This window comes from Endobacter medicaginis, assembly GCF_014192375.1.
In the GTDB taxonomy this organism is placed as follows: domain Bacteria; phylum Pseudomonadota; class Alphaproteobacteria; order Acetobacterales; family Acetobacteraceae; genus Endobacter; species Endobacter medicaginis.
In genome coordinates this window covers 111550-166175 of sequence record NZ_JACHXV010000006.1, presented here as the reverse complement: position 1 = coordinate 166175, position 54626 = coordinate 111550, and the positions used below count along the sequence as shown (strand labels likewise).

Below are 54626 nucleotides of genomic sequence, written 5' to 3'. Positions count from 1 at the left end.
GACGAACTGAGTGTCACCAACAACCGTCCCCTGAGGGGCTGGGACAGGAAACGTCACAATGGAAGCAAGAAAAGCAATCATCGGGGAGCTGATCGCGGAAATCATCGCGGTCGCCATCATCATCCTGATCGGCGACAGTGTCGCCGGCATGATCGTCCTCTACGATCCGCCCATCAATCCCTATGCCAACGCCTACTGGGGCGTGTGCATTACCTGGGGGCTGGCGGTCACCATCGCGATCTATGTCACCGGTTCGGTGTCGGGCTGCCACGCCAATCCGGCGGTCACGCTCGCACTGGCGCTGTTCCGTGATTTCTCATGGAAGAAGGTGCTGCCCTACTGGGTTGCGCAGATCATCGGCGGTTTCATCGGCGCGGCGATCGTCTATGCGCTCTATGTGCCGGTCATCGATCATTTCAACGCCGTGCACCATTTCGCACGCGATCTCGATGCCGGCGCGGCGGGCATGTTCTTCACCAGCCCGGGTCCGTTCATCACGCCGATGCACGCCTTCACCGACGAGATCATCCTGACCGCGTTTCTCGTGCTCGGCATTTTCGCGATCACCGAGCAGTACAACGAGGCTGCGCCGATGGCCAATTCCGGCGCGCTGATCATCGGCCTGCTGGTCGCGGCGATCGGTGCCTCGGCCGGCTTCCTCGAAGCCTGGGCGATCAACCCGGCGCGCGATTTCGGCCCGCGCCTGTTCTGCTTCTTTGCCGGATGGGGGACCGGTGCGATTCCCGGCAAGCTCAACTACTTCTGGGTGCCGATCGTCGCACCGCTGATCGGTGGCCCGATCGGTGCGGCCATCTACCAGTTCGCCGTGCGCCCGTTCCTGCCCAAGCGGGTCGCGGCCGGGATGCCGCAGCGCATCGCGGCCGATGCCGTGGTGCCGCCCGTCGACCGCGTCGCCTGAGCCCGACTTCAACGAGGAAGACCATTCGTCATGAGCACGAAGAAATACATTCTCGCCATCGATCAGGGCACGACCTCGACGCGCTCGATCGTCTATGACGGGAACGCCGAAGCGATCGCCACCGAGCGCAACGAGTTCGAGCAGCATTATCCCGATCGCGGCTGGGTCGAGCACAATGCCGAGGACATCTGGCGCGATGCCGTCACCACGGCGAAGGATACGCTGGAGAAAGCCAAGGTCGGCGCCGGCGACATCACCGGCATCGGCATCACCAACCAGCGCGAGACGGTGGTGCTGTGGGACCGCGAGACCGGCGAACCGGTCTACAACGCGATCGTCTGGCAGGACCGCCGCACCGCGCGCTTCTGCGACAAGCTGCGCGCGGACGGCACCGAGGGGACGATCCAGAGCAAGACGGGGCTGCTGATCGACCCGTATTTCTCCGCCTCCAAGCTGCGCTGGATCCTTGACGAGGTGAGCGGCGTGCGCGCTCGCGCCGAAGCCGGCAAGCTCGCCTTCGGCACCATCGACAGCTTCCTGCTGTGGCGTCTGACGGGTGGGAAGGTGCACGCCACCGACGCCACCAACGCCTCGCGCACGCAGTTGATGAACATCCATACCGGCGAGTGGGACGACGAACTGCTCAAGATCTTCGGCATCCCGCGTTCGGTGCTGCCCGAGATCAAGAGCAACTCCGAAATCTATGGCGAGACCGATCCGAAGCTGTTCGGCAAGTCGATCCCGATCGCCGGCATGGCGGGCGATCAGCAGGCGGCCCTCGTCGGCCAGGCCTGCTTCGAGAAGGGCAATGTGAAGTCCACCTACGGGACCGGGTGTTTCATGCTGTTCAACACCGGTGAGGAAGCGGTCAAGTCCGAGAACCGGATGCTGACCACCATTGCCTACCGGCTCGGCGGCAAGACCACCTACGCGCTCGAAGGAGCGATCTTCGTCGCCGGTGCGGCGATCAAGTGGCTGCGCGACGGCGTCGGCCTGATCGCACGCGCCTCGGAGACCGATTCGATGGCCACCCGGGTGCCCGACAGCCACGGCGTCTACATGGTGCCGGGCTTCGTCGGCCTCGGTGCGCCGCACTGGGATCCGGATGCGCGCGGCCTGATCTGCGGCCTCACACTCGGCAGCGGTGCGGCGCATATCGCCCGCGCCGCCCTCGAATCCGTCGCCTACCAGACGCTCGATCTGGCGAAGGCCATCAGCCAGGACGGCGGCGGCAAGACCACCGGCGTTCGCGTCGATGGCGGCATGGCGGCGAATGACTGGTTCTGCCAGTTCCTCGCCGACATGCTCGAAGCCCCCGTGTCGCGCCCGGCCGATCTGGAATCGACCGCGCGGGGCGCGGCCTTCCTTGCCGGTCTCGCGACCGGTGTGTGGTCCGATACTGCCGACATCGCCAAGTCCTGGACCGAGGCCTCGCGCTTCGAGCCGAAGATGGACCCCGCCCTGCGCAAGACGCTGGTCGCCGGCTGGGAAGAAGCGCTGGCGCGCGCCAAGCTCAAGGTCGCCTGAACGACCGCATATCCCGACAAGAGGGGAGCGACGGGCGCCCGGGACCGCAAGGTTCCGGGCGTTTCGTTGTTCGGCCGGGGAGGATGGCGAAGGACGCAATCGTTGCCCTGGACCCGTGATGGGCCGATGTCGCAGGTGTCGGTTCGTCGCTGTCGTGTTGCTTGCGCCGGCATGACGCCGATGTTACCGAGAGCGCCTCGATCGCCTGCCGGAAAGTCGTCGCAGCATGCCTTCTGTTGTCCGCGTGCTGCCGGTGCTGCTCTATGCTCTCGGCTTCGATCTGCTGGTCATGGGGTATTACTGGCTCGCCTCGCGTGGCACCGAGGGGCTGACTTCGGTGGCCTGCCAGTGGGATTGCGGCTGGTATCACGGAATCTTCGATCTCGGTTATCCACCAGCCGGGGCGCTCAATCACGACGGGCAGGCGTCATGGGCGTTCTTTCCGCTGTTTCCGCTGGCGGCGCTCGGCGTCAGTCATCTGCTGCATCAGCCCTTTGTCGCCGCCTCCCTGATCCTCAACAACGCCGCCCTGGTGGTGATGACCGTGATCTGCGTCGGCTACATGCGCCGCCGCTACGGCGTGCGCGATCCATGGCTGACGGTGGCGGTGTTCATGACGCTGCCGACGACCCTGTATTTTCGCGTGCCCTATTCCGAGGCGCTGTTCGGCCTTCTGGCCGCTGCGGTGATCGCGCTGTTCGCCGAACGTCGCGTGCTCGCGGCCGGGCTGTGCGCGGCGGTGTTTACCGCATGCCGGCCGACCGCCTCGCTGCTGGTCGCGATCGTGGCGGTGTCCGGCTGGCTGGGTCTGTGGTGGCCGGTGCTGCGCCGCCGCGCGGCCGCCGATCAGGCGAGGTTGCGCGAGTCGCTGCGGATCGCTGCGTTCGCCGCGCTCGGCACGATCGGGCTGCTGTCCTACATGATCTACCTGCATGTGCATGCGGGTGACGCGCTGGCCTTCGTGCATGTGGAATCCGGCTGGCACCGTCGCATGGACGATCCGATCGGCAACATCCTGCGTGCCTTCAGATTCGACGACCTCACGGTGCACAATTTTCTCGACCGTTCGGACCGGAGCGCGCGGTATGTGGCTCTGGAGGGGATTGCCGGCGGCCTCGGCGTATTGCTGGCGCTGGCTCTGGGCTGCTGGCTCGAGGCGGTGCTGCTGTTCGCGATCTGGTGGGTGTCCGGCAGCTCCGGGCTGGAATCGATCCAGCGCTACATGTTCGCCAATCCGATGATGATGGTCGTGATCGCCGTGGGGCTCGCCCGCGTGCCCCGCGCGTTCGTCTGGCCGGCGATCACCGTCTTCGCGATGCTGCAGGCGCTGCTGGTGCCTCTGTGGTTCGCCGGCAAGGCGTTCCTGACCTGAGCAAGCGGTGGCACGCCCTGCTGGATTCGAACCAGCGACCGCCAGCTTAGAAGGCTGATGCTCTATCCATCTGAGCTAAGGGCGCAAACCGGGGGCAGGCGGGATCAGTGGGTCCAGTTCTGACGGCGCCCGGGGGCGAAATTGTCGGAATAGACCTTGGGGACGAACCGCTTCGGCGTCGGTCGTTCGAGATCGTAGGCCAAGCCTTCGCGTTCGGCATAGGCAATGGCCTGCGCCTGCTCGACGAAGAACAGCCTGACCTGGCTGCGGGTATCGGTGCTGCCGGTCCAGCCCATCAGCGGGTCGAGATGGCGCGGTGCGGACTGGCCCCATTCGAGCACCCACTCACCGGTGTTCGCCTGGCCGGACTGCATCGCCGTTTTCGGCTGCCGATAGATCCGTGCCCGCATCGATGCCGATTCCCTCTCACACTGGTCGGGGCGGCCGGACTCGAACCGGCGGCCTCCTGTTCCCAAAACAGGCGCGCTACCAGGCTGCGCCACGCCCCGAACCGGTGCGGACCCTAAGGCGGGCCCGCAAGCCGCGCAAGCTATTGCGCGCTCTCGGCGCCCTTGCGGGCCAGGGGCGGGACGAACAGCGGAGCAGTATCCCACGGAAACAGGATCCAGGTGTCCTGCGGCACCTCGACGACGAACCTGTCGGTCAGCGGACGCCCGGACGGCTTGGCGTAGAGACAGGCGAAATAGGCTTTCGGCAGCAGCGCGCGCACCTCGCGCGCGGTGACGCCGGAATCGACGAGGTCGTCGATGATGAGGAATCCCTCGCCATCGCCCGCGGCGGTCGGAGGCTTGATCACCTTCGGCTTGCCGATCTGCTCTTCGTCATAGGTGACGACGGAAATGCTCTCGATCAGCCGGCAGTCGATCTCGCGACCGATGATCGCCGCCGGGATCAGACCGCCGCGGGTGACGGCGACGATGCCGCGGAACGGGCCCAGCGGGATGAGCTGCTCGGCGAGCAGCCGCGCGTCGCGATGGAGCTGGTCCCAGGTGACGGTGGCATAGGCGACGGCCATCAGAACAACCTTCCTCCGTCGGAGACGGGATGATCGGGCCGGATCAGCACCACCTCGCCGGACGAATCCGGCACGCCGAGGGTGAGCACCTCGGAGGTGAACGGGCCGATCTGGCGGGGCGGGAAATTGACCACCGCCAGCACCTGCCGGCCGATGAGCTGGTCGGGCGTGTAGTGGCGGGTGATCTGGGCGGAGGATTTGCGGATGCCGATTGCGGGTCCGAAATCGATCCAGAGCTGGATGGCCGGCTTGCGGGCCTCGGGAAACGGACGCGCATCGGCGATGGTGCCGACGCGGATGTCGAGGGCGGCGAAGGTGTCGATGCCGGTGATCGGTGCGGGCGGGGGGTGCTCCATCGCGACGTTGTCTCCGATCGCGCCGCACTTGCCAAGCGGGAGCGATCTCGAATTGCATCGTCGCAGGCAGGATGCGCGGCGGAGGCGCGGCGAGCGAGGATGACCGGCATGAACACGATCGCCCCGCCCCACGACAGTCTCGACACCGATCCGCGCTGGCAGGCCATCCTGACGCGCGATCGCGCCGCCGACGGTACGTTCTGGTACAGCGTGCTGACCACCGGCATCTACTGCCGGCCCTCCTGTGCCTCGCGCCTGCCCAGGAGGGAGAATGTGCGCCTGCATGACAGCCTCGCATCCGCCCGTGCCAGCGGCTGCCGTGCCTGCCTGCGCTGCCGGCCGGACGGGGAGGGCGCCGACCCGGAGGCCGGGGCGGTGATGGCCGCCTGCCGGCATCTCGAGGCGGCCGAGGGGCATGTCACGCTGGCCACGCTGGCGGCCGTGGCCGGCCTCTCCCCCGTCCGCCTGCGCGCCGCCTTCCGGCGCCACACGGGGCTGTCGCCGCGGGCTTATGCGGCGGGTCTGCGTGCCGCACGGCTGCGCGCCGCCCTGCCCGGCGCGGGGCGGGTGGCCGATGCCGCGTTCGAGGCGGGGTTCGGGGCGCTGAGCCGGTTCTATGCCGAGGCGATGGCCGCGCTGGGCATGACGCCGGAGCACTACAGACGCTTCGGCGCCGGCGAGGTGCTGCGTCTGGCCCCCGCGCGGTCCGGGCTGGGCCATGTTCTGGTGGCGTTCAGCCACCGCGGCATCGCCGCGATCGCGCTGGGCGACGATCCGGACGCGCTGCGTGTCCGCATGATGACCGATTTTGCCGAGGCGCGCTGGGTCGAGCCGCTGCCGGAGGATGCCGCCACCCTGCAGGCGGTGATCGGTGCGATCGACGGCGCGGGGGGCGCGGCGCTGCCGCTGGACATCCGCGGCACCGCCTTCCAGCACCGTGTCTGGACCGCATTGCGCGGAATTTCGCCGGGCCGCCCGGTCAGCTACGCCGACCTCGCGACGACGATCGGACGTCCCGAGGCGGCGCGTGCGGTGGCCGGCGCCTGTGCCGCGAACCGGCTGGCGGTGGTGGTGCCGTGTCACCGCGTCGTGCGCGGCGATGGGGCGTTGGGCGGTTATCGCTGGGGCGTGGAGCGCAAGCGGCGCCTGCTCGCGCGGGAGCGGTCGGACACGGATGCGTGAACGGGTATCGTGTGTCCGTGCTGCCGGTTTGTCGTGAAATCGCTGTCAGGCAGGCGTATGATCCGGACCATGTATCAAGCCCGTGCCCTGATTGCGCTGGTGATGGTGGCCGGACTGGCCACGTTCGGCATGCACCATATGCGCCTGAACCTGTGCCATGTCGGTCCGTATCGCTGGCATGCCTCGTCGGAGCCATGCGGCGAGCCGGAGCAGGAGGCGCTGGCTCCCTGAGTAGGACTCGAACCTACGACCGAGCGATTAACAGTCGCTTGCTCTACCAACTGAGCTATCAGGGATCGGCGCGGCGCTCCGTATAGCGACCTCGTCGGCGGGCGTAAACCCTTCTTCGACGGACCATCTGTCAAAGCCTTCATTGGCGCGCGATTTCCCCTGTCGCGCGGTTGCGGGCATGATGGCGCGGCGATGAGTGAACCAGACAAACCGCCTCACGACGCTCCCAGGCGGTCGATCGGAAAGCTCGGTCGGCGGGCGCTGCTGATCTCCGCCGGGGCGGGGCTGGCGACAGCCGGGGTGGTGGCGACCGGCATCGTGCTCGATGCGATCCCCGATCACGATACCGATGCCGATGCCACCCTCAGCAACGGTCCGCCGAAGCTGGTGCGGCTGTCGACCGGCACGCATGCGCCACCGCTCGCCGCCCTTGCGGTCGGGCAGATGAACGGCATCTTCACCGCGTATAATCTTCTGATCCAGCTCGAAAGCCATGATCGAAGCGACGACGCCTTCGCCGATCTCGCCGCCGGGCGTCTCGACGCGGTGATCACGCCTGCGGTGCGCTGGCTGCCGGCGCTGCAGGGCGGGCTGGGCGCCAGCCTGGTCTGCGGGCTGCATGCCGGGGGCACGCGGCTGCTGGTGCCGAGGCGCTCGCCGATCCACCGCATCGAGGATGTGGACGGCAAGCGCGTCGCGGTCGCGCGTCGCGACTCGTCGGTGGTGCAGATGCTGGCGGTGATGATGCGCCGCAAGGGCATGAATCCGTTGCAGCAGATCCGGTGGGTCGAGACCGATCCGGCGCATTTCGTCGATGCGCTGAATGCGGGCGAGGTCGATGCGATCGCCGGCGTCGATCCGCTGCTGTGGCAACTTCAGCACGACCTGCATCTGAACCAGATCCTCTCGTCGGATTCCGGCAGCTTCCGCCAGCGCGTGAGTTCGATCCTGGGCGTCAGCCAGGCGATGCTCGGCGCGCGGCTCGACGTGGTCACCGCGCTGGTGCACGCCATCCAGGATGCCGCCAGCTGGACCGCGCGCCATCCCAAGGAGGCGGGTGCGATGCTCGCGCCGCAGATGGGCGGGATGCCGGCCGATCAGGTCAGCGCGATGCTGGCTGCCGAGGGGCAGGACATCCACCCGATCGGCGCGCCCCTGCGCGAGCAGGTCGCGCAATACGCCGACGATCTCAAGCTGCTGGGCGTCTTTGCCGACACGCTTAATTCGGCCCGCTTCGCGCGGATGGCGGTCCGCGACATCACCCCGGCCTGAGATCGGCCTAAACAACGATGGTGTTGCGTTTATACCGCAATGCAGCGTGATAACATCTGACATGCATCGTGAAACGTGGATTTCACGTTTACGATTCTGATCGGCGCGCGTTAAACACCCGAAAATCAATCGGGGAATGCACGATGCAACGCGATGTCGATGACGACGCGCTGATCGATCTGGACCAGGTGGCGGCCAGTCTGGGCCGGCTCCAGGGGGTCTCGCTTTTGCGCGCGGCGGAAGCCGCGCTGGGCGCGGGCAGGGTGGCCGTGCTGTCGTCGTTCGGGGCGGATTCGGCGGTGCTGCTCGCACTCGCCGCGGAGGCCAATCCGGCGATGCCGGTGGTGTTTCTCGAAACCGGCCGCCATTTCGAGGAGACGCTGGCTTATCGCACCGAGCTTGCAGCCCATCTCGGCCTGCGTGCGGTGCGCGAGGCGCTCCCGAGCCAGGGTGCCGTGGACCGGGAGGACCCGGTCGGCACGCTGTGGCATTTCGATCCCGATTCCTGCTGCCGGCTGCGCAAGGTCGAGCCGATGGACGCGGCACTCGTGCCGTTTGCCGCTTGGGCCACGGGGCGCAAGCGCCATCAGGCAGCGACCCGCGCCGGGCTGCCGACCGTCGAGCGCGTCGGCCGGCGGCTGCGGCTCAATCCGATCGCCGACTGGGACGAGGGACGCATCGAGGCGGAGATGCTGCGCCGGGGGTTGCCGCGCCATCCTCTGGTGGCGCGGGGCTACCGCTCGATCGGCTGCGAGCCTTGTACCGAGCCGGTCGGTGCCGACGCCGATGCCCGTGCCGGGCGCTGGGCCGGCCGGCTGAAGACCGAATGCGGCATCCATCTCTGACCTGCTCTCGCCTGCGAACGAAAGCCTTCCGATGAACGATCTCGACGAACTCGAAGCCCGCTCCATCCAGATCCTGCGCGAGGCCGCCTTCCGGCTGAAGCCGCTGGCGATGCTGTGGTCGCTCGGCAAGGACTCCAACGTCATGGTCTGGCTGGCGCGCAAGGCGTTCCTCGGCCAGGTGCCGTTCCCGGTGCTGCATGTCGACACGGGCAAGAAGTTTCCCGAGATGTACGATTTCCGGACGCGCTATGCGAAGGAATGGAATCTCGACCTGACGATCGGCGACTGCCCGCCGGTCGAGGCGATGGACCCGTCACTGCCGCCGGCGGCACGTTCTGCGGCGCGCAAGACCGCAGGGCTTGCCGCCCTGATCGAGCAGCACCGCTTCGCCGGCGTGATCGCCGGCATCCGCCGCGACGAGCAGGCGACGCGGGCCAAGGAGCGGGTGTTCTCGCCGCGCGGCGCGGGCGTGGGCGGCGGCTCGCACTGGGATGTGCGCAACCAGCCGCCGGAGTTCTGGGACCAGTTCGCCGTGCCCGCCGATCCGGACGCGCATGTGCGCGTGCATCCGCTGCTGGCGTGGACCGAGCTCGACATCTGGCGCTACATCGCGCGTGAGGGAATTCCGGTCGTCGACCTGTATTTCTCGAAGAACGGCAGGCGCTATCGCTCGCTGGGCGACCAGGACATCACCTTCCCGGTCGACAGCGACGCGGCCACCGTTGACGACATCCTCGCCGAACTGCGCGCGACGAAGACCTCCGAGCGGGCCGGGCGGGCGATGGACCACGAATCCGAAGATGCGTTCGAGCGGCTGCGCGTCGCCGGTTATCTGTGAGCGGGACCAGGATCATGAGCGACACACGCATCACCGCCGCACCGACGCCGATCGTCATCGTCGGCCATGTCGATCACGGCAAGTCCACCTTGATCGGACGGCTGCTGCACGAGAGCGGCAATCTCCCCGAGGGTCGGCTGGAGGCGGCGAAGGCGTCGTCGGCGCGGCGCGGGCTGGCGATCGAATGGTCGCATCTGCTCGACAGCCTCCAGGCCGAGCGCGACCAGGGGGTGACAATCGATTCGACCCGGCTGCCGTTCCGGCTCGGTGACCGGCAGTATGTGATCGTCGATGCGCCGGGACACCGGCAGTTCATCCGCAACATGCTGACCGGGGCGGCGGATGCGTCGGCGGCGGTGCTGGTGGTCGATCTCGCTGAGGGCGCGCGCGAGCAGACGCGTCGGCATGCGATGCTGCTGCGGCTGATCGGTGTGCGGCATGTCGTGGTGCTGATGAACAAGGCCGACCTGCTGGACTACGATCAGGGGCGCATCGGCGAGGCGCGCGAGCAGATCGCCGCCCTGCTCGCACAGCTCGACATCGCACCGGCGGTGATGATCCCGGCCTCGGCGCGCGAGGGTGTCAACATCACCGCCCATTCCGAAGCGCTGGCCTGGTATGACGGCCCGACCCTGACGGAGGCGCTGCTGGCGGTGCCGGCGACGAGTCCGGCCACCGCGCAGCCGGCGCGTCTGGGCGTGCAGGACGTCTATCGCCGCGAGGAGGGTCGCATCGTCGTCGGCCGCGTCGACGCGGGGCGGTTCTCGGTGGGCGATACGGTGGCGATCGGCAAGACAGGGGCGACGGCGCGCATTGCCCGTTTCCCGACCTGGCACGATGCATCGCCGAGCGAGGTCGGGGCGGGGCAGTCGGTGGCGCTGCTGCTGGAGCCGGATGTGGTGGTCGCTCGCGGCGACCTGCTGCATCATCCGCACACCGCGCCGCTGCGCGGACGGCGTCTGCGCACGCGACTGTTCTGGCTGCGGCAGACCCCGCTGCTGTTGGGCGAGACGCTGCGCCTGCGGCTGGGCACGTTCGAGACCAACGTGACGGTCACCGAGATCCTCGAAGTGGTCGACACCGATGCGCTGGCCGGCGCGCGGGCCGATCAGGTGCCGCCGGAGGGCTTTGCCGAGCTGGTGCTCCAGGCAGCCGAGAGCGTGCTGTTCGACGCCTTCGTGCCTGGCGAGGGGTCGGGGCGCGGCGTGCTGGTGGATGCGTCGGGACAGATCGTTGCCGCCGCACCGCTGACCGGGCTGGCCGATGCCGAGGAGGCGCGTCTCGCCAAGGGCGCGACCGCCGCACCGCGCGGCGTATACTGGCTCACCGGCCTGCCGGGCTCGGGCAAGAGCACCGTGACCGAAGGCGTGGCCGCAGCACTGACGGCGCGCGGCGAGCGGGTGATGGTGCTCGATGGCGATCTGCTGCGTCGGGGGCTGAACGAGGATCTGGGCTACTCGCTGGCCGACCGCACCGAGAACGTCCGTCGCACCGCGCATGTCGCGCGCCTGCTGGCGGAAGCGGGCGCGGTGGTGCTGGTGGCGCTGATCTCGCCCCTGCGCATGCATCGTGCGCTGGCCCGCGAGATCGTCGGGCAGGGGTTCCACGAAGTGCATGTCGCCGCCGACGCCGCCACCTGTGCCGCACGCGATCCCAAGGGGCATTACGCGGCCGCCAATGCCGGGCGCATCCAGGGTTACACCGGTACCGATGGCAGCTACGAAGCCCCCGAGACGCCCGATCTGCGGCTGGTGACGGCCGACGAGACGGTGGCGGCCTCGGTGGCGCGCCTGCTGGACTATATTCGCACGCCCTGAGCAGCACGTCTTGGGCCGATTGATCGCCCGCGCGGGACGCGATAGGAGTTCTTCCGCGCGGGCGTGGCGGAATCGGTAGACGCAGCGGACTCAAAATCCGCCATTCGCAAGGATATGTCGGTTCGAGTCCGACCGCCCGCACCAGCCCCCGCGGCCCTCCAGGCGGAGGCCGGCCTGGCCCGTCCACCCTACGCCCCCGGATGGGCCGTCCTGATGCGGGCGGGATGATCCGCAGGCGGCCTGTCACGTGAGTCTGCGCGGCTGGGGGCGTCATGCAGCAGCCTGGCCAGGGTGCTGATACCGGCTTCGATGCGGTCGGCTGGGATCGACGTGAAGCCCAGGCGCAGATGGCTCCTCTGCACCCCGGGGTCGGCGAAAAACACGTCGCCGGGCTCGATCAGGACGCCGTCCCGCCGTGCCCGCGCGGTCACTGCCGCGGCTGTCAGGTGGGAGGGGAGCTCGAGCCAGGCGCCCGTCGAGCCGGGCGTGCGGCGGCACAGCAGCTCCGGCAGGTCATTCGCCAGGCTCCGGTCGATCAGCCGGGCGCGCTCGACCATCACGCTGCCCAGCCGGTGTCGATGTGCGCGGTAGTGACCCAGCGCGATGAAGTTCGCCAGGGTGCGCTGGTTGTTCAGAGGCGGATGGCGCAGCTCCAGCCGGCGCACGGCGCGCAGTTCCTCGATCACCCGGGCGGGGGCGACCACGTAGCCGATGCGCAGCCCGGGCGCGATGAGTTTCGAGAAGCTGCCGATATGGATCACGCGGGGGTCGTGGCTGCGCAGGCAGCCGGATGCGCGGCCCTCGTCGAACAGGCCGCCGTCATAATCGTCCTCGATCACCACCGTGCCGCGGCCCGATGCCACGCGGAGCACCTCGAGCTGTCGCTCCAGCGGCATCGCGACCGTCGTCGGGCACTGGCGCGCCGGGGTCAGCATCACGACGTCGCAGCCGGCCAGCGTCTCGTCCGCCACCGCGCCGTGTCGGTCCATCCGCAGCAGCCGCAGATGCGGGGTCAGCAGCGCGGCCATGTGGCGCGCATCCGGATAGCAGGGGTCCTCGATACCGAAGACGGTCGACGGGCCGGTGAACAGGCGAATGACGAGCGACAGCGCCTGCTGCGCGCCAAGGGTGATCATCACCTCCTCGGGGCGGGCCCAGATGCCGCGCTGCGGCAGGACCTGCGCGCGCAGTTGCTCGATCAGTTTCGGATCGTCCTCGTCGATGCGGTCCGAGGCCCAGAGGCTGACGCCACCGACGCTCGATGTGGCACGCGCACTCTCGCGCCATTCCCGGGTCGGAAACAGACTCGGATCGGTCTGACCGAAGAGGAACGGAAACGGGTAGCGATGCCAGTCGGCCGGTTTGGAGATGTGGCGCAACCGGGACGGCTGGATCGCGAAGCTGCGCTCCCAGGCGCTCGCGCTCGCCGCCGGCGCGATCGGCCGCGCCGTCTCCGCCGGCTCCGCCATGTCGCGCTGGGCGACGAACAGCCCGCTGCGCAGCCGGGCGGTCAGGTGTCCGCTCTCCACCAGCTGGTCGAGTGCCTGCACCACCGTATTGCGCGAGATGCGCAGCAGGTTGGCGAGGGTCCGGCTGGATGGCAGCCGGGTGCCTGCCGACAGACGCCCGTCCTCGATGGCCGCGACCAGGGCCTCGCGCAGCCGCTGCTGGCGCGTGCCCTCGCCGGTATCCCTGAAGCCGGCGAAAATCCGCTCCCAGCCGATGCTCAGCATTCCGCCATACGACGCCCCCCCCTTGCGCAGCGAGTATGTTCCGGGGCCGCCAGCGCGGCCAAGCCGCTTCTGGCGCCACCGATCGCGGGAGGCTGGCCCTGTCGGGCGCCGGCGTGCCGGGCGATGCCTTGGCGCATGGAGAGACTGCTCGTTTCGCTGTCCGGCGATGCGCATGGCGCCGCCCACTCCGTGGTTCTGCTGGCAGCCTGTGCGGCGGTCGTCGCGGTCGCCGGCGCGATCCGCGGCTTCACCGGCTATGGATTCGGCATCGCCGCGGTGCCGCTGCTGGGACTGATCCTGCCGCCGGACCGGGTCGTGCCGCTGGTGCTGGTCCTGCAGGCGGTGGTGGGGCTGCAGGGCGTACGCGACTGCCTGGCCGATGGCGAACGTGCGCTGGTGGTGCCGATTGCCGTCGGTGCGGCGCTGGCGACCCCGGCGGGGCTCGTGCTCGGTGTCTGGCTCGAGCCCTGCTGGCTGCGGGCAGGGATCGCGGCCTGCACCATCGGCTCGGTCCTGATGCTGTTGCGGCCACCTGCGTCCGGCTGCCGCGCGATGCGTCCGCCATCGGTCCTGGGTGCCGGGCTGGTCGCTGGCATGGCCAACGGTCTGGCCGCGATGCCCGGCCCGCCGATCGTCGGCTGCTGCCTGCGGGCCGGCCTGTCGGACACCGCACTTCGCGCCAGCCTGGTGCTGTGTTTCGCGCTGATCTCCGCCGCCAGCCTGGCCTGCCTGCCCTGGTGCAGCCTGCATGGCCGCACGGCGCTGTGTCCGGCCGTGCTGCTGTCGCCCTGTGTGCTGGCCGGCTCCTGGGCGGGCGCACGCCTGTTCGCATCTCGCTGCGGCCGCCACTACCGGGGGGTGAGCACGGCGCTGCTGGTCATGATGGCTGCAACGGCTCTTTTTCGATCGGTGGCGGACTGGATCTGAGCAAGAAAGCTACGCGTTCCGGTGGTCTGACTGGCCACATATTATGTCCAGCCTGGCGCTATGGCCGCGCCGGCCGCAATGCCTACGATCGATCCGGAGCCGATTCTGATGGCTGGCCAGAGACAGGAAACCGTGCATGCAGATCGAGACCGGAGCAGTCGGATGAGCGACAGGACCCTCATCGTCGCGCGACGGATCCACACCATGAATCCGGCAGCACCTGTCGCGACCCACCTCATCCATCGCGAAGGCCGCATCGAGGCGATCGGTGATCTGGAGGCGGTGGCACCGTTCCTCGACGGCGCCATGCGGGACGACCGTTTCGCCGATGCCATCCTGCTGCCCGGTTTCGTCGAGGGCCATTCGCACTTCGCCGAGGGGATCGCCTGGCGCTTTCCCTATGTCGGCTTCTTCGACCGCAATGCCCCGGACGGGCGCGTTCACAAGGGCCTCAAGACCATTGCCGAAGTGGTCGCGGGGCTGCGCGCCAGCGCACCTGCGGACGCCGCGGCGCCGATCCTGGCCTGGGGGTTCGATCCGATCTATTTCGACGGTCCGCGCATGACGCTCGCCGATCTCGATGCCGTGGCGACCGACCGGCCCGTGGCGGTTACCCATGCCTCCGGCCATACCATGAACGTCAATTCCGCGGTGCTCGAACTGATCGGCATCACCGAGGCTGCGGAATTGGACGGGCTGCAACGCGATGCGGACGGGCGGATCACTGGCGAGCTGATGGGCCCGGAGCTGATCGGCCGGGTGCGTCGCATGATCGGCGCCGACGCATTCGCGATGGGGCTCGATGCCGACGGTATCCGCAGCTTCGCCTCCCTCGCCTGCCGTGCGGGCGTCACCACGGCGACGGATCTGGTGGCCGACTTCTCAGAGGGATCGATCGAGGCGTATCAGCAGGTCGCGCAGGATGACGACGTGCCGCTGCGCATGGTCCCGGCACTCGGCTTCTTCTTCTACCCTGGCGACAGCGGCGTGCGTCGCCTGGCCGAACTCCGTGCGCTGGCGGGGCCGAAGCTGCATCTCGGCATGGTCAAGCTGGTCGTGGACGGCTCGATCCAGGGTTTCACCGCCCGGCTTCGCTGGCCGGGCTATCATAACGGCGCCCCCAACGGACTGTGGTATATCGCGCCCGCACAGCTGGAGGCGCTGATCGAGCTGTATCACTGCGCCGGGGCGCATCTGCACATCCACACCAACGGCGACGAGGCGAGCGAAGCGACGGTTGCGGCGATGGAGCGCGTGCTGGCCCGCCATCCGCGGCCCGATCATCGTCACACGCTGCAGCATTGCCAGATGCCGGATGCCGCCCTCTATCGGCGCATCGCGGCGCTGGGCCTGTGCTGCAACCTGTTCTCCAACCACATCTATTACTGGGGCGACGAACACGTCGCCAAGACGATGGGCCCGACCCGCGCGCAGCGATTGAGTGCCGCGCGCACGGCGACGATGTACGGCGTGCCGATCGCGCTGCATTCTGACGCGCCGGTCACCCCGCTCGGGCCGTTGTTCACCGCCTGGTGTGCGGTGATGCGGCGGACCGCGTCGGGACGGGTGCTCGGCGAGAACGAGCGGCTGACGGTTGCCGAGGCGCTGCGGGCGGTGACGCTGGGGGCGGCCTACACGCTGAAGCTCGATCACCTGATCGGCAGCCTGGAGATCGGCAAATATGCCGATTTCGCTGTCCTGGAGCACGACCCTTTCGAGGTCGATCCCGAGGATCTGCCGAAGGTCGGCGTGCGCGGTACCGTGGTTGGCGGTCGCTACGCGGCGGCCGGGTCGCCCGCGTGACGGTCGCGCTCGATGTCCTGGGCGGGTTTCTCGGCGCGGGCAAGACCGCGACGATCAATCGTCTGCTGAGCTCGGCACCGGTGCCGATCGGCGTGATCGTCAACGATTTCGGCGCCGTCAATGTCGACGAGGCGCTGATCGCGCAGGCTGGTGGCGATGTCGTCGGGCTGACGAATGGCTGCGTGTGCTGCGCTGTCGGTGACGATCTCGGGGGCGCGATCGGCCGGCTGCGTCAGGCCGCACCCGCCGTCACGCGGATCGTGGTCGAGGCCAGCGGGGTCGGCGATCCGCGTCGTATCGCGCAGATCGCGCGGCTCGAGCGCGACCTCGCGCATGGCCTCGTGATCGTCGCCGTCAATGTGCGCGACCTCGCCGGGCAACTGGCCGATCCCTATCTCGCCGATACCGTGCAGCGCCAGCTCGCGCGTGCCGACCGCTGCCTGCTGACCCATGCCGATGTTGTTCCTGCCGCGCGCCTTCGCCAGGCCGTCGCGCTGCTGGAACGTCTGGGCATCGGGCCTGAGCGGATGTTCCTCGCCGGTGAGGAGGATCAGGCCTGTTTCGCACCCGCATCGGGCGCGTCGGGGCGCTTTTCGGCCGAGGCCGTGACCGGCGACGCGCCTCACGCCGATCTGTTCTGGCGTCGCCACTGGCCGCAGGCGAGGCGTGTGACCCGTGCGGCCCTGGAAGCATGGCTCGGCGGACTGCCCGAGCAGATCCTGCGGATCAAGGGCATCGTCAGTGTCGCCGATCACGACCATCCGGTGCTGGTGCAGCGTGCCGGTGCGGCGCAGACGCTCGCCGAGGCTCCGGGCACCCAGCCTTGCGGCCTCGTGGCCATCGGACGTCCGCCGCTGCCCGATCTGACATGGCCGGACACGACCGGATTTGACGTCGCCATTCCGACCGGGGAGCCTGTCCGATGACGAACCCGACCTCGCGCACCATCGCGGCCGTTTGGCCGAGCCGCGCCGCGGCCTGGTCCGCCTGCGCGATCCTGTTCCTCGCCTATGTGCTGTCCTTTGTCGATCGCGGCATTCTCGGCATCCTGGCGGCCCGGGTCGAAGCCGATTTCCACATCGGCGACGTGCAGTTCAGCCTCCTGCAGGGCTTTTCGTTCGCGGTGTTCTACGCGGCCTTTGGCCTGCCGGTGGCCTGGCTGATCGATACCGGGCGCCGCGGGCTGGTGGTGGCCGGCGGCATCCTGGCCTGGAGCCTCGCCACCGCGTTGTGCGGTCTGTGTCACAGTTTCGCGCAGATCTTCGTCTGCCGCATCGTCGTCGGCGCGGGCGAGGCGACACTGCTGCCGGGGGCGACCTCGATCCTGAAGGACAGTTTTCCGCCGCAGCGCCGGGGTATTCCGCTCGGCGTGTTTGCCGCGGGCCTGTTCATCGGCAGCGCCGGTGCAGGTCTGGGCACCGCGGCGATCCTGCGCTCGATCGGCAGCGCCACCCCCGTGCTGCCGCTGCTCGGGCCGTTGCAGCCCTGGCGGGTGGTGATGCTGAGCGTGGGTCTGGTGGGACTGCCGGTGGCGCTGCTGGCAGCGACGATCCGCATTCCGCGCCGCGAGGCGGCGGCCTCCGCGACCCTGTTCGACCTGCGCCCGCTGCTGTCGCTCTACAGGGCGCGCGGCCGCGCGCTGTGGCTGCACCATCTCGGATTCACCGCGGCGTGCTTCGCCAGCTACGCCATCGCCGCCTGGATGCCGCTGGTGTTCGTCCGGCAATTTGGCTGGGGTCTGCCGAAGATCGGTCTGGTGCTTGGCCTGCTGACTTTGATTACCGGCCCGCTCGGCTCGCTCGCCGGTGGCCTGCTGGCCGATCTGCTCGCCCGACGCGGCGCGCGGGATGGCAAGATGCTGGTCGGCATCGTCTCGGCGCTCGGCATGATGGTGCCGGCGCTGCTGTTCGGCCTGGCGCGGACCGAGACGCTCTCGCTGACGCTGCTGGCAATCTATTCCTTCTTCGCGAGCTTCATCTGGGGCCTGGCCCCGGGCTCCCTGCAGGAGATCGTCCCCGGGCCGGTGCTCGGACGGGTGACGGCTTTCTATACCGCGGTCGTCAATCTCGTCGCGATGAGCCTCGGACCGCTGGCGACCGCGCTCACCGCGCGGCTGTTCGCGCCAGGCCCGCAGGCGCTCGGCCATGCCATCTCGGTGGTGGTGCCGCTGGCATGTGCCGCCGCCGCCGGCGGGTTCGCCGCCTGTCGCGCACCCTATCGCGCGATCCGCGACGCACCGCCCGACTGAGCTGCACGCCGGAGCCGCAACCGCTCCTGCCGACCCGATAATATTACGTAAAGGCAATGAAAACGGAGGCCTTCTGATGCGCTCGACCTCTCGTCCCGACAGCAGGATCGCCCTGCTGCTGGCATCCGCCGCCCTGGTCTCGAGCACGGCGCGTGCCGCCGAACCCGTCGCCCGGCACCGTCATGCGGCCGCCGCCAAACCGCCGAGCGAGGAAAACATCGAGGTGCGTCGCGCGCATCCGTCCTTCCGCTTCGGCGCCGCCCAGCATCAGGCGGCGACGGTGACCGAGTACAGCGGCGCCGATCTGGTCCGCCTCGGCGTGACCAAGGCGACCGATCTGCAGAAGATCGCGCCCAACGTCTCGATCATGTCGATGAACGGCACCCAGACCACGGTCTATTACATTCGCGGCATCGGCATGAGCGACTTCACCCAGAACGCGATGCCGTCGGTGATGACCTATATCGACGGCGTGCCCTACCCGGTCTCGTCGATGAGTGCCGGCATGCTGTTCGACATCGCCACCGTCGGCGTTGTCGCCGGTCCGGTCGGCACCGAGCACGGGCTCGCCGATTCCGCTGGCGAGGTCAATATCCGCACCAACGACCCGACCCCCGACTGGCATGGCGGCGTCAGCCAGGACATCGCCAGCTACGCGCGCAGCCGCACGACCCTTTATGTCTCGGGACCGATCGCGCCCACGCTGTCGTTCCGCATTGCCGGTCAGACGGAACATGGCGGCGGCTGGCAGTACAGCCCGGCCAATGCCACGCATCTCGGCAATGCCGACATGGGCGCGCTGCGCGCCAAGCTGCGCTGGACCCCCGATGCCAGGACCACCGTGCAGTTCTCCGCACACTGGCTCCAGGACGACTCACAGACCATTGCGGTCAAGCCGGTTCTCAACAGCCTGCCGAGCAAGCCATATCCGTCGTTGCCCTATCAGGAGGCCAACTGGAGTCTCAAGCCGGCCTTCGCCAGGCTGATCGGACGCCCGGCCTCGCTCTATCCCAGTGAACACGACACCAACTGGGGCGCCGATCTGAACGTCGCGCATGATTTCTCCTTCGCCACGCTGCAGTCGATCAGTGCCTACGAGACCGAGCGGATCGCCGAATACACCGATCAGGACGGCACGAAATGGGCGACGGGCGATACCTATCGTTCGATCTGGGCGAATTCCTTCACCCAGGAACTGCGCCTGCATTCGCGCGACGATTCGGCGGCGCTGCAGTGGGACCTGGGCGCCACTTACAACCGTATCCGGATGAACACGAACTTCTTTGGCGATTCCACCGACTATCTGCCGCTACGCGGCTACATGCTGCAGACGCACTACCATCAGGACGGGCAGACCTTCGCCCAGTTCGCCCATCTTTCGTATCGTCTGCCGGGGCGTGTGAGCCTGTTCGGCGGCATCAATCACGAAGCCAACGACCAGCAGCTGCTGGGCCTGAACACGAAGCATATCGGCATCAACAGCCTCTCCTTTGCCGACGAGGGGGCCAACGCCAACCAGTTCTCCGGCGTGCTCGGCGCGCAATGGCAGGCGACGGCGCGCACGATGCTGTATTTCAAGGTCAGCAAAGGCTTCAAGCCTGGCGGGTTCACCGCCAACAACACGGTCGTGCAGAGCCAGCTGACGCCCTACAAGCCGGAAACCCTGTTGTCCTACGAAGCAGGGATCAAGAGCGATGTCATTGCCAACCGACTGCGCCTCAACGCGGCCGCCTTCTATTACGACTATCACGACCAGCAATATCTCGGCACCTATGTGGTGCCGAGTTTCGGCCCGCTCGGCCGTTACACGAACATCCCGAAATCCGAGATCTGGGGGGTGGAGTTCTCGGCGGACATCCATCCGTTCAAGGGCTTCTACATCCATCAGAATCTCGGTTACCAGCGCGGCAAGTTCCAGGACTTCCAGAGCTCGAACACGGCGGCGGTCTACGCGCATTTCCAGCAGACCGGGATCTGGGCGCCCTTCTACACCAGCTACAACGGCTACGATCTCGGCCAGCCCAAACTGACCCTGAACGGATCGGCCGACTACACGCTGCAGCCGCCGGGTCCGCTGAGTGTGGAGACCGGGCTGGACTGGTCGTATCGCGGGGCGCAGGCGCTGACGCCCGGTGGCACGGGTGTGTACATGCTGCCGTCATATTTCCTGCTCGGTGCACACATGACCGTGCGTCCGACGCACGGTCACTGGGCGGCGACGCTCTATGCCACCAATCTCCTCAACCGCCAGTACTACACGACGGGCGGTTCCTACACGGTCACCGAATTCTGGCTTCCGGGGCCGCCCCGCTTCATCGGCGGCCGCGTCAGCATCGATTACTGAGCCATCTGCTTCATCAGGATCATCATGAGCACGCTCTCTCCCAACGACCAGACGGATATCGTCGCCGCCGACCGGGCCCATGTCTGGCACCATCTCACCCAGCATCGCGCCTTCGATCAGGCCGATCCTGCGGTATTCGTCGAAGGCCATGGCCTGCGCCTGTGGGACATCGAGGGCCGCGAGTTCCTCGACGCGGTCTCGGGCGGTGTCTGGACGGTCAATGTCGGCTATGGCCGGCGGAGCATCGCCGATGCGGTACACGAGCAGCTGGTCAAGCTGAACTATTTCGCCGCCAGCGCGGGCTCCATCCCCGGAGCGCGTTTCGCCGAGCAGCTAATCGCCAGGATGCCCGGCATGAGCCGCGTCTATTACAGCACCTCGGGATCGGAGGCGAACGAGAAGGTGTTCAAGATGGTGCGCCAGATCTCGGCGCAGCATCACGGTGGCCGCAAATGGAAGATTCTCTTTCGCGAACGCGACTATCACGGCACCACGCTCGGGACTCTGGCCGCCTGCGGGCAGCCGCAGCGCTCGGCGGCGTATGGCCCGTTCGCTCCGGGCTTCGTCGAGGTTCCGCACTGCCTCGAATACAGAAGTCAGTTTCCCGACGCGGCGCGATACGGCGAGGCGGCGGCCGATGCGATCGAACACGTGATCGAGCGCGAGGGCGCTGACACGATCGGCGCCCTCTGCCTGGAGCCGATCACCGCCGGTGGCGGGGTGATCGTGCCGCCGCAAGGGTATTGGCAGCGCGTCCAGGAAATCTGCCGTCGCCATGACATCCTGCTGCATGTCGACGAGGTGGTCTGCGGCCTGGGGCGCACGGGCACCTGGTTCGGCTACCAGAATTTCGGCATCCAGCCGGATTTCGTCACCATGGCGAAGGGCGTCGCCTCCGGCTACGCCGCCATCGCGTGTACGGTGACCACCGAAGCCGTCTTCGAGAAGTTCCGCCACGCGGATGGTGGCGAGCTGGGGTATTTCCGTGACATCTCGACCTTCGGCGGCTGTCTCGCCGGGCCCGCCGCGGCCCTCGAGAACATGCGCATCATCGAGGACGAGCGTCTGCTCGATAATGCCCGGGAGATGGGCGTCGTCCTGGAACGCGAGCTCCGAGGCCTGATGGAACGCCATGCGGTGATCGGCGACGTCCGCGGACTGGGCCTGTTCTGGGGGATCGAGCTGGTCGCCGACCGCGAGACACGGTGTCCGCTCGACGAGGCGCTGGTCGGGCGGGTCGTCGGCCTGTGTCGCCGCCAGGGCGTGCTCATCGGCATGACGAACCGCAGCCTGCCCGGCTTCAACAACACGCTCTGCCTCAGTCCGGCGCTCGTGGTCAGCCACGCCCAGATCCTGCAGATCGTGCGCGCCATCGATGTCGCCCTGTCGGAGATCGCGGCCTGATCCCCCGCGTCAGTGGCCGGGAGCGAGGGTGCGGATCGCGTCCTGCAGCAGGTCGGCCAGCAGCGTGATCGACAGGTCGCGCTTGCGTCGGCGATGGCGTATCAGACTCAACGTGTTCTGAGGCATCGTGCCCGCGAGCGGGATATGGACCAGCGATGTCGCACCGCTCACCGACAGCATGTCGAAGCGCGAGATGAAGGTGATGAAGTCGCCAGACGCGAGCATGTTCTTCATCAGTTCGATCGAGTTGGTGGTGCAGACCGGGCGGGCGGTGGCGTCCTCGTGGGCGAAGAGGGTGCCGATCGTGGTCGCCATCGCCATGCCGGGCAGCGGCATCACCAGCGGGTAGGCGATGCAGTCCTGCACGCGCAGCACGCTCGCACCCGCCAGAGGGTGGTCGGCGCGCATCACCGCGCCGAGCCTGCCGTCGAAGCTGGCGACCGTGGCGAGTTGCGGATCGGCGGGCAGGTTGTAGCCGAGGCAGAGATCGAGCTCGTCCTCGATCACCATCCGGGTCAGTTCCGCACTCGACATCGTGTGCACCGAGACCGTCACCGCGGGATGATCGCGATGGAACGCGGTCAGGATCGAGGCCAGCAGCCCGCTGGTCAGGCCGCTCATCGTGCCGAGCCGGATCGAGCCGGCGCGAAGGCCCCTGAGCTGTTCGATGTAGATCTCGGTCTGGCGGTAATCCTGCAAGGTGCGCCGGATATGGCCGATCAGTGCCTCGCCGGCGGTCGTCAGCCGCATGCCGCGCGGCAGGCGCTCGAAGACGCGGATGCCGTGATCGAGCTCATAGGCGAGGATCTGCTTGTTGACCGCGGTCGGCGAGACATTCAGCCGCTCGGCGGCACGCCGGATCGAACCGGCGCGGGCGACCTCGTCGAGATAGCGCAGCGTGCGCGAATGCAGCATGGCGCGAGCCTGCGTCACGCGCCGGCCGTCTGTCCAGACAGGTCATCGAGGGTTTCGTAGTCCGGCAGGGCTGCGTCGAGCACCTGGCCCGCGCGCAGCACCACGCGCTCCGCGCCCGGGCGGGCAAGGAATTCGGACGCCGAGCGGGCGGCCATCACCACCAGATCGGCCGGCGCGCCGATCGCGAGCGGCGGGTGGCCGAGCAGGGCGGCGGGCAGGCGGGTGACGCTGTCGGCCCAGGCGCCGAGCTCGAGATCGGCATGGGCGATGCGGGCGAAGTCGCGCAGCACGTCGGCGAGGTCGTGATCGCCGAAGGCGTAGAACGGATCACGGCAATTGTCGCTCGCCACCACCACCTCGACACCCGCGGCGCGCAGTTCGTGCACCGGGGCGATGCCACGCCAGCGGGGGGTACGGCCAACCACGCGGTCCTGGAGGAACTGGTTGGCGAGCGGCAGGCAGATCACGGTGATGCGGGCCTCCGCGGCCAGCGCGATCGTCTCCGTCATCATCGCCTCGTCCTGCACCGACAGGGCGCAGCAATGCCCGCAGGCGATGCGGCCGCCGAAGCGGTGGCGCAGGGCGGCGCGCGCCACCGCGCGCAGGCCGGAGGCGGCGGGGTCGCCGGTCTCGTCGACATGCAGGTCGATGTCGAGCCCGAAGCGGGTCGCCAGCGTGAACAGCCGGTCGAGGCCGCGATCGACCGCGTCCACCTCGGTCTCGCCCGCGTGGGGCGTGATGCGCAGGATGCCGCCCAGGCAGCCGCCGGTGCGCGCGACGAGAGCGGCCAGCGCCTCGCCGTCCTCGCCCAGGTATTGCTCCAGACGCGCCATCATCACGCCCTGGAGCGCGATGCGGCCGGCCCAGTCGCGGCGCATGGTCTCGAACACCTCCCAGGCGGTGCGCGCCTGATCGGGTTCGTAGCTGTCGAGATGGGTACGGATCGCGACGGTGCCGCGCGCATGGGCGCAGCGCAGGCCGAACGCGAAGCGTCGCGCGATGTCGTCGGCCGTCCAGTGCGCGCGCCGGTCGGCAGCGACCGCGGCGGCCGCGCCCGCATGGGTGCCGTCCGGGTTGCGTCGTCGTGCCCAGATGTGGCCCTTGTCGAGATGGGTGTGGGCATCGACGAAGCCCGGCCAGAGCAGGGCGCCGCCGAGGCCGAGGCCCTCCATCCCGGCCTGATGCGGGCGGAGGGCGGCGATGCGGCCATCCTCGATCAGCAGATCCACCGCCGCGAAACCGTCCGCGTCGACATCCCAGCCCTGTGCCGGCCGGTCTCGTGCCGGCAGCACCGATTGCGCCAGGCGGCCGTCAGACAGCAGGGCGCGTGGGCCGGTGGCGCCGAGCAGGGTGCGGAGCCGCTGCATCGCGTCACGAGGCCAGGGCGGGCTGGTGCCAGCCGGTGGTCGGCAGGCTCGCACCGATATCGGCGGTCTCGACGTCGCTGGCCTCGAATTTGCCCGGATTGCACAGGCCGTGCGGATCCATCGCGGCGCGGAAGGCGCGTTCGCGTGCGGTGATCGGCTTCATGCCGTTTTCCTTGACGTGCATGGTGTGGGTGTTGGCCGACTGCACGCCTTCGGACTGCAGCTCCTCGATGAAGCGCGCCATGTGCTCCGGGCCCTGGTATTCGAACAATGGCGCACCCTGGCAGGTGAGCTGGCCGTCCATGCGCTTGAAGTCGAGGCGCAGCGGGCCGAGGTCGCGAAAGCGCGCGTAGACGCGCCCGACCGCGCCGAGGATGTCGTTGTGCGGAAAGATGCCGATATTGGTCAGCAGCTTCGGATTCACCTTGTTGGCGTGGAAGCGGGCATGACCGAAGCTGAACTCGTAGAGCGGGCGGCCGAAATCGCCCATCCCCTCGGGGCCCTGATAGACGATGGTGCCGTTGTGCTCGGCCGCAAGTTCCTCGAAGAACACCGCCGACGGCTCGGCGACGATGACATGCACGGTGTGGCGCCCGTCGCGGATGAAGCGCGCGAGCGGGGTGAAATAGCTCGGATACGGCCAGGCGTTCACCGCCACCATCTTCACCAGCAGCCCGTCCGCGCTCGCCATCGCGTGGCCGAAGCGCGCGGCGTCCATGAAGTCCTCGAAATCCACCACCGCCTCGCGCCAGGCCTGGGCATGGGCGAGCGGCAGCTCGATTTCGGTGACGATGCCGGTGGTGCCGTAGGTGTGGTGCATCAGGTTCACCTCGGAGCCGCGCAGCTCGACGATGCGCGGGGTCTCCTCGAGCGAGATCGCCTGCAATGCGGCCAGGTTGCCGCGATCGTGCAGGATGCCCCAGGCGACCGAGCCGATGCCGACATGGCCGCCGCCGACGAAGCCGCCGATGGTGGAGATGCGTTTGCTGGACGGAAACATCCGCAACTCGCGTCCGCGGGCGCGGGCGGCGTCGTCCACGGCCTCGATGACCATGCCGGGCTCGACGCGGATGGTGTCGCCCTCGTTGCGCACGACGCGGTCGAGCCCGGTCATCTCCAGGATGATGCCGCCGGCGAGCGGGATGCCCTGGCCCCAGTTGCAGGTGCCCAAGCCCCGCGGCAGCACAGCGATGCGGTGGCGCGCGGCGGCGGCGGCGATGCGGATCACCTCGTCGCGGGTGCGTGGGCTCACGACCAGCTCGGCGGTGCGGTCGCGCGCCTGCTCGCGCAGGATCGGGCTGAAGCCGACGGTCATGTCGCGGCTCTTGCGACGCACCAGGGCGGGGTCGTCGGTGTGCGGGATGTCGGCGATCAGGGTGCGGAAGTCGGCGAGGCTCATGGTGGGTTTTCCTTTGCGAAGATCAGTGAAGTCGGGAGATCACGACGTAGTAGGAGATGAACACGGCGGCCGCGCCCCACAGGATCGGCGAGGTGTGACGGATGCGGCCGCGCAGGGTCTCGATCAGCAGATGCGCGAAGGTGCCGAGCGCCATGCCGTTGATCAGATTGGCGGTGAAGCCGGCGCCGATCGCGGTCAGCAGCGCCGGCAGTGCCTGGTCGGGGTCGTCGAAGCGGAGTCGGCGCAGCGCCCCGAGCATCAGCAGCCCGACCGCGATCATCGCCGGTGCGGTGGCCTGGGCGGGAACGGCGATCAGCAGCGGCCAGAAGAACAGCGACAGGGCGAACAGGGCGGCGGCGGTGACCGCGGTCAGACCGGTGCGTCCGCCGGCCTCGATGCCGGCGAGGGACTCGACGAAGATGGTGACCACGGACGTGCCGAGCACGGGACCGATGATGGTCGCGGTGGCGTCGGCGGTGAAGATGCGGCGGACGGTGGCGTGGTCGGCGGCGAGCCCGGTGCCCTCGGTGACGGTGATCAGCGTGCCGAGGGTGGAGAAGAATTCCGAGCAGAAGAAATAGATCATCACCGGCGCGCAGAGGGCGAAATGGGTAAACACCCAGGCGAAATCGGCATGAAGGGCGATGCTTGACGGAAAATGCGGCCACGCCACCAATCGGGCGGGCAAGGCCGCGATGGCGCGCCCGTCGGGGTGGTGCAGGACCAGCGCGAAGGCGGTCAGCACGGCGATCGAGATCATCAGCGCGCCGCGGATGCCGCGGATGATCAGTGCGGTGGTCAGCCCGATGCCGCACAGCGTCAGCAGCACGGCGGGATCGGTGAGGCTGCCGAGGGTCACCAGCGTGCCCGGCGCGGCGCGGATGACGCCGCTGCCGCGCAGGGCGACGAAGATGATCAGCAGGCCGATGCCGGACTGGATGCCGATGCGCAGGCTGTCGGGCACCGCCTGCATCACCTTGCGGCGCAGGTCGGACAGGCTGAGTGCCAGAAACAGCGCGCCGGTGAGGATCACCATCGCCAGCCCCGCCTGCCAGGGGATGCCGAGCTGCCCGACCATCACCGAGGCGAAGACCACGTTCGAGCCCATCGCGGGGGCGGCGACGAGCGGGCGGTTGGAGGCGAGCCCGACCAGCAGCGTGCCGATCGTCGCCGCCAGCGCGGTGGCCATCACCAGATCGGCGCGATCCATGCCGGCCACACTCATCACCGCAGGATTGACCACCAGGATGAACGACATGGTGGCAAAGCTGGTGATGCCCGCGAGGATCTCGCGCCTGACCATCGGTGAGCCTCCCTCGTGTTGACGGGTCCTATCGAAGGCCGAAACAGTGCGGAGAAAAAGCGGATAATTCTCTCATCACCGTCAACTCAGGGTTCACACTCGCGGCGATCCCGATTTCGCGCTACCGATGCGGGGATGAAGCTGTGCGTCGTATTTTTGCTGTGCCTGTCCGCGTTCGGCCTGTCGGGGTGTGGCGGCGGGGAGGACTACCGCGCGACGCTGGCAAAATGCCGCGCCGATCGCTCGATCGCGCTGACCCCGCAATGTCGCGATGCGCGTGCGGCGGCCTTCAGGGCGCGGTTCGGCGCACGGGGGTGAGTGTGTCGCCGGTGGCGGCGATCACCGCATCCGCGATCCGCTCGCGCAGCCAGGCGAGGGCAGGGTCGTCATCGCGGGAGTCGTGCCAGTAGGCCAGCAGCGGGTAGGGGCGGATGCGCAGCGGCAGTTCGCACACCGCGATCGGCAGCAGGTCGGCCATGCGGCGCGCATAGGACCGCGGCAGGGTCAGCAGCATCTCGCCGGCGGCGGCGATCTGGCAGGCGGCGAAATAGTGCTGGCAGACGATGCCGATGCGTCGCTCGCGCCCGTCATTGCGCAACAGCAGGTCGATGGTGCCGGTCTCGCCGAGCGGGGCGACGCTGACATGGGTGGCGGCGAGATAGTGGCTGCGGGACAGGTTGGCGGCGGCGGGGTGGTCGCGTCGCATCGCCACCACCAGATCGTCATCGACCAGGGCGAGTTCGCGCATCTGCGGGTGCGGCGGCAGGCGGCGCTCGATGGCGAGATCGAGCTGGCCGGAGCCGAGCTGGCGTGCGACCTCGCCGGTCGCCACCCGGCGGCTGATCAGGCGCAGCTTCGGGGCGGCGGTCGCCAGCGTCGCCGCGAGGGCGGGCAGGGCGATCGATTCCAGCATGTCGCGGATGCCGACCACCACCTCGCCTTCCCAGCGCGCCGGGTCGAACGCGGCATGCAGGTGGATGATGCCCTGCAGGCCGCGCAGGTGGCGACGCACCTCGCCGATCACCGCCTCGGTGCGGGCGGTGGGGATGAGGTGGTTGCCCTGGCGGACGAACAGCGGATCGTCGAAGGCGACGCGCAGACGGGCCAGCGCGTGGCTGATCGCCGGCTGGGTGAGGTTCAGCGCGCGGGCGGCCGCGGTCACGCCGCCGGTCTCGTGGATCGCGTCGAGCACGCGGTAGAGGTTGAGGTCGGGCTGCATCGCTCGCACATTAGACCCGTTTATGGCGGGTAATGCCGAATATTCATTTCACTGATCGGCGCGAGCGTCCTACGCCTGTTGTGCCATGGATTTCTCGCCCTCCGAACGCAGCCTCGCGCTGTCCGAACAGCTCCGCCGCTTCCTGCGCGAGGAGGTGATCCCCGCCGAGCCCGCGTATCACGCCCAGCTCGCCGGCGGGGCGGACTGGCGGGGCTGGCGGCAGCCACAGGTGATGGAGGACCTCAAGGCGCGGGCGCGCGCGGCAGGGTTGTGGAACCTGTTCCTGCCGGATGCGACGCATGGGGCAGGACTGACCAACGCCGAGTATGCGCCGCTCGCCGAGATCATGGGCCATTCGTTCATCGCGCCCGAGGTCTTCAACTGCAACGCGCCCGATACGGGCAACATGGAGGTGCTGGCGCAGTATGGCTCGCCCGCGCAGCAGCAGCGCTGGCTCGAGCCGCTGCTCGCCGGCACGATCCGCTCGGGGTTCTGCATGACGGAGCCGGACGTCGCCTCGTCGGATGCGACCAACATGGCAGCGACCGCCACGGTCGAGGGCGACGAGGTGGTGCTCAATGGCCGCAAGTGGTGGACCACCGGGCTGGGGCATCCGAACCTGAAGATCCTGATCTTCATGGGGCTGACCGACCCGCAGGCCGATCCTTACCGACGTCATTCGATGGTGCTTTGCCCGGTCGAGGCTCCGGGAGTGCGGATCGAGCGGATGCTGCCGGTGTTCGGCAATTACGACGAGCCCGCCGGACATGGCGAGGTGAGCTTCGACAACGTGCGGCTGCCGCTCGACCACATCATCCTCGGCCCCGGGCGCGGCTTCGAGATCGCGCAGGGGCGGCTCGGGCCAGGGCGCATCCATCACTGCATGCGTGCGCTGGGGGCGGCGGAACGCGCGCTCAGCCTGCTGTGCCGACGGGCGACGTCGCGCACGGCGTTCGGCAAGCCGCTTGCCGCGCTCGGGTCTAATGGCGACATCATCGCCGAGCTGCGCATCGCCATCGACCAGGCGCGGCTGCTGACCTTGCACGCCGCCTGGACGATCGACACACAGGGGATCAAGGCGGCGATGAGCCTGATCTCGCAGATCAAGGTGGTGGTGCCGATGGTGGCCCAGCGCGCCGCCGATGCGGCGATCCAGATCCATGGCGGCGCGGGGGTGTCGGAAGATTTCCCGCTGGCCGCGCTCTATGCCTATGCGCGGGTGCTGCGGCTTGCCGACGGGCCCGACGAGGTGCATCGGCGGCAGGTGGCGAAGCTGGAGCTGGCGCGCCAGAAGAGGGAGGCGGCATGAACACGCTGATCGACACCGCCCGCGCGGTCCGCGACGAGGACCGGATCGACATCGCGGCGCTGGACGACTTCCTCAAGGCGCATGTCGACGGGCTGGAGGGTGTGCCCGAGATCCGGCAGTTCGCAGGTGGCGCCTCCAATCTTACCTATCTGGTGCGCTACGGCGATCGCGAGATGGTGCTGCGCCGGCCGCCGGCGGGAGTAAAGGCGGCAGGCGCGCATGACATGCTGCGCGAGGCGGCGGTGATGACGGCGCTGCGGCCGGTCTATCCGCTGGTGCCTCAGGTTCTGGCGCGCAGCGACGATGCGTCGATCCTGGGCGCGCCGTTCTTCGTCATGGAGCGCATCGCCGGCATCATCCTGCGGCGCGACCTGCCTGCGGGGTTCGCGCTCGATGCCGATGGCGTCACCAGGCTTTGCGAGAATTTCGTCGAGGGGCTGGTGGCCCTGCATTCGGTCGACACCGCCCGACCCGAGATCGCGGCCCTGGGTCGAGGCGAGGGCTATGTCGGCCGCCAGGTTGCCGGCTGGACGAAGCGCTGGCGCGATGCGCTCACCGAAGGCACCGATGCGATCGAGGACGTCACCGACTGGCTGGCCGCGAACCAGCCGGCGCGCGAGACGCGCATCTGCGTGATCCACAACGACTACCGGCTCGACAACGTGGTGCTGGATGCGAACGATCCGCTGCGTATCATCGGTGTTCTGGACTGGGAGATGGCGACGCTTGGCGATCCGCTGATGGATCTGGGTGGCTCGCTGGCCTATTGGGTCGAGGCGGGTGACGATGCGGCGTTCCGCGCCCTGCGCCGGCAGCCGAGCCAGGTGCCGGGAATGCTGACGCGCGCGCAGATCGTGCAGCGCTACGGCGCGCGCACCGGCATCGATGTGAGCGGGTTCACCTTCTACGAGGTGTTCGGCCTGTTCCGGCTGATGGGCATCGCGCAGCAGATCTGGCGGCGTTTCGTGCTCGGCCAGACCACTAATCCCCAATTTGCGGGATTTGGCGAGGCGGTGCGTTATCTGGGGACGCGCTGCCGGCGATTGATCGCCGAGAACCAACACGAAACGGGGAAACAGGGCTGATGTCGCTGGCTGGATTGTTCGACCTGACCGACAAGGTGGCGGTCGTCACCGGGGCCAGCCGTGGTATCGGCGAGGAGGCGGCGAAGCTGCTCGCCGAGGCCGGCGCGCATGTGGTGGTCTCCAGTCGCAGGCTCGACGGCTGCCAGCGCGTGGTGGACGAAATCACGGTCGCCGGCGGCTCGGCGGAGGCGATCGCCTGTCATGTCGGCGATCTCGACCAGATCGCGTCGCTGTTCGCGCGGCTCGGCGAGACGCATGGCCGGCTCGACATCCTTGTCAACAATGCCGCCGCCAACCCGTATTTCGGGCCCGTGACCGAGACCTCGATGGAGGCGTACGACAAGACGGTGGACGTGAACATCCGCGGCTATTTCTTCATGTCCAGCCACGGGGCGAAACTGATCGGCAGCAGCGGCGGTGGTGCGATCGTCAATGTCGCGTCCGTCAACGGTGTGATCCCCGGTGCGGGGCAGGGCATCTATTCGATCACCAAGGCGGCGGTGATCTCGATGACCAAGGTGTTCGCCGTCGAGTGCGCGGCGGCCGGCGTGCGCTGCAACGCGGTGCTGCCGGGGTTGACCGACACCAAGTTCGCCTCCGCCCTCACCGGCCAGCCGCAGATCCTCAAACAGGTTCTCGCCCATGTGCCGATGCGCCGGGTCGCAGCGCCCTCGGAGATGGCGGGTGTGATCCTGTATCTCGCGTCGCCGGCGTCGAGTTACGCCACCGGCAGCATCATCAACGTCGACGGCGGCTATCTTTCAGTGTGAGGTCACCAGCGGGCTGGTCTCGATCCGGCCCGTCATGCCGTCGGTGATGCCGAGATCGGTGACGTGGGGGCCGGGGTTGCAGGCCAGCGAGGCGCCGATCGCGAGCTTGACCAGCGGGATCGGCAGGCCGGTGGCAATTGCGTCCGAGGCGGCGCGCAGGCGGGCGAAGCGTTCGGCAATCACATGCGGCGGGGCTTCGGACAGCACGCCGCAGACCTCCATCTCCAGCACCTCGGCGGCCCCGTCGGCATCGACCGCCGCCATGCCGCCGCCGCTGGCGATCAGCGCGTTCGCAGCCTGCGCCATCAGTACCGGATCGCGGCCGAAGACCGCGAGGTTGTGACTGTCATGCAGCGTGGTGGTGGCGAAGGCGCCCGTCCACGCGCCCCAGCCTTCCAGCACGCCGAGACCGGGCCGGTCGGAGGCGCCATAGCGGTTGAACACCGCCATCAGGATGCAGTCCTCGGGCAGCAGGACGATGCCGTCGCGCACCTCCGTCTCGCGCGTCGCCCAACGTGTGAAGCGCGGGGTGTGGACGGTGTGCAGCGTGGCGCGATCGCCGCTCGCCGCGATGCGGAACGCCTCGGTGCCGACCGGAGCGAGGTTCATCGTCGAGACCGGCGCACCGGGCGGGTCGAGGCGGAGGGGCACGGTCAGGCGTCCGTCCACCGCGCTCTCGACTCCTGAAGTGAAGACCCGGCGGACGTCGAAATCGGCGAGGTCGCCGAACACCACCAGATCGGCGCGGCGCCCGGGCGCGACCAGGCCGAGATCGCGCCGACCGAGCCACATGGCTGCGTTGAGCGTGCCGCAGCGAAGCACGTCGATCGGGTTCATGCCGGCGCCGACCAGCAGTTTCACCAGAGGCAGCAGCCCGCCGCGCGCGACGAGGTCGTCGGGGAAGATGTCGTCGGTGCACAGGGTGACGGTCTGCGGCACCCGGCCGAGTTCGGCGAAGGCAGCCACGGCTTCGAGCGCCATGGCCTCGTGCGAGGCACGGATTTCCAGCGTGAAGCCGGCGCGCAGCTTGGCGAGCACATCCGCATGGCCGGTGAGTTCGTGATCGGAGGCGATGCCGGCGGCGGCGAAGGCCTGGAGGTTGGCGCCCTCGAGCCCACGCGCATGGCCGAACACGATCTTGCCGCTGTCGAGCCCGGCCTGCACGATGCCGCTCATATGCGCCGAGCGCTCGATCACGCCGCGCATGTCCATCACCTCGGCCACCCCGATCACTTCCGGCCAGGACAGCATCTCCGTCATCGCGGCCGCGTCGAATACCGCGCCGGCGCGCTCAAGCCCGGGCGCGGAGGGCACGCAGGACGGCGCCTCGACCAGAATTCGCAACGGCAGCCCGCGCGAGGCGGCCACCGCCCAGCGGACGGCATCGAGACCGCCGACATTGCCCACCTCGTGCGGATCCCAGCAGATCGTGGTGGTCCCCTGCGGCACCACCACTTCCGCATAGCCCCGCGGCGTGATCATCGAGCTCTCGATATGCAGATGGGTGTCGATCAGCCCCGGGGCGACGACGGCGCCGTCGAGCTCGATGATCCGCGCGGCATCGCTGCGGCTGCCGCGCGGATGCACAGAGGCGATCATCGGCCCGACCAGGCCGAGATCGGCGACCCGCAGCTCGCCGGTGACCATGTCGGCGACCTGCCCGCCGCACAGCAGCACGTCGAATTCCGCATCGCCCCGTGCCGCCCTGACTGCGCGATCGCGCAGCGCGGGATCGTCGAGTTCGGCGTCGGGATGGGTCATGGTTGCCTCGTTCAGTGAGAGGTCATGGTGCTGAGCACCAGATAGAGCACGAGCATCGCGTCGGTCAGCCACATGATGGCTGGAACCCGCAGCTGTTCGGCCAGCGCGAGCAGGGTCCAGGCGAGGCAGCCGGCGGCCAGGCCGGCGACCAGATTGCCGGTCGCCACCGTCAGCAGCAGGATCAGCACCGTGCCGACCATGTCGCGCAGCCGGCCGAATTCGAGCTGCCGCAGCCCGTCCATCATCAGCACGCCGACCATCACCAGCGCCGGCGCGGTCGCCTGCGGTGGGATCGCGGCGATCAGCGGCCAGAAGAACGCCGAGGCGCCGAACAGCAGCCCGGCGAACACCGCCACCCAGCCGGTGCGGCCGCCGCTCTCCACCCCGGTCGCCGATTCCACATAGGCCACCACGGTCGGGCTGCCGATGCAGGCACCGGCGATGGAGGCGAGCCCGTCGGCGAGATAGGCGCGGCGCCCGTTCGGCAGATGGCCCTGCGCATCCATCAGCCCGGCGCGCCGGGTGACACCGATCAGCGTCGCGGTGGCCGAGAAGAAATCGCCGAGGAAGAAATAGCCCACCAGCGGCAGCGCCAGCCCGAGATGGGTGAGGAATTCATGCCAGTCGAAGGCGAGGACATAGGCGCCGGGCCAGGGCGGCACCTGCACCGGGGCGGACGGCAGCCGGGTGACCATGTGGCCGCCTGGCCCGGGGACGAACACGCCGATCGCGGTGATCGCCGCGATCGAGATCAGCAGCGCGCCTGGGATGCGGCGCACCATCAGCAGCGGGGTGACGATCAGGGCTGCGAAACTCAGCAGCACTGCCGGCTGCCTCAGGTCGCCGAAATGCCCCGCCGAGGTCAGCAACCCGCCGTTGCGCAGCCCGATCGCGGCGATGAACAGCCCGAGGCCACCCTGCAGTCCGATGCGGATGCAGTCGGGAAACCCCGCCACCAGCCGCTCGCGCAACCGGCTTGCCGAAAACACCGTGAACAACACGCCGCCGATCAGCACCATCGCCAGCGCGGTGCCGTAGCTGACGCCGTCGCCGGCCAACGCGGCCTGTGCGAACACCACGTTGGAGCCCATCCCCGGTGCGAGCGCGATCGGCAGCCGGCCGATCAGGCCCATCAGCAGCGAGCCGATCATCGCCGCCATCGCGGTGATCACGATCAGCATGTGGCGATCCGCGCCCGTCGCCGACAGGATCTGCGGATTGACGATGATCACGTAGCCCATCGCGCCGAAGGTGGTGAAGGCGGCGACGAGCTCGTCGGCCAGGCGCGGCCGACCCTGCATCGAGGGCACTGACAGCCAGGCGAGCCACCGACCGGCCGGGTCCGACGCTTCTGGTTGCCGATCCGGAATTATCACGCGAGACGAGCCATGTGGCGAGGGTGCGGCAGCCTCCGGACGCATCGCAAGCGCCTTTTTTAGCTCGCTGTGCGCGCACGAGTGCAGCACTCTTCGGACAGACTCAGGGCCGAGCGCGCCTCGACGACGCAAGCTGCGCCGTTCGATCCCGACGACGTCGCCACCCACTGGCCGCTCGCCAAAAGCCAGTGTCGGCCACATCGAACCAGTCCGCGCCCGGGATAGCACCGTCGCGCTGCTGGTCGCCGGTGGCGGCGCTGGCTTTCGACGCTGCCTGAAACGCGTTGGCTGGAAACCCTCGGTCTCTCGCGGCACAATGGCGCGGTGGACGATCTCGAATCTCTGACTCGGCCCGACGATGCGCAGGTCGCCGCCTTGCGCGCGCGCATGGAAGCCGCTTCCCAGCGCCGGCTCGGCCGCAGTCTCGCCCTCGCGCGGCTCGATCTGGGCGGCAGCGGCGGCTGCGGGCTCGAGCTCGCAGCCCTGGGCGGCCTGACCTACCAGCTTGGCCGCTACGGGCTGCGCTTCGTCGACTCGCCGCGTCAGGCGGACGTGCTGCTGGTCGGCGGCGCGCTGACCCGCACCATGCGCGGCGCGCTGGACGCCGCCTGGGCGACGATGGCGGCGCCGAAATGGCTGGTGGCGATCGGCGACTGCGCCGTCGATGGCGGGGCGTTCAAGGGCAGCTATGCCGTGGCGGGCGGGATCAATACCATCCTGCCGGTCGACCTGATCGTCCGTGGCTGCCCGCCGCGCCCGGTGGAGATTCTGCTCGGCCTGCGCGCACTGCTGGAGGCGAACGCCGACTAGAGGGTGTTATGAACCCGCGTTTTCTGGCCTGCAAACCGCGCATGTCCTGCGCTTCGATGCTCATGGCCGATCACGGCCACTCCGCTTCAATGTTCGAAAACGCACGGTTTTCGGCTCAGACTCCGCAAATTCATGACACCCTCTAGCCCGCCGGCTCGGGCTCCTCGGGGGCATCCTCGATCAGCAGATCCGCATCGCGGCGCAGCGAATGGTAGCTGCGGCGGCTGAACGGGATCGTCACGAGATAGATCAGCCCCGCCGCCGCAAGCGCGGCCCAGGGGTCGGCGACCAGCACGGCGACATACGCGCTGATGCCGAGCAGCACCGGCAGCACATAGGCGGCCGGAACCTTGAAGTTCTTGAAGCTCCAGATCGGCAGCGTCGAGACCAGCAGGAAGGCGACGCCGATCAGCACCAGGGCGACGAGGCCGGGGTTGTGGGCTACGCGCCACAACCAGTCGAGATGCTGATGCCGCGCCTCGAGGCCGAGGAAGATCGGAAACATCGCCAGCCCCGCGCCGGCCGGCGCGGGGACGCCGGTGAAGAAGTTCTGTGCATAGGCCGGCCGGTCCTCGTCGGCGCCGAGCCCGGCGTTGAAACGGGCCAGGCGCAGGCCCATGCAGACGGCGAACATCATGCAGGGCAGGAAGCCGTAGGGGCCGGTCTCGTGCAGCGTCCAGGCATAGAGGATGAAGGCCGGGGCGACGCCGAAACAGAAGAAGTCCGAGAGGCTGTCGAACTCGGCGCCGAAGCGCGAGGTGGCGCGCAGCAGCCGGGCGATGCGTCCGTCGAGCCCGTCGATGCAGGCGGCGATCAGCAGGGCGACGGCGGCGGGGCCGAATTCGCCGTCCATCGCCATGCGCATGCCGTTGAGCCCGGCGCACAGCCCGATCAGGGTGAGGATGTTGGGGATCAGCCGGTTGAACGACTGTCCCTTGAAGCGGGGGCGCGAATCCGGGCGGCGGCGCAGGCGGCGCAGCCGCCGGCGTCTGCGTCGCGCCGCGGTGAGGCGCTCAGAGTTCGGCAATGACGGTCTCGCCGCCGATCATCGTCTGGCCCACCGAGACCAGCGGCACCGTGCCCGGCGGCAGGTAGAGATCGGTGCGGCTGCCGAAGCGGATGATGCCGAAGCGCTCGCCGCGCGCGAAGCTCTGGCCCGGTTTCGCGCTGCACAGGATGCGGCGCGCCACCAGGCCGGCAATCTGCACCACCGCCATTGCCCGCCCGTCCGGCAGGCGCAGGGCCAGGGCGTTGCGCTCATTGAGATCGGAGGCCTTGTCGAGGCTGGCGTTGAGGAACTGGCCCTTGTGGTAGGCGACCGCGGTCACCTCCGCAGCCACCGGCATGCGGTTGACATGCACGTCGAGCACCGAAAGGAAGATCGCCACCCGCGGCAGCGCGGCCGGGCCGAGGCCGAGTTCGGGCGGCGGCACCGCGTCGCCGACCATCACCACATGTCCGTCGGCGGGCGCGATGGCGAGACCGGGGCGCGTGGGCGCGATGCGCTCGGGGTCGCGGAAGAAATACAGGCAGAACAGTACGAAAATCAGCCCGAGCACGCCGGCGGCATGCGCCCAGGAATTGGGCAGGATCGCACCTGCGACAGCGACGATGCCGCCGCCGATCAGGAACGGCTTCGCGGCGGGGTGCGGCGGGGCGACGACGAGCTTGATGGAGTGCAGCAGCGACATGATGCGTCGTTCATCCTCGACCCGCCCGACCGGGTCAAGCGGGCCGGCGGCAGAGGCGAGCCGCTTTCAGGCGGTCGCCATCACCCGACGCGGGATCCGCGCGCCCGCGCGGATCAGCGGCAGCCCGGCATAGACGTCCTTGACCGCGACGGCGACGATCACGCCGCCGAACAGCGGGTCGCCGATCGCGCTCAGCCGCGGCCGCGCGCTCGGCAGGGCGACGGCGAGACGCCGGGTCTCGGTGCGGAACAGGTTGTCGGCCAGCAGCCGGTCGAGCTCGCTGATGCCCATCGCCCGACCGCGGCCGAACGGGGTGGAGGGCAGATGCGCCAGCGGTCCGCCTCGATTCGGCACCACCACCACCAGCCTGCCGTGATCGGCGAGCAACTTCCACGCTTCGCGCAGCACAGAGCGGGGATCGTCGCTGAATTCGAGGGCATGCACCACAATCACCAGATCGGCCGGGTCGATCCGCTCGGTCGGCACCGGCATCAGGCTCGCGTCGATGCGCCGCGCCTGTGGCCAGCAGCGCAGGAACGGGCCCGGATAGCCCAGGCCCGCGACGAGCGAGCCCCGGCCGAACTCGCCCACCAGCCGGCGCATCGTCGCCGAGAGCTGCCGTGCCACCTCCGCGCCGCGCGCGGTGCCGTAGAAACGGCCGAGCTCGACAAGATCCGGGGGCGCCTCGCGCTCGGGCCATGCGGGTGGGCGCAGATGGCGGGCGCCGCGCGTGCCGGCAACCACGCCGCGCCGGGCGATTGCAAACAGGCCGGCCGAGAAGGTGTTCAGTCGTGCGCGGACTCCGGGGCCCGGCTCTGCCGCCTGTCGTCCGACCTGTGGTCTTGCCTGTCGTCTTGCCATCAGGCGCTTGGGCAGGGCATCGAACATCCGCATCCCATAGCACGGGGCGTGCGTTGCCGACACCGTCGCCGAGGTTGCAAAGAGGAGAGATCGCCGATGAGTGAACAGATCGAGGCTCCACCGGGGGTATTCACCGGCGCGGACGGGCTGGAAGTGCGCCGGCTGCCGATCCTGTCGGACAATTACGCCTGGTGGCTGCGCTGCCCGCATTCCGGCCAGACCGCGGTGGTCGATCCGGCCGATGCGGAAGCAATCACGCGCGCCATCGACGGGCTCGGCGGCCGGCTCGACACGATCCTGATCACCCACCATCACGACGACCATATCGCCGGCGTCGACGCGGTGCGCGCGCGCTTCGGTGCTCGGGTGATCGGCAATGCGGCCGATGCGCATCGCCTGCCGAAGCTGGACGAGGCGGTGCGGCCGGGCGACACCATCCATATCGGCGACCATGCCGCCCGCATCATCGACACGCCGGGCCATACGCGCGGCCATATCGTCTATGCATTCGAATCGGCGAAGGTCCTGTTCAGTGCCGACACGTTGTTCAGCCTGGGCTGTGGACGGCTGTTCGAGGGCAGCCCGGAGGAGATGTTCGCCTCGATGCGCGCCCTCGACGGGCTCGACGACGACACCTGGGTGTGCTGCGGGCATGAATATACCGCGTCGAACGCGAAATTCGCCCTGCACGAGGACCCCGACAACCCGGCGCTGAAGGCCTGGGCCGGGGAGGTGGCCAGGCTGCGGGCGGCGGGGCTGCCGACGGTGCCGACCAGGCTCGGGCTGGAGCGGGCCGCCAATCCCTTCCTCCGCGCACCCGATGCCGTGGAGTTCGGGCGGCTGCGACGGGGCAAGGACAGCTTCTGATGGTGTCCCCCGTTGCCCGGGCCGAGGCGTTCTGCGCCCGGTTCGGGCTGCGTTTGCCGGTGCTGCTGGCGCCGATGTCGGGCGTGCCGTCGATCCCGCTGGCGAGCGCCGTTGCGGCGGCGGGCGGTATGGCGGGGTGTGGGGCGCTGACTTTCGACAGCGAGGCGATCGCCGACTGGATGCACCGTTTCCGGCAGGCGGGCGGGGGCAGGGCGCTGCTCAATCTGTGGGTGCCAGATCCAGCGCCGGCGCGGGATGCGGAAGCCGAGGCGCGGATGGCGGCGCTGCTGGCGGCAGAGGGGGCCGCGCCGGGTTCGCTGTCGCCGGGCCTGCAGGATTTCGGGGCGCAGTGCGCGGCGGTGGTCGCCGCGCGGCCGGATGCGGTGTCGTCGATCATGGGGCTGTTCGAGCCGTCGCAGGTGACGGCGTTCCGTGCGGCCGGGATCGCCTGGTTCGCCACCGTCACCACGCCCGCCGAGGCGCGCGCGGCAGTGGCGGCGGGCGCGGATGCGGTGATCGCACAGGGCGCGGAGGCGGGCGGTCATCGCGGCGCGTTCGACGCGGCGCGGGCGGAGGCGCAGATGGTCGGGCTGATGTCGCTGCTGCCGGCCGTGGCCGACGCGGTGGAGGTGCCGGTGATCGCCGCCGGTGGCATCGCCGACGGGCGCGGGCTGGCGGCCGCTCTCGCCTTGGGGGCGAGTGCCGTCTCGGTCGGCACGGCATTCCTGCGCTGCGAGGAGGCGGGGATCGCACCGGTCTGGGCGGCCGCCCTGGCCGAGGTCGCCCCGGAAGGCACGGTGCCGACGCGCGCCTTCTCGGGTCGGCTGGGTCGCGCGGTGGACAATCGCTGGACGCGGACGGTCGCCGCCTCGGGCGGCGCGCTGCCCTATCCGCTGCAGCGCGCGGCGACGGCCGCATTGCGCGAACGCGCGGCACGGGACGGCGATGTGGAGCTGATGCAGATGTGGGCGGGACAGTCGGCGGCGATCGGCGCGGCGATGCCCGCAGCACAACGCGCCTCCCGCCTGTGGCAGGAGGCGCGCGAACTGCTCGCCTGAACGGTCAGGCCGCCTTGGGCAGGCCGGCCGCGATGTCGATGACGAAGCGGTATTTCACGTCGCTGGCCAGCATGCGCTCGTAGCCGTCGTCGATCTTCTCGATCGGCAGCATCTCGATATCGGCGGTGATGCCGTGCTTCGCACAGAAATCCAGCATCTCCTGGGTCTCGGCGATGCCGCCGATCAGCGAGCCGGCGAAGGTCTTGCGCCCGAAGATCAGCCGCCCGACCTCGATCGGCAGCGGCATCGGGGGCACGCCGACCTGCACCATGACGCCGTCGCGCTTCAGCAGGTCGAAATAGGCGTTGAGGTCGTGCTTGGCCGAGACGGTGTCGAGGATGAAGTGGAAACTGCCGGCATGCGCCTTCATGTCGGCCTCGTCCTTCGAGATGATGACGCCTTTCGCCCCCAGCCGCTCCGCATCCGCCGCCTTGCCGGGCGAGGTGGTGATGAGGAACACCTCCGCGCCCATCGCGCTCGCGATCTTCACCCCCATATGGCCCAGGCCGCCGAGCCCGACCACGCCGACCTTCTGCCCCGGCCCCACCTTCCAGTGCGCCAGCGGCGAATAGGTGGTGATGCCGGCGCACAGCAGCGGTGCGACGGCGGCGAGATCGCCGTCATGGCTGATGCGGACGACGAAATCCTGGTCCACGGTGATGTGCTGCGAATAGCCGCCATAGGTGTTGCCGCCGCTGACCTTGTCGGGCGAATTGTAGGTGAAGGTGGCCGGCCCGATGCAGTACTGCTCCAGCCCGTCCCGGCAGGCCTCGCAGCTGCGACAGGAATCGACCATGCAGCCGACGCCGACCCGGTCGCCGACGGCGAACCTGGTCACCTCCGAGCCGATCTCGCGCACCGTGCCGACGATCTCGTGGCCGGGCACGCACGGGTAGGTGGTGCCGTGCCATTCGCCGCGCGCGGTGTGCAGGTCGGAATGACAGACCCCGCAATACTGGATGTCGATCGCCACGTCCCTCGGGCCGGGATCGCGGCGCTCGAAGGTGAAGGGCGCGAATTTCGCGTCGGCGGCGGACGCGGCATAGGCGGTGCAGGAGAGCATGCGGATGGCCTCAGTTTGTCATGGGACCGGTCATATATGGGGTCCCGCCCCGGAGCCCTCAAGTCGGCGCGATCCGACCGCCTTCGATGGACGCAGGAGCCGCTCGCATGCTAGGCAAACCGATCCGACGAACAAGGTGGGACCCGAGAGCGCTTGGCTGACAACGACCCCCCACGCCTGCCGATCGTCATCAAGAAATACGCCAACCGGCGCCTCTACGATACGGAGGCTTCGGTCTACATCACGCTCGACTCGCTGGCCGAGATGGTACGCGCCGGGCGCGAATTCGTGGTGCTCGACGCCAAGACCGGCGACGACATCACCCGCGCGGTGCTGACGCAGATCATCGTCGAGGAGGAGACCCGCGGGCGCAACATGCTACCGCTGGCCTTTCTGCGCCAGCTCATCGCTTATTACGGCGATCGCATGCAGGGCGTGGTGCCCGACTATCTCGAACGCATGATGAGCGACTTCGCCAACCAGCAGGTCCAGCTCCGCAGCACGGTGCAGCGCACGATGGAGACGCTGCTGTCGCCGGAAGTGTCGAAGAACCTCTCCCCGGCGATCACCACGGGCATGCAGGAGGTCGGTCGGCAGAACCTCGAGATGATGGATCGCGCGATGACCCTGTTCGCGCCGTTCTATCGCGTGCCGGACGCAAGCGAGGCGCCGGACGTGGCGGTGGTGCCGGTGGCGGAAGTTGGCGGCGAACTCTCGGCACTCCGCGCCGAGGTGGCCGAGCTGCGCCGCGAGCTCGCCGGGCGCCGCGAGGCGGCGGCAAAACCGGCCCGCCGCTCGCGCGCCGCGAAATGAGGCCCGTGCCGGGCTAGCCCAGCCGCCACAGCGGGACCGTACCCAGCCACAGCACGTTGTCGTGCAGCAGAACCGGCAGGTCGTGCAGCGTGTCGGTGTCGACCGCGCCGCCGTCATGGGCCTGTTCGAGCAGGCCGGCAAGGCCGTTGAGCGCCATCGCCTCGCCCCGCGAGAGGTCGCCATCGCCGGCCGCCGCCCGCAGGGCCGCACGTACGCCGTGCACCGACAGCGAGAACTGCCCGACCGGAAACGGGCCGCCGGGCGGCATCGGATGGACGCTGCCGCGCAGCCGCAGGTGCAGCGCCGACCATTCGACCGTGAGATCCTGCAGCAGCAGCGGTTCCATCCCCGGCCAGGAGGGCGAACCGAGGCCGGGCGGCAGTGCGGCGGCGATGGTCATCCGCTCGATCGTGCGACCGAACGGATGCTGGCCGGCCTGCGGCAGGGTGATCGCCTGCATCGAGAGCCGGACCGCGAGGTTCCCGCCGCCACTGAACAGCAGCGAGCCGCGGGCGTCTGCAATGGTGGTGATCCAGTCCGGTCCGTTGGCGCCGAGTGCCGCATGCAGGGCGCGGGCCTCGACCGGCAGAGGCATGGGCAGACGTGGCTGCCAGGGCAGATAGGCGGCCAGCCGGTCCCCCCACAACGTCAGCTCGGGCAGCTCGCCCAGACTGACATGCTGCGTGCCGCGCGCGATCAGGATCACGCTGCGCGGATGCAGCAGCGAGGCCTGCAACACCAGCGCCTCGGCGCGCCAATGCAGCGTCAGGTTGTGGACTGTGCCGTCGGGGGCTCCTGTCCGCACCGGCCCGTCGAGCCGCACCGCGTCGAGCCGAAGCGTCGCCGAACCGGGCCAGCCACCGCGCACGCGACGGCCGGCCGCCAGCTCGAAACCGGCCGCATGCAGGCTCGGTATGGTGCGGTCGAGCACATGGTCGAGCGCCGTTTCGGCGGCCACCCAGGCCAGCGAAATCACAACCAGCAGCCCGGCCGTCGCCGCAATGATCCACCGCAGCATCGCGGCCGGCCGCCCTGCGGTCCGGGGCTTGTCAGGCGGTTGGGGGGTCTTGGTCATCCAATCCATCATATCAGGTGCGCAAACGACTGTCGGCGCTGGTTTTCCTCAGCCGGCCGATGCCCGGGACCGGAGATGTCCACAGGCTCCGGATGCCCGTGGAGCGGGCGTGCGTGGCGATCGCGAGTCCGGTTGTCCGAATGCCGCACCGCAACAAGTCACAGGCTTATCCACAGGTCATGCACCGGGTTCGAGGCGAGTCTGGCCGCTCTGCCAGGCGGTCTCGATCGCGTCGAGCAATGGCCGACGGCGCAGGTCGCCGGGCAGGGCCGGGCCGATCGCGATGTGGATCGTGCCGGGACGCTTGTCGAACCAGCCGAGGCCCCAGTGCCGACCGGAATCGGTCGCGACCGGCAACACCGGGATCGCCAGATGCGCCGCCAGAGCCGCGACCCCGGGTTGCAGCTTCGCCACGTGGCCGGCAGGCACGCGGGTGCCTTCGGGAAAGATGATCGGGCTGTGTCCCGTCGCGACCGCGGCCTCGGCGGCAGCCAGCAGACCGCGCAGGGCCGCAGCACCCGCCGAGCGGTCCACCGGGATCATTCCGGCCGGCTCCAGCAATGGCCCCACCAGCGGAATCTTCCTGAGTTCCTGCTTCATCACATAGGCCGGATGGTCGAGGATCAGGAACCAGACCAGCGTATCGAAGGCGGAGCGGTGCTGGCTGGCGATCAGCACCGGCCGGCCGCGATGGGCCTCGAGGTTCTCACGCCCCTCCACCACCCAGGAGATGCCGGCGATCGTCCGCAGTCCGGCCAGGGTCAGCCTGATCCACAGCCGCGCCAGATCGGCCGAGCGATGGCGGGCGAAGCCCCGAACGAACAGTCCGATGACGCCCAGGGCGATGGTGAGCACGACGAACCACAGATCGAAGGCGATGGCACGGAGGAGGTTGGGGAAGCGGCGCGTGCTCTGCATCGCTCCTGTCTAGACAATCATTGCGTCGCCGTCAGGATGGCCCGCCCGATCAGTCCGCCAGCAGCAGCTCCGCGAGCCGGCCGAGATCGGGCGCGACGAAATCCCAGTCCGCGCTGGCGACGAGGTCGCCTGTCTGGCGTGGTCCGTGCTCGGTCGGCCGCAGGACCAGCGCGGTGCGCAGGCCGCAGCGACGGGCCGCGGCGAGGTCCGCGTTATGGGCCGCCACCATGCAGACCTGCTGCGGACGCAGGTCCAGCGCCTCCACCGAACGCAGGTAGGCCTCGGGCGCCGGCTTGTAGGTGCGGGCGATCTCGGCACCGAGGATCGCATCCCACGGCATCGCGTTGCGCCGCGCGAGGTCGACCAGCAGGCGGATCGACCCGTTCGAGAGCGGTGCGAGCACGAAGCGCTCGTGCAGCCGCGCGAGGGCGGGGGCCACGTCGGGCCACGTATCGAGCCGGTGCCAGGCAAGGTTGAGCGCATCGAGAGCCCCTGCGCTGACCGATTGCGGATCGATGCCGAATTCCGGCAGCACGGCGAGCAGGTTCTCGCGGTGCAGGATGTCGAGCCGGGTGAAGGGCCGGCGCCCGTCGATGACCTCGCGCATCGACGGGACGTAGCGGCGTCGCCAGGCATCGGCGAAGGCGTGCGCATCGGCCGCGCCTCCGCCGGTCCGGCCGCCATGGCGCTTGAGGAACGGCGCCGCGTCGCGCGCCACCCCGGCCCGCCAGTCGACCAGCGTGCCGAACACGTCGAATACCAGGGCGTGCAGTTCCTCGCGCACAGCGCTCATGGTCGCACCTTAGCCCATCTCCCGCAGATGCGTCCCGCGCAGCCCGGCGCTGACGACGAGAAACTTGGCGTATTCACGTGCGAGCAGCCACCATCCGTGCAGCGAGAGCGGCCGCTGCAGGGCAGGCGGCGTGACCGGCCAGCCGGTCAGCCGCACATCGGGCAGCGCGCGGCCGATCTCGCTCAGCGCGCGCTGCAGGTGATAGGCGGCGGTGACCACCACGAGACTGTGCAGGTCGTTCATCCGCGCCCAGGCGGCGGTCTCGCGCGCATTGCCCACCGTGTCGGTCGCGGTGTGGCCGAGGGTGATGCGCGGCGCCAGACGCGCCAGGGCCGCGCGGTTCAACGCCAGCGACGGCGGCATCAGCTCGGCCAGATCCACCCCCGGCCTGACCCCGGAAATCAGCAGCAGCCGGGCATGACCGCCGATCAGCAGCGTCATCGCCGCCTCGATGCGCCCCGCACCGCCGGTGAGCACCACCAGCCCGTCGGCCTGCGGCGCCTGGGCTGGGCGGGGCGGGGTGCGCAGGGCGCCATGGGCGAACCAGGCGAAGCCGCCCGCCATGGCGAGCCCGGCCAGCACGCACAGCAGCGCCGCCCCGCGCGCGACATTCGGCCTCACGGGCGCCTCACAGCCGTCGCAGCCATGCCCGCACCGTCGCCTGCGTCGCCGCCCAGCCGATCGCGGTCGCGCCGAGCGGCAGGGCGGGTATCGCCCGCCACAGGGCTGACGGCAGGCTGTCGCGCAGGGCCGTGACGACCGCGGCCGGCAGGCGCGCCTGCCATGCGGCGACCAGCGCATCGTCCGCCTCCTTCGGCAACGCGGAGAACGGTGCGGCCAACCGTGCGAGCGCGACCAGCACCGGCAGCGCGGCGAGGCTGCCCGCCACCCCGCCGATCGCGCACAGCACGCTCGCGCGACGCGCGAAGCGCCCGGCGATATCGCCCGGCGCGGCGCCGAGCCCGTGCACGATCTCCACCGTCTGGCGCTTCGCACCCAGCGAGGCGCGTGCCGCGACCGCGATCACGCCGGCCGCCACCAGCCCGACCAGCAGCAGGGCCAGGGCTGCACAGGCCTGCAGGCTGGCGGCCAGGCGCGCCAGACGCACGCCCCACACGCCGTTCGCCTCGACCAGCGTGCCGGGTGCGGCATTGGCGATCGCCGCCGACAGGCCAGGCGGCAGCCCGGCTGCGGCGTCATCCGCCCGCAGCCGCACCTGCACCACCGCCGGCAGCGGCAACGTGTCCAGCTTCGTCCCGTCACCCAGCCAGGGCTCGAGCAGGTGCTGGAGCTCGGTATCGTCGAGCCGGTGATGTGCTGCGATCCGCGCGTCGCCGTCCAGCAGGGCCTCGACCCGGTCGAGCCGGCCGCCCGCACCGCCGGCGGCGGCCTCGCCGGGTTGCGGCACCTGTACCGTGACCAGCGTGCCGGCCCCGTCCTGCCAGCGCCCGGCGAGCTGCGAGGCGCCGACCATCCCGGCCAGAGCGAGGGCGGCGAGAAAGGTCATCGCCGCCACCAGCGCGGGCAGCAGCCGCGAGCCAAGGGCCCGGCCCAGCCCGAGCCGGTCGGCGCGCAGGCGGGTGACGGGCCGCTCAGCCATGCCCCACCAGCCGTCCGGCGGCCAGCCGGATCGCCGGAGCGGCAAAGGCCTGCACCAGGGCGGTGTTGTGGGTGGCGACCACCACCGTCGAGCCGGCGCGGTGCAGTTCGACGAAAAGTTGCAGCACGCGTGCCGCCTGCGCGTCGTCGAGATTGCCGGTCGGCTCGTCGGCCAGCAGGAGGGCCGGGCGGCCGACCACGGCGCGGGCGATCGCCGCGCGCTGCTGCTCGCCGCCGGAGAGCTGCCGCGGCAGCGCGTCGAGCCGGTCGCCCAGGCCCAGCCAGGCCAGCATGTCGCGCGCCTGCGTCACCAGCTCCGACTCGCGACGCCGCGCGAGGCGCAGCGGCAGCGCCACGTTGTCGAACAGCGTCAGCTCCGGCAGCAGGCGGAAATCCTGATACACCACCCCGATCCGGCGGCGCAGCTTCGGCGTCAGGCCGCGACCGGAACGGCGGCGCGCCGCCTGGGTATCGGCGCCGAACAGGCTGACCTGCCCGCGCGTCGGCCGCTCGCCCATGCCGATCACCCGCAGCAGGCTGGTCTTGCCGGCACCCGACGGTCCCAGCAGCCAGCGGAACGCGCCGGCGCCGATCTCGAGCGAGATGTCGTCGAGCAGCGCCGAACGGCTGCCGCCGGCGCGATCGAGACCGACATGGTGCAGGCGAATCATCGCACCCATCCTGCCATGACGGCGGGCGAACCGGAACTCGCCGCGTCCGGTTGTTCCGGTGGCGCCCTGTTCAAGCGACGTGCGGTGTCGTAACGGGAAACAATCCGCATGCGTGTGACCTGTCCCTCCTGCCTGACCCTCTACGAGCTGCCGTCCGACCTCGTCGCGGCGCTGTCGCCGCATGGGCGTTCGCTGCGCTGTGCGGAATGCGGGCATGTCTGGCGCGAACTGCCGCCCAAGGCGGCCGCGTCCGGAGAGGCCGCGCCCGGAGCGGCGTCACCGATCCTCGCCGCGACTCCTGCCAGCCTCGCCGCGGCGCCTGCGGATGCCCGGATCGACGGGTCCGGGATCGAGCAGCCTGAGGCGACGTCCGCCGAGGTCGGGCCGGCAGCGCCGCAGCCCTCGAGTTTCGATCGTGCGCTGCCGCCGCTGGCGGTCCCCGGAGAGGATCGTCCGCCGGCCGGACGGGCGGTGTGGGTCGGCTGGACGGTCTCGGTTCTGCTGGTGGTCGGATTGCTGGTCGCGGCCTGGGTCGAGCGGGCGGCGGTGATGCGCGCCGCCCCCGCCACCGTGCCGCTCTACCACGCCCTCGGGGCCGGGCTGCCGCCGACGCATCGCTGAGCCCCGGCGATTGATTGGACGGGCGGCGCGGTTTTTTGTATGACCGCTCGGTCAGACCGGATCGCGCACAGGCGATCCGCCCGGCAGTCATGAGGAAATCGGGTTTGACTGAGTACGACGAGATGGTGGGTGCGATCGCCGAGGTGGTGCGCTCGCTCGGCAAGGCGGAGGTGCCCGCCGGGCTGGTCATTACCGACGAGACGCGCCTTGCCGACGACCTGAAGCTCGATTCGCTGGCGGTGATGGATTTCGTCATGGCGCTGGAGAACCGGTTCGACCTGGTGATCCCGATGGACGAACTCACCGAGGTGGTCAGCGTGGGCGATCTCGCCCGGCTGCTGCTCGGCCATCTCAAGACGCAGTCCGCGGGCTGAGCGGGGCCTCTCGATGTTCGGCAAGTTCGCATCTCTGCACGAGGCGTATGGGCGTGTGCGCCAGGCCGGCGCCGACCCGTTCGGCGTGGCTTTCGACGAGGTGGTCTCGCCGACCACGGCGCGGATCGGCGGCCGCGACATCCTGCTGCTCGGCACCAACAACTATCTCGGCCTGACCTTCGCGCCCGAGGCGATCGCGGCCGCTTCCGACGCGCTGCACCGCTACGGGACCGGGACCACCGGCTCGCGCATCGCCAACGGCACCTATGCCGGGCACGCCGAGCTCGAGCGCCGCGTGGCGCGGTTTCTCGGCCGGCGCGACGCGATGGTGTTCACCACCGGACATCAGGCCAATCTCGGCATTCTCGCCACCCTCGCCGGTCGCGAGGACCATCTGCTGCTCGATGCCGACAGCCATGCCTCGATCTATGACGGCGCGAGGCTCGGCTCGGCCTCCGTCACCCGTTTCCGACATAACGACCCGGGCGATCTCGCGCGCCGGCTGCGCGTGCTCGCGGACAAGCCCGGTGACAGGCTGATCGTCGTCGAGGGGCTCTACAGCATGCTCGGCGACGTCGCGCCGCTGCGCGAGATCGCGGCGATCAAGCGCGAGACCGGGGCGTATCTGCTGGTCGACGAGGCGCATTCGCTCGGTGTGCTCGGCGAGCGCGGCCGCGGGCTGATCGAGGCGGCAGGGGTGCACGACGATGTCGACTTCGTCGTCGGGACCTTCTCCAAGTCGCTCGGCTCGATCGGCGGATTCTGCGCCTCCGACCATGCCGGCTTCGACCTGCTGCGCCTGGCCGCCCGCTCCTACATGTTCACCGCCTCGCTGCCGCCTTCCGTGGTGGCCTCGGTGATGACCGGCTTCGACCTGATCGACCAGCGTCCGCAGCTTCGCGCGCAGCTCAGCGCCAATGCCGCGCGCCTGCATGCAGCGCTCGCCGCCAGCGGCTTCCGGCTCGGCCCGTCGGTGAGCCCCATCGTGTCGGTCCGCCTGCGCGATCCGGCGCTGGCGGTGACGTTCTGGAACCGGCTGCTGTCGGCCGGGATCTACGTCAATCTCGCGCTGCCGCCGGCCACCCCCGAGGGCGAGTCTTTGCTGCGCAGCTCGGTCTCGGCCGCGCACAGTTTCGCCGAGCTCGACCGCGCCGCCGCCATCATCACCGCCATCGGCCAGGAACTGGGGATAGCGGGGCCGCAGGCGGCCGCAGCCGAATCCTATGTCTCTGCGGCGGACTGATCGCGGCGCCCGGACCGGCGGGACGCACTGAACACGCCGCCCCGCCAGAGGCGCCACAGCACCGCGGGGCCGGCCAGGAGCGGGTGGCGACGTTGCCACGCATCGAGTTCGAGCCGCACGCCGGCGTGGCGCTCGAGTTTCCACGCGACATAATCCGCACCGCCCTCGAAGGTGAAGGCGGCCTTGGCCAGGCGCAGGACGTTCAGCACCTTGCCGCCCGACCGCCGCCACGCCCAGCCGTGCGGCGATGCGGCCGACGGGCTCGCGGCCAGCAGGGCATCGAACCACGTCGGCGCGGCGTCGTAGACTTCCGACGGCCGATTGCCGCGTTCCGGCCGCAGCTCGGCGGCGTAGGTATGGGCGAAAAGGCGCTGCCAGATCCCGGCTGGCGCGGCTGCGGCGGGCGAGAAGGCGCGCGCCCAGCCGGTCGCGGTCAGGATCGCCTGTCGGATGCAGGCGGTGATCTCGTCGCGGGCCTCGCCGTCGCGGGCCTCGAGCAGGCTCGCGGGCTGGGTGAAGCGGGCCCACATCGTGGTGTCGATGCTGCCGGGGCGCATCGCGCGGGCGAACTGGTCCAGAGACAGGCTCGCGACCTTGGCGTGCAGACCGTCATGGGCCGCCATCGTCACGTTGGGCGGCAGCAGCGCGTTGAGAAGCGCGTGCCACCGGTTGCCATGGAAGCGATGGTGGCGGTCGTAGACGATGTAGAAATCAAGCAGTCCCTCGCCGTCGAAATGCCGCCGGCAGGAGCCGTAGAACAATACGCCGAGCACGCTGTCGCCGTGCGCCTCCGCGAGGCTGCGCGCAAACGCGGCGACCCGGGGCGGGGCGGGGCGGTCGAGCTCGGTGGCGATCAGCGCATCGAGCCGGTCGGCAGGATCATCAGGCGGCAACGAACACCACCGGGGCACCAGCGGCGACCGTCACGCCATCCGGGCCGGCGTCGAAGAACTCGCCGTCGAGCACGAAGGGCTGGCGCAGGGTCAGCTCGATCCGACCGGCGCGGCCGGACTGCACGCCGTTGCGGCGCAGCAGGCGCGACCCGAATCCGCCCAGCAGGGCCGGCAGCGTCGCCCAGAGCCGCCGTGCGGGCGCCGAGATGGAGACGAAATGCACGTCGCCCGCCCCGTCGGCGCGGAACGGCCACAACCCGAACATCAGCCGGGGCAGGGCGGTGGCGAGGAACACGAACTGGCGCCCGGCAAGGGTCGGGCGTCCGTCGACCCGCATCGCGCAGGCCTCGCCCGCGCTGCGTGCGCGTCGGCCGAAAATGCCGCGCAGCACCGACAGCAGCACCGTGACCGCCACTGCCGGGCCCTGTTGCAGATGCCCGTGCACCACCCCGTCAGCCAGGCGCTTGCCCGAGGCATAGGCGCCGCTGCCGAGGAAGAAGCCGCGCAGTTTCGGCCGTCCAGGCTGCCCGGTCCAGCCGATCTCCAGCACCGGGCAGGGGACGCGGCGCAGCACCGCTTCGCCGCCGGCCTCGGCCGCGACGGCGGCGAGCAGATGGCCCAGCGCGCCGCGCCGTTCGCCACCCAGGCCCAGCGCGCGCGCGGCGAGATTGGTGTTGCCGGTGGCGATCAGGGCGATTTCGGGAAGGGCGCCGGTATAGGCCAGCGGCAGCGCGCTGAGCACGTCGCGCAGGGTACCGTCGCCGCCTGCCACCACCAGCAGGTCCACCCCGCTGCGCGCATAGTCGCGCAGCGTGCGCAGCAGCGAGCCGCGGCTGCGCGGGGCGGCGAAGCGGATGTCCGGCCAGTCCTTCGCCTCGCGCGGGTCGAGCCCGCGCGAGAAGCTGGACGGGTTGGAGATCACGCCGACATGGCGGTAGCCGGCGCGCACCGGCTCGTGCAGAAAGAGGCCAGACCCGTCAGCCATGCCGGCGCGCCCCGGTACTGATGGCTGACCTCAGACAGAGATCCACCGTTTGGCCGGCTTCACTCTCGCGCATCTGTCCGACCCGCATCTGGCGACCGAACTGCCGGCAGGCGCCTGGCCCCGACTGACTTTGAAGCAAACCCTGGCCCTCTCGTCATGGCGACGGCGCCGCTCCCGCCTGCACCGCATGACGGCACTGGAACTGTTGCGCGATGATGTCGCAAAAACCGATCACTGTCATGTGGCCGTCACAGGCGATCTGGTCAACATCGCCGACCGGGCCGAATTCCCGCCCGCAAGCGACTGGCTCGCCAGTCTCGGAAGCCCCGATCGCGTGTCGGTGGTGTCCGGCAATCACGACCATACGCGCCGCGCGCCGCCGGGCGGCGGTCCGGCGCTGTGGGAGGCGTTCTCGCGTGGCGATCGCGGCGAGGGCGCGCCCTGGCTGCGCGTGCGTGACGGGATTGCCCTGGTCGGCCTCGAGTCCGGCCGCCCGACCCCGCTCGGCTGGGCGGGAGGCGCGCTCGGCCGCCGGCAGATCGCCGAGGCGGCCCACCTGCTGCGCGCTGCCGCCCGGCGGGGCCTGTTCCGCATCGTGCTGATCCATCATCCGCCGGTGCCTGGCCCCGGCGGCGAGCGCAAGGCGCTGCGTGACCGCGCAGGCCTGCGGGCGATGCTGGCCCGCGAGGGGGCGGAACTGGTCCTGCACGGCCATCACCACATCACCCTGCACCGCGAGATCCCCGGGCCACACGGGCCGATCGCGGTCATCGGCGTGCCGTCGGCCTCCGCTTTGCCGGAAAGGGGCGATCACCATGAGCCGGCCACCTGGCACCTGCACAGCATCGAGGCCGAGGCCGGCTTCTGGCGGCTGACGACCTCGTCGCGACGGCTCGATCCGCGCTGCGGTGCGTTCATCGACGGCGAGAGGCTCGGGCGTCGGATCGCTCGTCCCGGCCCGGCTCAATAGCGCAGATGGATCGTGGCCGTGCCGCCGGCGGGGCCCACCGTCATCGCAGTAGTGGAGAAGGCGGGCAGCCCCATCGTGGTCGGGGCGTCGTTGCTGACGCCGTAGCCTTCCTCCGGCATGCCGAGCAGGGTGCGGTCGAAATGGCCGTTGCCGTTCTCGTCGTGGTAGAGTGATACCGCATAGGTTCCGGCCGCCGACAGCGCGAAACAGACGCGCGCCGCGTGACCGGCGAGCGGGGCGCTGCCGCGCGCGATCCAGCCGTGATGCTTGAGAAACCGGTCCGGATCGCCGCCCCACAGCGTGACGACCACGCGGCCGTGATCGCTGCGCGCGCCCAGCACCTTGACCTCAAGCACCGGCGGGGTGCCGCCGGGGCAGGCGATCGCGGTGGCGGTCCCGGCCGCCCCGGCAGCACCCGGCATCAGGGCGAGCAGGGTGGCGAGCAGGGGGCCAAGCTGGCCTCCGGGTCGCAGCCGCCCTATATGGCGTGCTCGCCCAGTTTGCGTCAGGAACTCGTGCAGGGGCATGCCGCAGGTCTTTCCCTTATCCGTCGGTCACTCGTCCAGGCCGTCTGTCGCGTGGCGCGGCGCCGGGTGCAAGCCCGCGTGCTGAACCAGTCCGGGACAGCCGCCGCGCCGCGCCTCTCCGGCATGCCTGTGTCTCCGCGCCTGTCCGGCACGCTGATGGCCTATCTCGTCCGGCTCGGTGTCCGGCCGTTCCTGGTGACACTCGGCATCCTTCTGCCCGCCCTGCTGCTGGAGCGGCTGCTGCGGCTGTTCAACCTGGTGGCGACAGAGAACGTCCGCGCCGGCTCGATGCTGCGCATCATCCTCGACCTGGTACCACATTATCTGGGCCTCGCGCTGCCGGCGGCGATGTTCGTCGGCATCTACGCGGTGATCGCCCGGCTCAGTGCCGATCACGAACTCGACGCGATGCAGAATGCCGGTTTCTCGCTGGGTGCGATCAGCGTGCCGTTCATGGCGATCGGCGTGGTATTCGCGATCGGCGGCTTCTTTCTCTACGACGAGCTCCAGCCGCTGGCCCGGTATGCGTATCGCGCCGATTTCACCGCCGCCACCTCCGGCAACTGGAACGGCGTGGTGCCGCCGGGAGAAATCATCCACCTCGCGCCGGGGACGGTGATGACGGCCGACCAGTCCCATCCCGGCAGCGGCCGCCTCGCCGGCGTGCTGCTCGACCAGCATCTCGCCGATGGCACAGAGAAGATCACCACCGCGCGCAGCGGCAGGCTGCTGGTCGCGCGCGGCGGTGGCCGCGTCGAGATCTGGCTCGACGATGCGAGACAGTTCACCCGCACCCCGGACGGCCGGCTCGATGTCGCCACCACGCCGAGCCTTGCGACCTCGCGCAGCTTTGCCGCGACCCTCGCCCGCTTCCGCCCGCGCGGCAATGACGAGCGCGAGATGACCTGGGGCGAGCTGCGCCGCATGCGCGCCATGCCGGACCCGCGCATCCCCCGCCGCCGGCTCGACGGCGAGATCAGCGCGCGGCTGGTGCGCGCGCTGTCGATGGCGCTGCTGCCGGTGCTGGCGGTGCCGTTCGGGGTGACCGCGCAGCGTTCGGGGCGGCAGTCCGGCATCGTCGCCGGCATCGTCGTGCTGGTGCTGTACTATCACCTCATCCAGCTTGCCCAGTCGGTCGGCACCGCTGGTCTGCTCGATCCCCGGCCGCTGCTGTGGGGGGTGTTCGCGCTGTTCGCCGCCTTCTGCTTCGTGGCCTTCCGCCGTGCCAGCCGCCGCATGGGCGATGGTCTGCTCGATCGCGCGATCGACATGATGGCCGGCCTGCCGGCGCGCCTGCGCCGCATCCGGTCACGGCAGCAGGCGTCGGGGACGCCATGAGGGGCGGTGAGGTGCTGCGACGCTACCTGTCGCGGATGTTCCTGGCTCGCGTGGGCGGCTGCCTGCTCGGGCTGGCGGCGATCGGGCAGTTGCTCGACCTGCTCGACAAGACCGGCGAGCTGCTGACCCGCGGCGGCATCGGCGCGATCGGCCGCTACATCCTGATGCGCATGCCGGCGACGCTGGCCGAGATGTTCGCGCTTGCGACGCTGATCGGCGCGCTGGTGACCTTCACCCGGCTGGCCCGCTCGCTGGAGATGACGGTGCTCGCCGCCGCCGGGCTGTCGCTGCGCGCGGTGGGGCTGGCATTGCTGCCGGCCTGCGCGCTGATCGCCGCGCTGCAGTTCGTGTTCGTCACCGAGCTCGCCCCGCGCAGCGAACGCGCGGTCGCCGACTGGTGGGCGCGCACCGCTCCGCCCGGCACGGCGCAGGACGACCCGCATACGCTGTGGCTGCGTGTCGGGCGTGACGTCGCGGCGATCGACCGCGTCGGTCTCGACGGGCGGCATGTCGACGGCATCGAGATCCTGCGTCGCGCGCCCTCGGGCGAGCTCGCCAGCCGCATCGAGGCGGCGAGCGGCGACTGGAACGGCCGTCTGTGGGTGTTGCATGACGTGCGTGTCGCCATCGCGGGTGTCGCCGCGTCCGAGTCCCCCGACCAGGCGCTGGCGACGATGGACTGGCCGCAGGGACCGGCGCCGAAGAACCTCGTCTCGCTGGCGCGGCCGGTGGAGAGCCTCTCGCTCGACCGGCTGATCGCGGTGACGGTCGGCGCCTGGGTGGGCGCGCGCGGTCCGCGCTACCAGGCCACACAGATCGAGGCGCTGCTGGCCTCGGTGTTCGACCCGCTGGTGATGGTGCTGATCGCGCTGCCGCTGGCGATGGTGCCGCCGCGGGCCGAGCAGGCGGCCTGGGCGCTGCTGCGCGTGCTGGCGCTCGGCCTGGGCTATCTCGCCGCGGTCGGGCTGCTCGACGCGCTCGGCAATGCCGGCACGCTGCCGGGGCCGGTGGCCGCCTGGGCCGGGCTGCTGATTTTCGGCGGCTATGGGCTGACGCGCCTGCTCGCCGCCGATCTGGGCTGAGCCGCCGATGCAGCCG

The 54626-nt window shown here is 69.6% G+C and carries 55 protein-coding genes and 4 tRNA genes (2 of these 59 only partly in view); 32 read left to right on the top strand and 27 right to left on the bottom strand.

The features are described from left to right. The 4 genes from glpD to FHR90_RS10005 all read left to right on the top strand — a co-directional run. On the top strand, positions 1 to 10 hold the end of the coding sequence (gene glpD, locus FHR90_RS10020; protein ID WP_176623168.1) for a glycerol-3-phosphate dehydrogenase. Its footprint begins 1589 nt before the window's first position; the window shows 10 of its 1599 coding nt (coding positions 1590–1599); its start codon lies beyond the left edge, outside the window; its stop codon occupies positions 8 to 10. A 48-nt stretch (positions 11 to 58) separates the two neighbouring features. Then, the gene (locus tag FHR90_RS10015; RefSeq protein ID WP_176623166.1) at positions 59 to 919 is read left to right on the top strand and encodes an MIP/aquaporin family protein; all 861 of its coding nucleotides are present in this window, start codon (positions 59 to 61) and stop codon (positions 917 to 919) included. A gap of 30 nt (positions 920 to 949) precedes the next feature. Further along, positions 950 to 2446, top strand: a complete 1497-nt coding sequence (gene glpK, locus FHR90_RS10010) for a glycerol kinase GlpK (protein ID WP_176623164.1) — start codon at positions 950 to 952, stop codon at positions 2444 to 2446. A gap of 226 nt (positions 2447 to 2672) precedes the next feature. Then, a complete protein-coding gene (locus FHR90_RS10005) occupies positions 2673 to 3818 on the top strand; it encodes a hypothetical protein (RefSeq protein ID WP_176623162.1) in 1146 nt (381 codons plus the stop codon). 8 nt (positions 3819 to 3826) lie between these two features. On the opposite strand, the gene FHR90_RS10000 is transcribed toward FHR90_RS10005, so the two are convergent. The 5 genes from FHR90_RS10000 to FHR90_RS09980 form a co-directional block, all read right to left on the bottom strand. Then, a tRNA-Arg gene (locus FHR90_RS10000) sits at positions 3827 to 3903 on the bottom strand. Between the two features lie 19 nt (positions 3904 to 3922). After that, positions 3923 to 4228, bottom strand: coding sequence for an ETC complex I subunit (locus FHR90_RS09995; RefSeq protein WP_176623160.1), 306 nt, complete (start codon positions 4226 to 4228; stop codon positions 3923 to 3925). Positions 4229 to 4250: 22 nt separating this feature from the next. Beyond that, a tRNA-Pro gene (locus FHR90_RS09990) sits at positions 4251 to 4327 on the bottom strand. A gap of 41 nt (positions 4328 to 4368) precedes the next feature. Further along, positions 4369 to 4854: a xanthine phosphoribosyltransferase gene (gene gpt / locus FHR90_RS09985; protein ID WP_176623158.1), complete on the bottom strand. Its 486-nt coding sequence runs from the start codon at positions 4852 to 4854 to the stop codon at positions 4369 to 4371. Next, positions 4854 to 5210: a tRNA-binding protein gene (locus tag FHR90_RS09980; protein WP_176623156.1), complete on the bottom strand. Its 357-nt coding sequence runs from the start codon at positions 5208 to 5210 to the stop codon at positions 4854 to 4856. Before FHR90_RS09980 ends, gpt begins: the two co-directional genes overlap by 1 nt. Before the next feature lie 108 nt (positions 5211 to 5318). Here FHR90_RS09980 and ada point away from each other — a divergent pair, with 108 nt between their 5' ends. Together ada and FHR90_RS09970 are read left to right on the top strand one after the other, a co-directional pair. Next, positions 5319 to 6392 carry a bifunctional DNA-binding transcriptional regulator/O6-methylguanine-DNA methyltransferase Ada gene (gene ada / locus FHR90_RS09975; protein WP_246330170.1) on the top strand — a complete coding sequence of 358 codons (1074 nt, stop codon included), beginning with the start codon at positions 5319 to 5321 and terminating at the stop codon, positions 6390 to 6392. Positions 6393 to 6461: 69 nt separating this feature from the next. Further along, a complete protein-coding gene (locus FHR90_RS09970) occupies positions 6462 to 6623 on the top strand; it encodes a hypothetical protein (protein ID WP_176626667.1) in 162 nt (53 codons plus the stop codon). Here the strand turns inward: FHR90_RS09970 and FHR90_RS09965 are convergent. Further along, a tRNA-Asn gene (locus tag FHR90_RS09965) sits at positions 6613 to 6688 on the bottom strand. The two genes, FHR90_RS09970 and FHR90_RS09965, sit on opposite strands and share 11 nt — an antisense overlap. 127 nt (positions 6689 to 6815) lie before the next feature. Between FHR90_RS09965 and FHR90_RS09960 the strand changes: the two genes are divergently transcribed. The 5 genes from FHR90_RS09960 (at position 6816) to FHR90_RS09940 (ending at position 11539) form a co-directional block, all read left to right on the top strand. Then, positions 6816 to 7895 (top strand): ABC transporter substrate-binding protein, encoded by a 1080-nt coding sequence (locus tag FHR90_RS09960; protein ID WP_183275160.1) that lies wholly within the window; start codon positions 6816 to 6818, stop codon positions 7893 to 7895. A gap of 143 nt (positions 7896 to 8038) precedes the next feature. Further along, positions 8039 to 8740, top strand: a complete 702-nt coding sequence (locus FHR90_RS09955; RefSeq protein ID WP_176626200.1) for a phosphoadenylyl-sulfate reductase — start codon at positions 8039 to 8041, stop codon at positions 8738 to 8740. Between the two features lie 31 nt (positions 8741 to 8771). After that, on the top strand, positions 8772 to 9578 hold the full coding sequence (gene cysD / locus FHR90_RS09950) for a sulfate adenylyltransferase subunit CysD (RefSeq protein ID WP_183275159.1): 807 nt from the start codon (positions 8772 to 8774) through the stop codon (positions 9576 to 9578). Between the two features lie 14 nt (positions 9579 to 9592). Beyond that, entirely contained in the window at positions 9593 to 11395 is a 1803-nt protein-coding gene (gene cysC, locus FHR90_RS09945; protein ID WP_176625180.1) for an adenylyl-sulfate kinase, read from the top strand. Between the two features lie 57 nt (positions 11396 to 11452). After that, positions 11453 to 11539: transfer RNA gene (locus FHR90_RS09940), tRNA-Leu, on the top strand. Positions 11540 to 11583: 44 nt separating this feature from the next. Here the strand turns inward: FHR90_RS09940 and FHR90_RS09935 are convergent. Beyond that, a complete protein-coding gene (locus FHR90_RS09935) occupies positions 11584 to 13128 on the bottom strand; it encodes an aminotransferase-like domain-containing protein (protein WP_246330169.1) in 1545 nt (514 codons plus the stop codon). A 135-nt stretch (positions 13129 to 13263) separates the two neighbouring features. Between FHR90_RS09935 and FHR90_RS09930 the strand changes: the two genes are divergently transcribed. The 6 genes from FHR90_RS09930 to FHR90_RS09905 all read left to right on the top strand — a co-directional run bounded on the left by FHR90_RS09930 (position 13264) and on the right by FHR90_RS09905 (position 21854). Then, a complete protein-coding gene (locus FHR90_RS09930; protein WP_183275158.1) occupies positions 13264 to 14055 on the top strand; it encodes a sulfite exporter TauE/SafE family protein in 792 nt (263 codons plus the stop codon). 162 nt (positions 14056 to 14217) lie between these two features. After that, positions 14218 to 15858, top strand: coding sequence for an amidohydrolase (locus FHR90_RS09925; RefSeq protein ID WP_176622994.1), 1641 nt, complete (start codon positions 14218 to 14220; stop codon positions 15856 to 15858). Continuing rightward, on the top strand, positions 15855 to 16784 hold the full coding sequence (locus tag FHR90_RS09920; RefSeq protein ID WP_176622992.1) for a CobW family GTP-binding protein: 930 nt from the start codon (positions 15855 to 15857) through the stop codon (positions 16782 to 16784). Before FHR90_RS09925 ends, FHR90_RS09920 begins: the two co-directional genes overlap by 4 nt. Then, positions 16781 to 18106, top strand: a complete 1326-nt coding sequence (locus FHR90_RS09915; protein ID WP_176622990.1) for an MFS transporter — start codon at positions 16781 to 16783, stop codon at positions 18104 to 18106. Before FHR90_RS09920 ends, FHR90_RS09915 begins: the two co-directional genes overlap by 4 nt. 76 nt (positions 18107 to 18182) lie before the next feature. Continuing rightward, the gene (locus FHR90_RS09910) at positions 18183 to 20450 is read left to right on the top strand and encodes a TonB-dependent receptor (RefSeq protein ID WP_176622988.1); all 2268 of its coding nucleotides are present in this window, start codon (positions 18183 to 18185) and stop codon (positions 20448 to 20450) included. 24 nt (positions 20451 to 20474) lie between these two features. After that, complete coding sequence (locus FHR90_RS09905; protein ID WP_218061983.1) at positions 20475 to 21854, top strand: aminotransferase family protein; 1380 nt, start codon at positions 20475 to 20477, stop codon at positions 21852 to 21854. Between the two features lie 9 nt (positions 21855 to 21863). Here the strand turns inward: FHR90_RS09905 and FHR90_RS09900 are convergent, their stop codons facing one another. From FHR90_RS09900 to FHR90_RS09885, 4 genes are read right to left on the bottom strand one after another with little or no spacing between them, the layout of a single operon-like run. Beyond that, positions 21864 to 22769, bottom strand: a complete 906-nt coding sequence (locus FHR90_RS09900; RefSeq protein ID WP_183275157.1) for a LysR family transcriptional regulator — start codon at positions 22767 to 22769, stop codon at positions 21864 to 21866. Between the two features lie 14 nt (positions 22770 to 22783). Then, entirely contained in the window at positions 22784 to 24136 is a 1353-nt protein-coding gene (locus tag FHR90_RS09895) for a cytosine deaminase (protein ID WP_183275156.1), read from the bottom strand. A gap of 4 nt (positions 24137 to 24140) precedes the next feature. After that, positions 24141 to 25535: an FAD-binding oxidoreductase gene (locus FHR90_RS09890; protein ID WP_183275155.1), complete on the bottom strand. Its 1395-nt coding sequence runs from the start codon at positions 25533 to 25535 to the stop codon at positions 24141 to 24143. A 22-nt stretch (positions 25536 to 25557) separates the two neighbouring features. Beyond that, entirely contained in the window at positions 25558 to 26838 is a 1281-nt protein-coding gene (locus tag FHR90_RS09885) for an NCS2 family permease (RefSeq protein ID WP_176625972.1), read from the bottom strand. Positions 26839 to 26973: 135 nt separating this feature from the next. Here FHR90_RS09885 and FHR90_RS09880 point away from each other — a divergent pair, with 135 nt between their 5' ends. Continuing rightward, a complete protein-coding gene (locus tag FHR90_RS09880) occupies positions 26974 to 27156 on the top strand; it encodes a hypothetical protein (protein ID WP_176625974.1) in 183 nt (60 codons plus the stop codon). On the opposite strand, the gene FHR90_RS09875 is transcribed toward FHR90_RS09880, so the two are convergent. Beyond that, entirely contained in the window at positions 27128 to 28057 is a 930-nt protein-coding gene (locus tag FHR90_RS09875) for a LysR family transcriptional regulator (protein ID WP_183275154.1), read from the bottom strand. The genes FHR90_RS09880 and FHR90_RS09875 overlap by 29 nt on opposite strands. 85 nt (positions 28058 to 28142) lie before the next feature. Here FHR90_RS09875 and FHR90_RS09870 point away from each other — a divergent pair, with 85 nt between their 5' ends. The 3 genes from FHR90_RS09870 to FHR90_RS09860 are packed head-to-tail and all read left to right on the top strand — an operon-like array spanning position 28143 to position 31221. Further along, positions 28143 to 29366, top strand: coding sequence for an acyl-CoA dehydrogenase family protein (locus FHR90_RS09870; RefSeq protein WP_176623605.1), 1224 nt, complete (start codon positions 28143 to 28145; stop codon positions 29364 to 29366). Next, positions 29363 to 30451: a phosphotransferase family protein gene (locus FHR90_RS09865; RefSeq protein WP_176623607.1), complete on the top strand. Its 1089-nt coding sequence runs from the start codon at positions 29363 to 29365 to the stop codon at positions 30449 to 30451. The genes FHR90_RS09870 and FHR90_RS09865 overlap by 4 nt, the downstream gene beginning before the upstream one ends. Then, positions 30451 to 31221, top strand: a complete 771-nt coding sequence (locus FHR90_RS09860) for an SDR family oxidoreductase (RefSeq protein WP_176623609.1) — start codon at positions 30451 to 30453, stop codon at positions 31219 to 31221. Before FHR90_RS09865 ends, FHR90_RS09860 begins: the two co-directional genes overlap by 1 nt. Here the strand turns inward: FHR90_RS09860 and FHR90_RS09855 are convergent. Beyond that, complete coding sequence (locus FHR90_RS09855; protein WP_176623611.1) at positions 31213 to 32982, bottom strand: adenine deaminase; 1770 nt, start codon at positions 32980 to 32982, stop codon at positions 31213 to 31215. The genes FHR90_RS09860 and FHR90_RS09855 overlap by 9 nt on opposite strands. A gap of 11 nt (positions 32983 to 32993) precedes the next feature. Then, positions 32994 to 34283, bottom strand: coding sequence for an NCS2 family permease (locus FHR90_RS09850; protein WP_176623613.1), 1290 nt, complete (start codon positions 34281 to 34283; stop codon positions 32994 to 32996). 399 nt (positions 34284 to 34682) lie between these two features. Here FHR90_RS09850 and FHR90_RS09845 point away from each other — a divergent pair, with 399 nt between their 5' ends. Next, positions 34683 to 35168 carry an NADH-quinone oxidoreductase subunit B family protein gene (locus tag FHR90_RS09845; protein WP_266152638.1) on the top strand — a complete coding sequence of 162 codons (486 nt, stop codon included), beginning with the start codon at positions 34683 to 34685 and terminating at the stop codon, positions 35166 to 35168. Between the two features lie 142 nt (positions 35169 to 35310). Here FHR90_RS09845 and FHR90_RS09840 read toward each other — a convergent pair whose 3' ends face one another. The 3 genes from FHR90_RS09840 to FHR90_RS09830 all read right to left on the bottom strand — a co-directional run bounded on the left by FHR90_RS09840 (position 35311) and on the right by FHR90_RS09830 (position 37747). Further along, positions 35311 to 36195: a CDP-alcohol phosphatidyltransferase family protein gene (locus FHR90_RS09840; RefSeq protein WP_246330168.1), complete on the bottom strand. Its 885-nt coding sequence runs from the start codon at positions 36193 to 36195 to the stop codon at positions 35311 to 35313. Next, on the bottom strand, positions 36182 to 36859 hold the full coding sequence (locus tag FHR90_RS09835; protein ID WP_176625860.1) for a phosphatidylserine decarboxylase: 678 nt from the start codon (positions 36857 to 36859) through the stop codon (positions 36182 to 36184). The genes FHR90_RS09840 and FHR90_RS09835 overlap by 14 nt, the downstream gene beginning before the upstream one ends. 66 nt (positions 36860 to 36925) lie before the next feature. Then, positions 36926 to 37747, bottom strand: coding sequence for a methyltransferase domain-containing protein (locus FHR90_RS09830; protein ID WP_183275153.1), 822 nt, complete (start codon positions 37745 to 37747; stop codon positions 36926 to 36928). Positions 37748 to 37816: 69 nt separating this feature from the next. Here FHR90_RS09830 and gloB point away from each other — a divergent pair, with 69 nt between their 5' ends. Then, on the top strand, positions 37817 to 38587 hold the full coding sequence (gloB, locus tag FHR90_RS09825; RefSeq protein WP_176626807.1) for a hydroxyacylglutathione hydrolase: 771 nt from the start codon (positions 37817 to 37819) through the stop codon (positions 38585 to 38587). Continuing rightward, entirely contained in the window at positions 38587 to 39645 is a 1059-nt protein-coding gene (locus FHR90_RS09820; protein WP_183275152.1) for an NAD(P)H-dependent flavin oxidoreductase, read from the top strand. The genes gloB and FHR90_RS09820 overlap by 1 nt, the downstream gene beginning before the upstream one ends. Positions 39646 to 39649: 4 nt before the next feature. Here FHR90_RS09820 and FHR90_RS09815 read toward each other — a convergent pair whose 3' ends face one another. Continuing rightward, entirely contained in the window at positions 39650 to 40708 is a 1059-nt protein-coding gene (locus FHR90_RS09815) for an NAD(P)-dependent alcohol dehydrogenase (RefSeq protein ID WP_176626149.1), read from the bottom strand. Positions 40709 to 40861: 153 nt separating this feature from the next. Here FHR90_RS09815 and phaR point away from each other — a divergent pair, with 153 nt between their 5' ends. Continuing rightward, entirely contained in the window at positions 40862 to 41521 is a 660-nt protein-coding gene (phaR, locus tag FHR90_RS09810; RefSeq protein WP_183275151.1) for a polyhydroxyalkanoate synthesis repressor PhaR, read from the top strand. A gap of 13 nt (positions 41522 to 41534) precedes the next feature. Here phaR and FHR90_RS09805 read toward each other — a convergent pair whose 3' ends face one another. The 6 genes from FHR90_RS09805 to FHR90_RS09780 form a co-directional block, all read right to left on the bottom strand. Continuing rightward, on the bottom strand, positions 41535 to 42596 hold the full coding sequence (locus FHR90_RS09805; protein ID WP_183275150.1) for a DUF2125 domain-containing protein: 1062 nt from the start codon (positions 42594 to 42596) through the stop codon (positions 41535 to 41537). 177 nt (positions 42597 to 42773) lie between these two features. After that, a complete protein-coding gene (locus tag FHR90_RS09800) occupies positions 42774 to 43514 on the bottom strand; it encodes a lysophospholipid acyltransferase family protein (protein ID WP_176626279.1) in 741 nt (246 codons plus the stop codon). A gap of 49 nt (positions 43515 to 43563) precedes the next feature. Further along, complete coding sequence (locus tag FHR90_RS09795; protein ID WP_183275149.1) at positions 43564 to 44307, bottom strand: haloacid dehalogenase type II; 744 nt, start codon at positions 44305 to 44307, stop codon at positions 43564 to 43566. A 9-nt stretch (positions 44308 to 44316) separates the two neighbouring features. Continuing rightward, complete coding sequence (locus FHR90_RS09790) at positions 44317 to 44928, bottom strand: YdcF family protein (protein WP_266152636.1); 612 nt, start codon at positions 44926 to 44928, stop codon at positions 44317 to 44319. A gap of 7 nt (positions 44929 to 44935) precedes the next feature. Next, complete coding sequence (locus FHR90_RS09785; protein WP_183275148.1) at positions 44936 to 45907, bottom strand: cell division protein FtsX; 972 nt, start codon at positions 45905 to 45907, stop codon at positions 44936 to 44938. Continuing rightward, the gene (locus tag FHR90_RS09780) at positions 45900 to 46577 is read right to left on the bottom strand and encodes a cell division ATP-binding protein FtsE (RefSeq protein ID WP_183275147.1); all 678 of its coding nucleotides are present in this window, start codon (positions 46575 to 46577) and stop codon (positions 45900 to 45902) included. Before FHR90_RS09780 ends, FHR90_RS09785 begins: the two co-directional genes overlap by 8 nt. Positions 46578 to 46685: 108 nt before the next feature. Here FHR90_RS09780 and FHR90_RS09775 point away from each other — a divergent pair, with 108 nt between their 5' ends. The 3 genes from FHR90_RS09775 (at position 46686) to spt (ending at position 48815) form a co-directional block, all read left to right on the top strand. Beyond that, positions 46686 to 47198, top strand: a complete 513-nt coding sequence (locus FHR90_RS09775) for a zinc-ribbon domain-containing protein (protein ID WP_183275146.1) — start codon at positions 46686 to 46688, stop codon at positions 47196 to 47198. Positions 47199 to 47302: 104 nt separating this feature from the next. Next, on the top strand, positions 47303 to 47572 hold the full coding sequence (locus FHR90_RS09770; protein WP_246330167.1) for an acyl carrier protein: 270 nt from the start codon (positions 47303 to 47305) through the stop codon (positions 47570 to 47572). 13 nt (positions 47573 to 47585) lie between these two features. Beyond that, positions 47586 to 48815, top strand: a complete 1230-nt coding sequence (gene spt, locus FHR90_RS09765; protein WP_176626113.1) for a serine palmitoyltransferase — start codon at positions 47586 to 47588, stop codon at positions 48813 to 48815. Here spt and FHR90_RS09760 read toward each other — a convergent pair. Both FHR90_RS09760 and FHR90_RS09755 read right to left on the bottom strand, forming a co-directional pair. Next, the gene (locus FHR90_RS09760) at positions 48794 to 49708 is read right to left on the bottom strand and encodes a hypothetical protein (protein WP_183275145.1); all 915 of its coding nucleotides are present in this window, start codon (positions 49706 to 49708) and stop codon (positions 48794 to 48796) included. The genes spt and FHR90_RS09760 overlap by 22 nt on opposite strands. After that, positions 49698 to 50693, bottom strand: coding sequence for a diacylglycerol/lipid kinase family protein (locus FHR90_RS09755; RefSeq protein WP_183275144.1), 996 nt, complete (start codon positions 50691 to 50693; stop codon positions 49698 to 49700). The genes FHR90_RS09760 and FHR90_RS09755 overlap by 11 nt, the downstream gene beginning before the upstream one ends. Before the next feature lie 49 nt (positions 50694 to 50742). On the opposite strand from FHR90_RS09755, the gene FHR90_RS09750 reads away from it, so the two are divergent. After that, positions 50743 to 51663 (top strand): metallophosphoesterase family protein, encoded by a 921-nt coding sequence (locus tag FHR90_RS09750; protein ID WP_183275143.1) that lies wholly within the window; start codon positions 50743 to 50745, stop codon positions 51661 to 51663. Here FHR90_RS09750 and FHR90_RS09745 read toward each other — a convergent pair. Beyond that, a complete protein-coding gene (locus tag FHR90_RS09745) occupies positions 51657 to 52190 on the bottom strand; it encodes a DUF2141 domain-containing protein (RefSeq protein ID WP_183275142.1) in 534 nt (177 codons plus the stop codon). The genes FHR90_RS09750 and FHR90_RS09745 overlap by 7 nt on opposite strands. A gap of 123 nt (positions 52191 to 52313) precedes the next feature. Between FHR90_RS09745 and FHR90_RS09740 the strand changes: the two genes are divergently transcribed. The 3 genes in view from FHR90_RS09740 to FHR90_RS09730 are tightly spaced (at most 7 nt apart) and all read left to right on the top strand, a layout consistent with a single transcriptional unit that may run on beyond the window. Then, on the top strand, positions 52314 to 53528 hold the full coding sequence (locus FHR90_RS09740) for an LptF/LptG family permease (protein WP_183275141.1): 1215 nt from the start codon (positions 52314 to 52316) through the stop codon (positions 53526 to 53528). Then, entirely contained in the window at positions 53525 to 54610 is a 1086-nt protein-coding gene (locus FHR90_RS09735; protein ID WP_183275140.1) for an LptF/LptG family permease, read from the top strand. Before FHR90_RS09740 ends, FHR90_RS09735 begins: the two co-directional genes overlap by 4 nt. Positions 54611 to 54617: 7 nt before the next feature. Then, on the top strand, positions 54618 to 54626 hold the start of the coding sequence (locus FHR90_RS09730) for a glycosyltransferase family 4 protein (protein WP_246330166.1). Its footprint extends 1077 nt past the window's final position; only the first 9 of its 1086 coding nucleotides appear in the window; it begins with the start codon at positions 54618 to 54620; its stop codon lies off the right edge, out of view.

What these genes read in the sequence shown, in the direction of transcription:
- FHR90_RS09820 (WP_183275152.1), top strand. Translation starts at nt 38,587, where the DNA reads ATGGTGTCCCCCGTTGCCCGGGCCGAGGCGTTCTGCGCCCGGTTCGGG.
- FHR90_RS09755 (WP_183275144.1), bottom strand. Translation starts at nt 50,693, where the DNA reads ATGGCTGACGGGTCTGGCCTCTTTCTGCACGAGCCGGTGCGCGCCGGC.
- FHR90_RS09875 (WP_183275154.1), bottom strand. Translation starts at nt 28,057, where the DNA reads ATGCAGCCCGACCTCAACCTCTACCGCGTGCTCGACGCGATCCACGAG.
- gloB (WP_176626807.1), top strand. Translation starts at nt 37,817, where the DNA reads ATGAGTGAACAGATCGAGGCTCCACCGGGGGTATTCACCGGCGCGGAC.
- FHR90_RS09830 (WP_183275153.1), bottom strand. Translation starts at nt 37,747, where the DNA reads ATGTTCGATGCCCTGCCCAAGCGCCTGATGGCAAGACGACAGGCAAGA.
- FHR90_RS09800 (WP_176626279.1), bottom strand. Translation starts at nt 43,514, where the DNA reads ATGCAGAGCACGCGCCGCTTCCCCAACCTCCTCCGTGCCATCGCCTTC.
- FHR90_RS09855 (WP_176623611.1), bottom strand. Translation starts at nt 32,982, where the DNA reads ATGACCCATCCCGACGCCGAACTCGACGATCCCGCGCTGCGCGATCGC.
- FHR90_RS09865 (WP_176623607.1), top strand. Translation starts at nt 29,363, where the DNA reads ATGAACACGCTGATCGACACCGCCCGCGCGGTCCGCGACGAGGACCGG.
- FHR90_RS09900 (WP_183275157.1), bottom strand. Translation starts at nt 22,769, where the DNA reads ATGCTGCATTCGCGCACGCTGCGCTATCTCGACGAGGTCGCCCGCGCC.
- FHR90_RS09890 (WP_183275155.1), bottom strand. Translation starts at nt 25,535, where the DNA reads ATGAGCCTCGCCGACTTCCGCACCCTGATCGCCGACATCCCGCACACC.
- FHR90_RS09735 (WP_183275140.1), top strand. Translation starts at nt 53,525, where the DNA reads ATGAGGGGCGGTGAGGTGCTGCGACGCTACCTGTCGCGGATGTTCCTG.
- FHR90_RS09970 (WP_176626667.1), top strand. Translation starts at nt 6,462, where the DNA reads ATGTATCAAGCCCGTGCCCTGATTGCGCTGGTGATGGTGGCCGGACTG.
- FHR90_RS09860 (WP_176623609.1), top strand. Translation starts at nt 30,451, where the DNA reads ATGTCGCTGGCTGGATTGTTCGACCTGACCGACAAGGTGGCGGTCGTC.
- FHR90_RS09935 (WP_246330169.1), bottom strand. Translation starts at nt 13,128, where the DNA reads ATGCTGAGCATCGGCTGGGAGCGGATTTTCGCCGGCTTCAGGGATACC.
- cysD (WP_183275159.1), top strand. Translation starts at nt 8,772, where the DNA reads ATGAACGATCTCGACGAACTCGAAGCCCGCTCCATCCAGATCCTGCGC.
- FHR90_RS09815 (WP_176626149.1), bottom strand. Translation starts at nt 40,708, where the DNA reads ATGCTCTCCTGCACCGCCTATGCCGCGTCCGCCGCCGACGCGAAATTC.
- FHR90_RS09910 (WP_176622988.1), top strand. Translation starts at nt 18,183, where the DNA reads ATGCGCTCGACCTCTCGTCCCGACAGCAGGATCGCCCTGCTGCTGGCA.
- FHR90_RS09930 (WP_183275158.1), top strand. Translation starts at nt 13,264, where the DNA reads ATGGAGAGACTGCTCGTTTCGCTGTCCGGCGATGCGCATGGCGCCGCC.
- FHR90_RS09960 (WP_183275160.1), top strand. Translation starts at nt 6,816, where the DNA reads ATGAGTGAACCAGACAAACCGCCTCACGACGCTCCCAGGCGGTCGATC.
- FHR90_RS09775 (WP_183275146.1), top strand. Translation starts at nt 46,686, where the DNA reads ATGCGTGTGACCTGTCCCTCCTGCCTGACCCTCTACGAGCTGCCGTCC.
- cysC (WP_176625180.1), top strand. Translation starts at nt 9,593, where the DNA reads ATGAGCGACACACGCATCACCGCCGCACCGACGCCGATCGTCATCGTC.
- glpK (WP_176623164.1), top strand. Translation starts at nt 950, where the DNA reads ATGAGCACGAAGAAATACATTCTCGCCATCGATCAGGGCACGACCTCG.
- ada (WP_246330170.1), top strand. Translation starts at nt 5,319, where the DNA reads ATGAACACGATCGCCCCGCCCCACGACAGTCTCGACACCGATCCGCGC.
- FHR90_RS09885 (WP_176625972.1), bottom strand. Translation starts at nt 26,838, where the DNA reads ATGGTCAGGCGCGAGATCCTCGCGGGCATCACCAGCTTTGCCACCATG.
- FHR90_RS09880 (WP_176625974.1), top strand. Translation starts at nt 26,974, where the DNA reads ATGAAGCTGTGCGTCGTATTTTTGCTGTGCCTGTCCGCGTTCGGCCTG.
- FHR90_RS09915 (WP_176622990.1), top strand. Translation starts at nt 16,781, where the DNA reads ATGACGAACCCGACCTCGCGCACCATCGCGGCCGTTTGGCCGAGCCGC.
- FHR90_RS09995 (WP_176623160.1), bottom strand. Translation starts at nt 4,228, where the DNA reads ATGCGGGCACGGATCTATCGGCAGCCGAAAACGGCGATGCAGTCCGGC.
- FHR90_RS10015 (WP_176623166.1), top strand. Translation starts at nt 59, where the DNA reads ATGGAAGCAAGAAAAGCAATCATCGGGGAGCTGATCGCGGAAATCATC.
- FHR90_RS09905 (WP_218061983.1), top strand. Translation starts at nt 20,475, where the DNA reads ATGAGCACGCTCTCTCCCAACGACCAGACGGATATCGTCGCCGCCGAC.
- FHR90_RS09850 (WP_176623613.1), bottom strand. Translation starts at nt 34,283, where the DNA reads ATGCAGGGTCGGCCGCGCCTGGCCGACGAGCTCGTCGCCGCCTTCACC.
- FHR90_RS09980 (WP_176623156.1), bottom strand. Translation starts at nt 5,210, where the DNA reads ATGGAGCACCCCCCGCCCGCACCGATCACCGGCATCGACACCTTCGCC.
- FHR90_RS09745 (WP_183275142.1), bottom strand. Translation starts at nt 52,190, where the DNA reads ATGCCCCTGCACGAGTTCCTGACGCAAACTGGGCGAGCACGCCATATA.
- FHR90_RS09925 (WP_176622994.1), top strand. Translation starts at nt 14,218, where the DNA reads ATGAGCGACAGGACCCTCATCGTCGCGCGACGGATCCACACCATGAAT.
- FHR90_RS09835 (WP_176625860.1), bottom strand. Translation starts at nt 36,859, where the DNA reads ATGTCGCTGCTGCACTCCATCAAGCTCGTCGTCGCCCCGCCGCACCCC.
- FHR90_RS09740 (WP_183275141.1), top strand. Translation starts at nt 52,314, where the DNA reads ATGCCTGTGTCTCCGCGCCTGTCCGGCACGCTGATGGCCTATCTCGTC.
- FHR90_RS09870 (WP_176623605.1), top strand. Translation starts at nt 28,143, where the DNA reads ATGGATTTCTCGCCCTCCGAACGCAGCCTCGCGCTGTCCGAACAGCTC.
- FHR90_RS09895 (WP_183275156.1), bottom strand. Translation starts at nt 24,136, where the DNA reads ATGCAGCGGCTCCGCACCCTGCTCGGCGCCACCGGCCCACGCGCCCTG.
- FHR90_RS09955 (WP_176626200.1), top strand. Translation starts at nt 8,039, where the DNA reads ATGCAACGCGATGTCGATGACGACGCGCTGATCGATCTGGACCAGGTG.
- spt (WP_176626113.1), top strand. Translation starts at nt 47,586, where the DNA reads ATGTTCGGCAAGTTCGCATCTCTGCACGAGGCGTATGGGCGTGTGCGC.
- FHR90_RS09795 (WP_183275149.1), bottom strand. Translation starts at nt 44,307, where the DNA reads ATGAGCGCTGTGCGCGAGGAACTGCACGCCCTGGTATTCGACGTGTTC.
- FHR90_RS09805 (WP_183275150.1), bottom strand. Translation starts at nt 42,596, where the DNA reads ATGACCAAGACCCCCCAACCGCCTGACAAGCCCCGGACCGCAGGGCGG.
- FHR90_RS09785 (WP_183275148.1), bottom strand. Translation starts at nt 45,907, where the DNA reads ATGGCTGAGCGGCCCGTCACCCGCCTGCGCGCCGACCGGCTCGGGCTG.
- gpt (WP_176623158.1), bottom strand. Translation starts at nt 4,854, where the DNA reads ATGGCCGTCGCCTATGCCACCGTCACCTGGGACCAGCTCCATCGCGAC.
- FHR90_RS10005 (WP_176623162.1), top strand. Translation starts at nt 2,673, where the DNA reads ATGCCTTCTGTTGTCCGCGTGCTGCCGGTGCTGCTCTATGCTCTCGGC.
- FHR90_RS09780 (WP_183275147.1), bottom strand. Translation starts at nt 46,577, where the DNA reads ATGATTCGCCTGCACCATGTCGGTCTCGATCGCGCCGGCGGCAGCCGT.